We start from the raw sequence: 57,671 nt of genomic DNA, 5'->3' as shown, positions 1-57,671 counted from the left end.
TGGTTCGTTTATTATCTTTCCTCTGTCCAAAGAAAGGACACCTTCCGCCAGCGACTCCAAAGCAGGGCAAGTAATTCTGCCCAATTGTATATCATCCTGGGCGATACCAGCAAAAGCCTGCTCGACAGGATCGAAGCGAGCAATGCCAGGCTGTTTTCGAGAAAATCATTACATGTTTATGATTCTTCCGGAAGGCCTTTGTACATTTTCAACGCATCCCCCAATGATGCGTTCAAGCTTTCGCAGGATAACCTCAATACGATCATCAGCAAAAAGGAAACCGGCTTCAGCATAGATGATCGCGATGCCTATGGATTATTGCATAAAGACGCCAGGCACCATTTTATTGTGGTGGCCACCGCCTATGACCTTGATGGGCATGGATGGCTTTCCAGGTTAAAACAGATCCTCCTGTTCAGCACACTCTTCGGCACGTCATTATCCATGTTGATCGGTTACCTGTTCTCCCGCCAACTGCTGCTCCCAATTGCCAATATTATTGATGAGGTAAACAATATTTCCTCCCACAACCTTTCCCAAAGGATCGATGCAGGCAGCGGACAGGATGAATTGAGGCAATTGGCTGATACCTTTAACGAATTGCTCAATCGCCTGCAGGTATCCTTTACCACACAGCGCCGCTTCATTTCCAATGCTTCCCATGAATTGAATACGCCTTTGACATCGATCTCCAGCCAGTTGGAAATCACCCTTAGGAAGGAAAGAAGTGTTGCAGAGTATAAAGCAGTACTGGAGTCTGTACAGGAAGATGTGCAGCAAATGCGACAGCTGACCAAGAGTCTGCTGGAAATTGCCAAGACCGGATCACAGGGAAGTATTGAATTGAAAGAGGTACGCCTCGATGAAGTGTTGTTGAAAGTTACCAGCGCTGTACAAAAAATTTCACAGGACTACCAGGTCATCCTTAGCTTTAGTGAAATTCCGGAAGACGAAAAGCGCTGTGTAGTATTTGGTAATGCAGACCTGCTTTTCAGCGCATTGAAAAATATTGTGGAGAACGGATGCAAATATTCCAATGACCATACCAGTAACGTATTCCTCAATTTCAAGGAGAACGAACTGATCATTGAGATCAGGAACAGGGGGGATGTGATCACCGCAGATGAAATTGACAATATTTTCCTTCCTTTTTACCGCTCCCCCAAGACACAGTCAGGCAAAGGGTTTGGCCTTGGACTCGCATTGGCCAAACGTATCATTGGTATCCACAAAGGAAGCATAGACGTTGATTCTGATGTAGTTAAAGGAACCTGTTTCACTGTCAGCATCCCCAATATCAATAGCTACAACTCGAATTAATTTCCTTTTAATTATGCTTTAATCGGGTCTTAATGATTCATGGGCAAATTTGGTAAAATAAAATTTTGTCTATGGTAACTGTTATCATCCCAGCATTGAACGAGGAAAAGACTGTAGGCAAGGTAGTACGCTACTGCCTGCAGCATGAAGTTGTTACCGAAGTAATTGTTGTTGACGACCAGTCGGAAGACAAGACCAGGGAAGTAGCCGAAAGCGCCGGCGCGAAAGTCATCATTAGTGCAACAAGGGGTAAGGGCAGTTCCATGGAAGACGGCATTAAAGCTGCCAGCAACGAGTTCCTTGTCTTTCTTGATGGTGATATAGACCCTTATCCACAACCCACCATATTCCTGCTGACGGATCCATTGCTGCGCGATGAAGTAGATTTCGTGAAAGCAGGATTCTCGCGCAATGCAGGAAGGGTAACAGAACTGGTGGCAAAGCCTTTGATCAATATTTTCTATCCCGGCCTGGCGCGTTTCGAGCAACCTTTAAGCGGAATGATAGCAGGAAAGAAAAAATTCTTCCAGCGCATCCGGTTCTTTTCTGATTACGGTGTGGATATCGGTATCCTGATCGATATGTACCTGATGCAAGCCAGGATGAAGGAAGTATGTATCGGTTATATCGAAAACAAAAGCAAGCCCTGGCAGGCGCTCGGTAAAATGAGTTATGAAGTGACGAGGGCCATCATTGCAAAATCAGTCCTACAGATGGATGATGTGGTAGCCGTTGGCGGAAAGGAAGTATTGAACCGCATCTCCTCAGAAATGAAGAACATGTTGCCTTCTGCATTCTTCCGCCAAAACAAAATGGTGTTGATAGACGCAGATAAACTGGTCATGGAAAAGGATTTCAATTTCCTCATTGCGGAAAGACTAGGCCTTCAAAGAGAAATGAAGAACCTGGTGGAAAAAGAAAAGGACCCTTCCACTTTCACCAAGAAAATTGCCACCCTATTGAAGGGAGCAAGTATCAACCTCATCCTGCAAACTGCCTCCGAAACAGGCATCCGGGAAAATATCGTGGACCAGGTACAGGAATTGAAAGCAATGGGCGTGTTGGTAGGTGTTATCAGCAACCATAATTCCTATGTAGCGGAATATTGTAAGAACGTACTGGGGGCAGACTTCAGCATTGGTAACCACCTCGAGTCTTTTGAAGGATTGACCACAGGTGAGGTGAGGATTCCATCCTGTTTTTATACCAGTAACCTGAGCCTTTTTGGTCAGGCCATTTCCAAAACCAATACCATTCCCCACCTGTGTAACAGGTTCCAGGTCCTTCAGGAAAATTGCTATACTGCCGGATTTGGATTAGGGAAACATGATATCTCCAATGATGGTTTGCATCGAGCCTTCGCAACAGTTGAATTGTTGGTTGCGGAACTACGGAGTGAAATGGCACTTATTGACCAGGATGAGAAGGGAATTACGCTGGCCTATTAATGCTTACAATGGAAAAACTTTTCAAGCAGGTAGCAATAGTAGTTGACCAGGATGACGCCCTGGTGAAGAATCTGGAGAACCTGGTGTCACTCACCAGGGAATGGCAATCTTCATTCCACCTGATATATGTGGTGGAAAGACCAGCCTTCTCTTTCAAGAATATTTGGAAGGGTTATGCTAATGGCCGAACCCAACCCTTCGATACTGCTGAACATAGGTTGAAGGAATACCAGGAGAAACTGAAGAAGCTTTTACCTGAAGGCACACGTATCCATTGTTATTGCAAGGAAGGAAAGCCTTTATGGTTGATCCGTAATTACATTCATGAAAACCAGATCGACCTCCTGCTTTTGTTGCAGTCGGGCAGCCGTTTCAAAAGGCAGCCGATACGGTTCTCCCAGCTGGTGGGTAAAATCAATTGCCCTATGATCATGGTTCCCCTGCACAAGAAGGACTATGATTTTAAGAACATCGTCCTGCCGATCAGCCACGAACTGCCCCTTAAAAAGATCATGATCGCCAGTTTCCTTGCCGGTAAAAAGAATGACGCCAGGATCCATTTACTGGCCCTGCAGGAACAGGATGCCAAAAGACAGAGAACCGAAAACCCCTATTTGTTCAAAACCTATCAACTGATCAGGGACAATACCACCTTAACTGTAGAATGTCATCCGGTAGATGGAGACAACCTCGCTGCCCCCACCCTGGAATATGCAAGGAAAGTCAATGCCGATTTGATACTGGTCAAACCCGGTTCAGAAACATCCCCTCCCGGTATCTTCCATCGGCTATTATCAAAATTCAATTTTTCATCATCCGGTATTCCGGTAATGACAATCTAAAAAAAGAAAATGAGAAAACTACTGACCATTGCCTGCTGTGGCTTAAGTACCCTCGCTGCAGCTCAATCCATTGATGAGGCCAAACAACTGATCTACTATGATCGCCTCGAAAGTGCCGAGAACATTCTCCAGAAGATCAGGGAAAGTGGGGAGGAGAAAGATGTGTTGTATTGGCTAAGTGAGGTCTATTTTGAAAAAGACAGCATCAGCAAAGCAAAAGAATTGTTATTGCAGCCCTCTGATGCTGGCATGCTGAATACACCACTCAATAAAGTGGCGCTGGGCAAGTTATTGCTGCAGGAAGGTAAGGTCGATGAAGCAAAAGGCCTGTTTGAAGAGGCCCTGAAAGATTCCCGCCATAAGGACGCAGAAGTAGTGAAGGCCATTATGGAAGCACAGGTGGAAACCAGGTCCGGCGACCCGGATTATGCCATCAATGTTTTCGAATCGGTAAAGAAAAAATCTGTTGACGCCAGGTTCTATACCCTTATCGGCGATGCCTATCGGAAAAAAGGTGATGGGGGAGAAGCGGCTAAAGCCTATATGAATGCCCTTCTTGAAGATGATAAATTTGCTGAAGCTGCCTATAAACTTGGCAAGATCTACCTTACCCAGCAGAACACCGAAATGTTCCTGAAACATTTCAACAAGGCCATAGCAGCAGACCCGAATTATGCACCGGCATATTATGAGTTATACTATTACTATTATTTCCGGGATGTGAACAAGGCAAAGGAATACCTCGACCAATACATAGCGCATACGGATCCTTCTGAAGAACACCAGTTGATGCAGGCCGACCTATTGTTTGTTTCCGGAAAATATGATGAGACCATTAATTCGGTCAGGAGCCTGATAGAAGAAAAAACGAATGCCGTAAAACCCAGGCTGCTTAAAATGATGGCCTACTCATTCGATGCCAAGGGCGACGCTACCCAGGCTTTGCAATACATTGACCAATATTTCCAAAAAGCCCCAGACAGCAGCATCGTTGCCAAGGACCATGACCTTAAAGCTTCATTATTGGCAAAGATGGCCCAGGACTCCCTGGCCATTGATGCCTGGACAAAGGCCCTTCAATTGGACACGGTCAATAAATACCGCATCGGCTATATGCAAAATATTGCCAGCCTATATAAAAAGCAGAACCTTCGCAGCAATGAAGCTGCATGGCTGGGAAAGATCTACCAGGAGAAAGAAGATGCCAATAACCTCGACATCTATAACTGGGGACTTGCCCATTATGCGGCGAATGAATTCCAATTGGCGGATAGTGTTTTTAGTATCTATGTAAACAAATACCCGGAACAGGTTTATGGCTATTACTGGAGGGCGAGGAGCAGGGCACAGGTAGACAGTACCATGGAACAGGGCCTTGCCTATGATGACTACAGGAAGGTTACAGAGATCGCCGCGGCCGACCCGCAGAAGAACAAGAGCCTCCTTATCCAGTCCTATGGATACCTTGGTGCATTTGATGCCAATACAAAGAAAGATTATCCCCTGGCACTTGAGTGGTTTGAAAAAATACTCGCCCTGGATCCCGATAACCAGGATGCCCAGAAATTCAGCGGTATCCTGAAGAAATGGGTGGCTGATGGCGGTCCAAAATAATTAAGCATGCTCATCTACAGGTTGGTTTTTTGACAGCCCCTTCTTTTCAGGAGGGGCTTTTTTATACCAGCAATCCCAGTAACAATACCATGAGGACAATGAAGGGAGAAGGGATCTTTGATTTCCATAACAATAACCAGGTGGCAGCAATAACAATGGAGTTCAATAAACCCCTGCCGGACCATTCCGCTATAGTGATGTCCTTAAGCATGTAGAGGGTTGAAGCGATCAGGAACCCAACAACTGCTGCATTGATGCCTTCCAATGCGCGATAGACAATCGCATACCGTTTCAGGTTATGCCAGACCGGGAAAAAGAATAGGACCAATAAGGCACTCGGCAGGAAAATAGCTACTGTCCCAATAATGCATCCCAATACCTGCCAGGCGGTCCCCCTGTCACTCATGGCTATTCCACCCATGAATGATGCAATGGAGAATACGGGTCCGGGCATCGCCCTGACCACGCCCGCCCCGGTATAAAAATCATCGCGTTCGATCTTGATGACATTGGGGTTCCTTTGCAAAAGCCGCTCATTTTTGGGACGAACCACAAACTGTTCATACATCATGGCTACCAGCACCTGGCCCCCGCCAAATACAAGACTTCCGAAACGATAGGTATTCTCAAATAGGTTGATGGGCCGCCTGTTTGGCCAGTCATGCTTCCTTGCCTGTTCACTCAACAAACCTGCAGCCAGGAAAATAAAAGCGAAGAGCCAGATATTCCCCCACTTGATCTTCCTGGGCTTCTCGCCCACCTGGGGTATCCTCTTATCGCTGAGGTTGGTGACGAATCCACCCGCTACGATCAGGACCGGTATGATCAATGGCAACTTGAAAAACGCAAAGGCCAGGATGGTGCTGGCCGCCATGATCACCCTGGTGATGGTATTGTGTATCGCGTATTTAAATGCTTCTGCCGATGCATAAGCCAGGAAACCTACCGTCATTGGGCCGATATACCGGAACACATCATGCTGGAAAGATTTGTTATCGATGTACTTAACAAGGAAGGACAGGCCACCCATGAGCAGGCAGGCTGGTAATATCCAGATCAATAAGGTAAGCACCGCCAGCATCACACCTCCCCGCTTGTAACCGATAAGGGTCAATACCTGGGTAGAAGATGCTCCCGGTAGCATTTGGCAAAATGCGTTGTATTCCAGTAGTTCTTCCTTCGTCACATCCTTCCTTTGGTCCACAAAGGTCTTTAGCATCATGCCAAAATGCCCATGCGGTCCGCCAAACGCAGTGACACTATGCAAGAAAACAGCCTTTAGAAATGGTATGTGACGTATTAAAACCATTGCCGGCGGATGATGTATAGAAAGTTTAAAAATATCCAATTATCGCAAATGGCCATTCGCCTACCGCTGCCATTTTGGATTTACCTACCACAAATGGTCTTGTAGGTGCAGTACTGGCATTTTTCAATATGCGTGGTCTGGTCAAAAGGTATCCGCTCGTCAAAGATGGAAGCCACTACTTCCTCCAGTTTCTCCATGGTCAGCTTAACCAGTTCTTCCATCCTTTGGTGATCAATGGGTTCCATTTTCCCCCTTCCTGCCTGCTCCCTGAACCTCCAATCGAAACCTTCCCCATCCTTCTTCATATTCCTGACATCATATAGACCAGCCACCACAGGGGTTCCTTGCGGCAGTTCTGCTTTCAGCACATGCGAATAGATGATGGTCTGGAGGGCGGCCTTGTTCCTTTCCCTTTCTTCCGGGTCAAATAAACCCTCCACAGACTTGAAATCCTTTTTATCCTTACCGGTCTTGTAATCGATGATCCGGTAAATCCCCTGCTTCTTATCGATCCGGTCAATTATCCCCCCGATCTTTATCTCCATTGCTTTCCCGTTCGAGACAAAGCTAAAATTTCCCAGGGCTTTCTTCTCCAGTTGAACGATCGTGAAAGGAGCGTATCTCTTGTCATAATACAATACCTCACGCACATAATAGCGGATCACTTCCCTGATCACCTTATAGCTTCCCGTGAACTGTACCGGGTAGCCGAACTCCCCTGCCAGTTCCATTCCAAACGCACCATCCACGGCCTCATCGGCCCATTGATCGAGTAGATCGATATCAGCAGCAGTTACCTCACGGGATCCATTCTTGCCCGCAGCCAGACGCTCGTATAAATGTTCTATTGCCTTGTGGAGGATATTTCCCATCACCCTTGCGTCGATCTCATCCTGGAAACCTTCGGGCTCATCAATACCGACCACATGCTTCAAGTAAAACCTTAAAGGACACTCGATATAGTTATTGATCGCAGAAGGGGAAAGGGCAACTTTACGGTACCTGTTCAGGCAGGTCATTACCTTTTCATCCTTGATGATGGAAATGGGAGGCTTGGCCTCAGGTGCTACGTTCACCAATAGTTGCTGGTGGATGAACGGTATCCTGGTCTCATACTCCAATTGTGCAAGAAAGCGGCTTGGCTCGCCGGGACCGGCTTCATCTACCGTACAATTGTACAAACAGGCCATGGTACTGTTCCGTTGCAACAAGCGGTAAAACACATAGGCAAAGATGGCGTCCTGCTTTTCCATCACACTCAAGCCATAAGCCCTCCTGATGCTATCGGGGATAAAGGTTGGGGCTACCGCTCTTTTCGGTAGCACCCCTTCATTAACATTCAATACGATAATGTGATCGAAGTCGAGTCCCCTGCTCTCCAGTAATCCCATCACCTGCAACCCTTTGAGTGGCTCACCCTCCAATGGAACACTGAGGGTCCTCATAACATTCGTAATGGTTTCACCAATGAACTCCAGGCTAAGGGGATGTTTGAATTGTTTCAGCAGGTCCTCCAGGCGGTTAAGCTGGTAATAGGCGGATGATAACAACTGTAATTCGAGGGCACCGATCGCACCGTTGACCGGTTCCCTTGCCTGTACTTCCAGCACATTCCTGATCAACCCAAAGATATCCATGGGCTGCTGGACAAGCTGTAATATTTGCTTCAATCGCTTCTCCGTAACCTGTTCCCATTTCTCAACAGGTATGGATACCAAACTTCGTTTGTTGATTTCCGTTACCAATTCAGCCGCCTGGTCAACCTGGTAAAAGTAGGGATGCTGCAATAGTTGCAACAGGTACTGGTAGTAGATCCTCTTCCCTGACTGTTGTTCCAATGATTCCTGCACCTTAATGATGGTGGTGATCAATGAAAAAACAGGAGACTGGGCGATACCGTAGCCCATGGTAATATTGATAAAGGGGATCCCATCCGGCAGGGAATGTAGTACCGGCATCAGTTGCTGTTCATCAGCCAGCAGGATGCCTATACGTTCCGGTGCTTTAGCCAGGTCAGGTATCTCTTTCAGTAGCTGAGGAAGAAGCCTTACCTGCGCCGCATTGCCCTCGGCCGCTATGACCCTGATGGTCCTGTCGGTTCTGTTGATATTGTTTTCCACCGGTGCTTCATTACCAAAGAGCCCCAGGTTTCTCCTCAGGAACAATCCTGCTTCCTGCAAGGGGTCATCTATATAATGACTATCGGCATCAAAATAGAACAGGGCCTTACCATCATTCTTCAATTCCGTGAAGAGCCTCAGCTCAGCACGGTTCAAGGCATTGAAACCGATAAAGACGATCTTTTCAAACTTGTCGAGGAATACGGCATTATCATGCTTACCCGTAGCAAGGTTTCGGTATATGGTACCCATGGTGACCAGCTGCCTTTCTTCCAGCAATGCACCAAACCGTTCAAAGATCCTGGGTAGCCTTCTCCAAAGCAACAGGAACTTTTCCTTTTGCCTGCTCAGTTTCTCCGTTGAAAAATTCTTCCAGAAACGTTTAAGGTATTCCTGCTGTTCCGCTGTTAGGTAGTCGAAGCCTTTCTCTATCGCCGCCAGCTCTGCCATATTACTGTAGAGGTCGGGAATGGAAATGATATTCGACTCCAGTTCAGTATAATCATTCAGCAAGATTTCACCCAGTGAGTAAAATCGCTCATAGGTTGGGATATCCGTTTCTCCATCTTCCTGGAGAACTGCAAGGAATGCATCATATAGCAGGAAGGATTGTAATAAGCGATCAGCCGGAAGCCTGTTGGTTGACAACCCAATGAATTCATGGATCGTCAATAATTCAGGGCTCCAGATCGGTTTGTCGATGAGGTTTCCCAGGTAATGCCGAAAATAGACAGCCGGCCTTTTGTTAGGGAACACAAAGGCAAACCTGGAAATATCCTTACCGTATTGCTGGTATAACTGGCTCGCTACCGTTTGTAAAAACATAATTCCGCTTTTTTCAACTGAAAAGATTACCCTGTTCAACTGCTAAATGTGCCAATGGAACGAGCGATTGGTTAAACCCATAATAAACATATGATTTCACAGCGGGATAGCCCATCTGTTGCAGTAGTTCCTGGTATTGCTTTAACTGCCTGGCATGACCGGGTGATTCTTCCTGGGTAAACTTGAAGTCCAGCAGGATCGTTTCCTCTTTACCCACCAATACTTTATCGGGTCTCCTGGTATCACCGCCTTTTATTAGAATAGCCCTTTCATTGATGGCTTCATATGCTTCACTGAACCATAGCCTCAGCTGCTGGTTATTCATGGCCTGCATCACTTTTTCCCTGACTTCTTCATAATACTGGCTGGTGATGATACCTTCCATCTGCATTTTCTGGAGTACGGTACCTGCATCATCCGGATGGCTGATCTTAGCAAGTGCCAGGTGGGCTAGCTGGCCAATCTTCTGTTGGTCATTGGTGGACAACTGCAGGATCAGCTCATGCCTGGCCGGCTCCCTTAGGTCTTTCAGCAATTCAGGATGTGCAGTGAAGGGTTGCAGTACAAGTGCGTCTTCGCTGGCATTGCCTTTACCATTACCGGTAATTTCACCGTCTATACAAAGTTTTCCCGATTCAAAATTGGCAGAATAATCCTCCTGCCCCTTTGGAAGGGAGCTTGCCGATTGTTTGAGGGAATGGTACAGCAAATCCCCAATTGTTGAGATACTGCCTTCCTTTTCTGATTTCTCGGAAGGCATTGGTGCCATTATGTACATGGCCTGACGGGTACGAGTAAGCGCTACATACAACATGTTCAATGCATCCATCCTTGCCATCAGCTGTTCTTCAAAATAGTCGTAAGCGAAATGGGTTTGCGCTAGTGACTTACTGATACTAACCGGGACCACTTCAATGGGCGATCCTTCTACCTTCCATTGGCACCATAGTCTGCCCTGGTCATTCTGTAACTTCCAATCTGCATAGGGTACGATGACCACATCGAACGCCAATCCCTTGGATTTATGGATGGTCATCACCTGGATGGCATTGGCGGAAGAGGACATGGGCAGGGCCCTTTTTTCGCCTTCATCAGCCCACCATTCCAGGAATTCCCGGATATCGGCCCTTCCTTTCACACTGAACTTGTTCACCATATCCCGGAATGCCAATACATAGGCTTGTTCCCTTGTCCAGCTATCCAGGGAGAATATGCTGATCAATTCTTCCACACATTCATATAATCCTGTTTCCAGCAGGTAGTGCCTTCTTTTTGAAAAAGCCTCTGGTAACTGCGCCAGGGCATGGTCAGTTTTTATGCGGTACCATTCCAGGTTACTCAGGTCAAGTCCCAGCCTGTAAGCATTTGCCTGCACCAGCTCCACCAGTGCCAGGTTATCCTTATCGTTGATCAGGTATTTTAAGGCTGCAAGCAATAACTGGATGGCCGGGGAAGCATTAATGACGAGCGCATCTGTAGAGATCAAACCATACCTAGCGCGGGCCTTGGTGGTCTGCTGGTATTGAAGGAGGAGGTCGATCAGGTAGCGTGCATCTTTATTATTCCTTGTCAGCAGGGTGATCTGGGCAGGATCAATTCCTTTTTCCACGATCAATGAATCGATCAGGGAACACAACCATTCTTCTGCTTCGGGTCTCCAGGAATGGATCGATCGCGAATCCTTGGCAAAGAACCGGATATCCACCACCCCGCCATCCTTTGCGCTGGCAGGCATTTCCTGGGCTGCATCTTCATAGGCGGTTCCAATGATGTCATAGTAATGGTTGGATTGAAGCCGATGGTGGATCGCCTCATCTGAAACCTGGGACATCTCATTGTTGAAATCCAGCTGCAGGATTTTGGGGGCACAATGAAAAAGGTAATTATTGAAACTGATGATGTTCTTCCTGCTCCGGTAATTCTCCTTGAGGCTGTCCTCTTTCACATACACATCACCGATATCCCTTTTCACCTGTTCCTGCAACAATCGCCAATCGCCATTACGCCAGCGGTAGATGGACTGCTTGACATCCCCAACGATCAGGTTATATTGACCCGTTGATACGGACTGTTCTACCAGGGGTTTGAAATTGTCCCACTGGAAACTACTGGTGTCCTGGAATTCATCCAGCAGGAAATGCTGGAAACGATTGCCGATCTTCTCATAGATGAAAGGCGCGTCATTATCACTTACCAGTTCCCGCAATAATTGCTGGGTATCCGAGATCAATAGGGCATTGTTCTCCTTACGGTAATCCGCCAGTTGCTCAGCCATGATCCTGAGCAGGTTCATATTATTCAGGTTGGCCAGGACAACTTTCGCAGTCTGGTAAGTAAGCATATGTTCGCTTACATGATCAACCGCCTTGTTGAGCAGTTCATTGTATTGCGGGTAAATTGCGGCAACCCTTGACCTGGTGGATTCATCTGTATCTTTTTTAGTCCACCTGTCCAGGTTATCCAATGCCTCCATTACCCTTTTACTGGGGCTGAAATCCTTGTCCTGGATAACCTTATTGAAATAATTGATGAATCCTGATTTTGCGTAACTGAAAACTTCCGGTTCCAAGCCAGAAGCCTTCAGGATGGACTGGGCCTTCTTCGCCCATTCCATCATCGGCTCTTCCATCTGTCTGATGGTTTGTTGCAGGCCCGCTTTCAGGCTTTCAAAGGCTGCTGTCGGATCTTCGAGGTTGCGCATATTGGCTTCAAAGCGGTGGAACCGCTCCTGGAAGATCTCACCTGCAAAATTGAGCATCTCACCCCTGAAGTCCCAGGCCTGTCCATTCTCGATTCGTTCAAGGGCTATTTTCTGGACCCATTGTAATAACTCATCATTCGTCTCCAATAATTCAAACAACCGGTCGGCCAGGTCCTCCTTTACAATATCCTGGTTCATTTGCAGTTCATAGCCGGCATCCAGGCCGATCTCATAGGCAAAGGAGCGGATCACCTGCTGCACAAAACTGTCAATAGTGCTAACAGAAAACTTCGCATAATCATGAAGGATAGCCCTATAGACCTGGTCAGCCTTCATGGCCAGCTGGTTGCCCTCTGCCAATTCGGGAAACCTCTCCAGGATAATGCTTCCATAGTCGGTCTTTTCCCCTTTGGCAATTTTCCGCAGTTCGCCCAGGATACGGTGCTTCATTTCCTCAGTGGCCTTATTGGTAAAGGTTACCGCAAGTATCTCCCTGTACTTATGGGGTTGCTCAAAGAGCAGGCATAGGTACTGGGAGGCCAGCAGGAAGGTCTTTCCTGAACCGGCTGAAGCCCTGTAGATATGAAGGGGGAGGGTAAATTCTTTTTCGGGCATAAGGTTGGTTATGGAAGGATTCAAATTACCTCATTTTTGGGCAGATAACCAGCAGCATTTTCTCATCTTTGGGCCATAGAATGAAGCGCATGAATTGGAACAATTGTTTTTCACATGGACGATATGGGCAGGGATTCATTTCTTCAACGGTGCGGACTCCCTATGAAAGGGATTTCGACCGGCTGATCTTCTCTGCCGCATTCAGGAGGTTACAAGACAAGACACAGGTATTTCCCTTGCCCGGGCCGATCCTGGTGCACAACCGCCTTACCCATTCCCTTGAAGTGGCGAGTGTAGGCAGGTCATTGGGGAAGATCGTAGGGGATATGCTGGTGGAGAAACTGGGTAGTGAACTAAGTGATGAGGCAAAACTCTTCTACCAGTCTGACCTTTCCAGTGTGATCGCGGCTGCCTGCCTGGCACATGATATCGGCAACCCTTCCTTTGGGCATTCTGGGGAAGCGGCCATCAGTTCTTATTTTGAACAACATGCAGGAACCGTGATCGGTGGGAAACCGCTCATTGGGCATTTTGAGGAGAAGGAGTGGAAGGACCTTACCAATTTTGAAGGCAATGCCAATTCCTTCAGGATCCTGACCCACCATTATGCCAACCGGCAGAAAGGCGGTTACCAGCTGACCTATACCACCTTGGCAGCCATAGCCAAATATCCATGCGAAAGTATCGGCAGCGACAAGAAATACCTGAACCGCAAGAAATATGGTTTCTTCCAGGCCGACAAGGATGCTTTTGTGGAAGTGGCTGCAAAACTCGGTATGACCTGTGAGGATACCGATCCACTGATCTATAAAAGACATCCCTTTGTTTACCTGGTAGAGGCAGCCGATGATATCTGTTACCGGGTGATCGATTGGGAGGATGCGCATCGTTTAGGCATCATTGATAGTGACACAGCCATTCGACATTTCCTGGCCTTGCTGGAAACCAGCAAATGGGATAAGATGGATAGGATCCATAAGACCCTGAAGGAGTTGGACAATGACCCGCGCGAACAGCTGGCCTACCTCAGGGCAAAATGCATCAATTACCTGGCAAACAGCTGCGCCGAAGTATTTGTAGGGAACAATGCGGAATTACTAACGGGAAGCTATAACCGATCCCTTATCGATGGAATAGAAGCCAGGTCACTGGAGGCTTTGGAGGCGATCAACAAAGTGACCATCAGGAAGATCTACAACCATGAAACAGTGGTAAAGATCGAGTTGGCCGGTTATGAAGTGATGAGTTCCTTGCTGGGTGCATTCATTCCTGCCATCTTACAGGAAAAGGCCTCGCATAAGGAAAGGAAGATCCTGCAGTTGTTACCCAACCAATTCCGGGGTGAAAATGAAACTGCCTATGAAAAGGCATTATCGGTAATTGACTTTATTTCCGGCATGACCGACTCCTATGCCATGGAACTGTATAAGAACCTTAAAGGTATTTCACTGCCAACGCATACCTGATCGTTATAAACCATTACTGGTAGTAAAAAAAAACCACAGGGGCTCCTGTGGTTTTTTTATCAATCATTTCTTTTTACGCTGGGGTTACCATCGAAGCCCAGTACCGGTTTCCATTTTGATTTCGGTTCAAAGTATTGCCAAAGCAGGTTAGCCATTTTCCTGACGAGCACCCATCCTTCATTGTTACTGGACCAGCTCCGGTCTTGCTGGTTCTTGGTTATGATGGAAAAGATGAATGGTCCATGAGGTGCCATCACCAGGATGGTCTCACTTCTCGAAGCGTCTACCGCTCCATTCTTTGAGGCAATGAATACATCCGGTGGAAATTGTGAAATAGCCTCTTCATCCCAGTAGTTCCTTCCCAACATCCGCAGCATCTGAACAGAAGCATCATTGGAAAGCATTTGCCGGAGGTAGATCAACTCCATCAAGCGCACCATTTCACGGGGAGTGGTCTGTCCCCATCCAAATTGCCTGCGGTTCTCTTCACGGCCGGGTGTCCGGGAATTCACCCGCGTGTTTTGAAAACCCAGGCTGTCGAGGATTTGGTTGATGCGGGTACCGGTACCGGCCAATGCCTGCAGCCATAGACTGGCGGTATTATCGCTGGTGGTGAGCATCAGCATCAATACCTTGGCCAGGGCTATCTTTTCGCCATCCTTGAAGGAGCCCAGGATATCCTCTCCTTCATATAATAAAGAGTCTTTATATATTAATTCCTGGTGATAGCCCAGTTCCTTATTATTGATCTTATCCATAATGCCGATCATGATGGGGATCTTGACCATACTGGCGGTGGGGAAGAGGGTATCCGCATGGATGGCTGCAACCTTCCCTGTCCGGAGGTTTTTCACATATACCCCTGCCTGGCCATTGAAGCCCTTGAATAGCTCAGCCATTTTTCGCTCCAACTGTTTATCATATTTGTTGGTATCCTGGGCCATGGCATTGGGGAAGAGCCAGGCAAAAGAAATGAGCAGCAATGCGATCTTCTTCATAACGTTTTGGTTATGAGATAAATATAGACATTTACCTTAAAGAATCTTATTTGTAGTACCCATTTTGCTCGATCTCGAGGCGAACAGGTTCCGGCACAAGGAAGCGGATATCCTCGCCTTGCCTGATCATTTGACGGATAGCAGTAGCGGAGATATCCAGCAGGGGGGCATTGATGGTGTGCAAACGGGATGAGATTTGGGGATCGATAGGAAAGCCAGGACGGGGATAGACATAAAGGTCATAGTCGCGAATCAACACTTCAGCATTCTTCCATTTCCTAAGGTTCTGCAGCCCGTCACTACCCATGATAATGGCAAAACTATGTTGGGGGAATTTTTCCTGCAGGTAGGTTAGGGTATCAATAGTATAGGAGGGACGGGGAAGGTGAAGTTCAATATCAGATGCCCTTAAACCCTCTGCTCCTTCAATGGCCAGTTTGGCCAGGTGGAGCCGATGGTATTCATTCAGCAATCCGGCAGAAGGCTTGAAAGGGTTTTGGGGTGAGATCACCAGCCATACCTGGTCAAGGTCGGAATGGGTCGCCATTTGGTTGGCGATGATGCAATGCCCTATATGAATAGGATTAAAGGAACCAAAGTATAATCCGATTTTCATGATGCTGGTAGCTGGGAAAAGCTTGAAGGAACCTATTGCGGGAATTAGATTGGTCAGTTGATTTCTTCGACAAAGATATTCTGTGCCTCATCCAGGCGGAGGCTCAGGTTATAGCCAGAAACTGTAATAGCGATCGGGTCACCCAATGGCGCAACCTGGTCAATCCTGATCTTCTCCCCGGGAACACATCCCATTTCCATCAACTTCAGGAAAATATCATTATTCTCAAAACTTTTGATCACCACTGTTTTACCTACTTCGATATCTGACAAGCGTTTCATCATAACAGCCTCAAAGCTATGCTCCACCATTGGGAATGTTTTACGAATTTTGGAAATGATGAACAAAGCTACCGATAATATTCAGTTCCACTACCTGGACCAACGTTTTCATTTTCCTAAAAGAAATGAAGTAAAAAGCTTCCTGAATGAACTCTTCCGTAAAGAGAAAAAGAAACTGGAAGGTTTGAGTTTTATCTTCTGCTCCGACGAGTACCTCCTGGAGATCAACCGTAATTACCTTCAGCACGATTATTATACCGATATCATCACCTTCGACCTTTCTGCTCCCGGCCAGGGTACTACCGGGGAAATTTATATCAGCATCGACAGGGTGAGGGATAATGCCCAAAACCTGAATGAAACCTTCTCCTATGAACTGCACAGGGTGATCTTCCATGGCGCTTTGCACCTATGTGGGTACAAGGATAAAACCCAGCAAGAAGAGATATTGATGCGTAAGATGGAGGATAAATACCTTAAGCTATACTTTGGTAAGTAAGCTCTCCTTTTCAGATCGAAAGGTAAATCTCCCTGTTCCACGTGGAACAAATAGATGCAACCATAAACAAAAGGATCGCCATTCGCCTTAAGGCCTGCATAAACAGGGAAATATATCTAACCATCACATCCACTCTTCCACACTATAGCAATGAAGCAACACCCGGCTAAGTAGGAGTGGGGTAAGTAGAGCAGGCAGCTCAGCCAGTAAAGAAACTAACCAGCCTGACCGGCAACAATTTTAGAGTAAGGAAATCTTATCCATAGTCAAAGCAGAAAGGCCCATTATACCTCTTTGAAAAGATCCATCTATCCTGGGATAATAAAGCCATTTACCCAACCAGGAATACCAGTCTGGCTAAAGAACAATAGCGAATAACAAACAAAGGCTCGCTTAAATGCTTCAACCTTCCAGGAACCCAACACAATCAGACCTTTAAGCCAAATAACAGTAATACAATACGATACCTAACTGTTCCACGTGGAACAAATAGGTAAACAATTGTAATAAGGATCCTGGTATCCGGAAATTTGATCATTCTGTTCCACGTGGAACAAACTTCATCATTAATTCTTTGGTGTTTCACGTGGAACATCAATAAAAGGATTACCATCCATAATATCCAAAAGTCAATTGTAATTTTGCACCCTAATACTTATTTGAATGTTTCCAGATTATGATGTTATAGTAGTAGGCGCTGGACATGCAGGTTGTGAAGCTGCGGCTGCAGCCGCAAATATGGGATCCAGGGTTTTACTGGTAACCATGAACATGCAAACCATTGCCCAAATGAGTTGTAACCCCGCAATGGGTGGTATTGCCAAAGGACAGATCGTAAGGGAAATCGATGCATTGGGTGGCTATTCTGGTATCGTCACTGATAAAAGCATGATCCAATTCAGGATGTTGAATAGATCTAAAGGACCTGCCATGTGGAGCCCAAGGGCGCAGAACGATAGGATGCTCTTTGCAGCAACCTGGAGGGAAATGCTGGAGAAAACCCCAAATGTTGACTTTTACCAGGATATGGTAAAAGGCCTGATCATTAAGGATGGTAGGGCCTGTGGAGTGATCACTGGACTTGGTCACCATATCCAATCGAAAGCAGTTGTGGTAACCAGTGGAACCTTCCTGAACGGGGTGATCCATATTGGTGAAAAGACCTTCGGTGGGGGAAGGGTAGCGGAAAAGGCTGCAACCGGAATAACGGAACAACTGGTGGAACTGGGATTTGAAGCAGACAGATTGAAAACAGGTACCCCACCAAGGATTGACGGACGGAGCCTCGACTACTCAAAAATGGAAGAACAAAAGGGGGATGAAGAGATCATTGGCTTCTCTTACCTTCCCGTTGAGCGGATAAGTGCGGAAGAACAAAGAAGTTGTTTTATCACCTATACCAATTCCAATACCCATGAATTACTGAAAACAGGTTTCGATAGAAGTCCCATGTTTACCGGCAGGATAGAAGGGGTAGGACCAAGGTATTGTCCAAGTATCGAGGATAAGATCAACCGCTTCGCAGACAGGGAAAGGCACCAGATCTTTGTAGAACCGGAAGGATGGAATACCGTTGAGATCTATGTGAATGGATTTTCTACCTCTTTACCGGAAGATGTACAGTACAAAGCCCTAACCAGTATACCCGGATTTGAGCAGGCTAAGATGTTCAGACCAGGTTATGCGATTGAATATGATTATTTCCCACCAACCCAATTGCGTTACTCCCTGGAAACAAAATTGATTGGGAACCTCTTCTTTGCTGGACAGATCAACGGAACGACAGGTTATGAAGAAGCAGCCTGCCAGGGTTTGATGGCAGGGATCAATGCCCACCTCAAAGTAAAGGAACAGGACCCCCTAATCCTGAAAAGAAGTGATGCCTATATTGGGGTTTTGATCGATGACCTGATCAGCAAGGGTACAGAAGAACCTTACCGCATGTTCACCAGCAGGGCGGAATTCAGGACCTTACTGCGACAGGATAATGCTGATCTGCGTCTAACAGCATTAAGCCACCAACTCGGATTGGCAACTGAAGACAGGATGCAACTGGTAGAAAGCAAGAAAACCGGAACAAAAGAGATCATCGCGATCCTACAGGAACTATCCCTGGATCCACAGGAAGCCAACCATTACCTGCAGGAAAAACAATCAGCTCCACTTAACCAAAAACAAAAAGCAGCACAGCTTCTACTAAGACCAAATATCAACCTTTCAGAAATGACCAATGCCATGCCTGCATTAGCCACTGCGCTGAACCGTTTCAACAGGGAAACAATAGAGCAGGCAGAAGTACAATTGAAGTATGATGTTTACATCGAAAAGGAAAGGGAACTGGTAGAAAGAATGAACCAAATGGAATCATTGGAGATCCCTGAAACCTTTGATTATACCAGGGTAGCAGCCATCAGTAATGAAGCAAGGGAAAAACTAAAAAAAATAAAACCAAGGACATTAGGCCAGGCCAGCAGGATAAGTGGTATCAATCCCAGCGATGTACAGATCCTCATGGTGTACATGGGTAGATAATAAAAAAGAGAAGCAATGCTTCTCTTTTTTATTATAATTAATTGATTATTAATTATTTAAATAGTATTTCCCTGACAATTCCAGATATGGCCGTAACCCATGATGAACAAAGATATTCTTGCCGGTAAAGACATATTTCTCGAAATAAGCTGGTTCATTGGGTAGAACAACTTGCACACCAGCAGGCATATAACTTAAACTATTGACGTAATCAGGTTCCTTCAATTGAGGAAGCACCTTCCTGATCTGCTTATTTACCATATCACCAAGGTACTTTCGGTATTTCTTTTCAGCCTTTAAGGTTGACCTGTTCATCTTATTGTAAACGCCTTTCAGATACCACCTTACTAAAGCCTTCTGGCTTTTAAGCGAACTGGTAACATCCATAAATGGATTAACAGGATTCATATCTTTTAAGGTTTGGATGGAAAATGCCGTCTCCGGTACCCAATCAGCAGCATTAACCACCCGGAATGCCCAACCACCCTTATTCATAAAATCGAAATCATAGGCGAAATAAAGGTTACCAGGCTTGGGAGCTGCACTGCAATAAGTCTTTAACCTGATATCCTTCCTGAACGGTAACTTATATTCAAGGTAACTCCTGACCAAATAAGAAAGGGCACCTCCCTGACTATGGCCACAGATGATAAAATCCGTTATCCCATTCTTATATTCTTCCTCCATCATTTTGGCAATAGCAGGTCCAATATGGGCCACACCTATAGTCCAGCCAACATGAACCGCAGCTCGGCTATCATCAGCAAACTGGTATTCAAACACGGTACTGTCATTGATCTGAAGTTTTCCTTTTGCAGGTATCATGGCAGCATAAAAATTCTCCAACCAACTAACCTGGTCTGGAACAGTACCCCTAATCACCACAACACCTGTTCCATCATCGCGACGCCAATAATTCCATTGGTTCTTTAAACCAACCTCCGAACTTTTATACACGAATTTGTACCCCTCCCCAACCGGTATCCGCTTACTTAGGGTATCAAAGAAGGCATTCTGGTTATCAATCAAACCTAAGATCTCCTGGTATTCCTTCACGTCAAAACCTGGCTTTAAGGCCTGACCTAAACTAAGAAAGGGCAGGAGAAAAAATAAAATGGTCCAGCAAACTTTCATAAGCAATCATGAATTAAAAAAAGCGCCTTTAAGGCGCTATAGTATTATCCTATCAATCCGGCTGCCCTGGAAATTTCCAGCATCCGCTCAATTGGCTTTTTGGCCGCAACACGAAGGTTCTCATCCATCACCAACTCTGGTACCTCATACTCCATGCATAGATATAGCTTCTCCAGCGTATTAAGCTTCATGTGGGGACAATCATTACACGCACAGCTATTATCAGGTGGTGCAGGGATAAAGGTCTTATTTGGGCTTGCTAACTGCATTTGGTGAAGGATACCCGTTTCCGTTGCAACGATATATTCACCGAAACTATCCTGTTGGGTATATTTCAACAATTGGGTAGTACTACCTATATAATCTGCGATCCTTAAGATAGGATCCTCACATTCAGGATGCGCGATCAACTTGGCATTCGGGTGCCTCACTTTTAATTTGGTGATCTTCTCCAGGCTAAAGATCTCATGGACCATACAGGCGCCATTCCACAAAACCATATTCCGACCAGTCTTCTTATTCAGGTAAGCACCCAGGTTCTTATCCGGGGCAAAAATGATCGGTTGGTCTTCTGGAATACTTTCAATGATCTTTTCCGCATTACTACTGGTACAAATAATATCACTCAATGCCTTGATCTCAGCTGAACAGTTGATATAGGATACCACCAGGTGATCCGGGTGCTTTTCCTTAAAAGCACGGAACAGGTCAGCGGGAGCAGAATCAGCAAGGGAACATCCGGCTTTAAGATCAGGCAACAGAACCTTCTTGGTAGGATTCAGGATCTTGGCCGTTTCTGCCATAAAGTGAACACCTGCAAAAACAATAATATCAGCATCGGTCTTTTCCGCGCGCTGGGCCAGTCCCAAGCTATCCCCAATGTAATCCGCAACATCCTGGATATCGGGCTCCTGGTAATAATGCGCGAGGATCACTGCATTCTTTTCTTTTTTGATCCGCTCGATCTCCTGGAAAAGATCCATGGTGGGATCCACCGGCAGGTCCAAAAAACCTACAGTTTCCAAATTTGTCTTCGCAGATTCAATGTTTATAACTGACATAATAACTAATATTATTTCTATTATTTTAAAATAACCTATTACTATTAGGGCTGTGGATTTGGGGATATAATGATTTACAAAGCTTTGGAATTGTCAAAATTACTGGCTTATCCACAGTTATCCACAAAAATCCAACAGTAACCAACCTAGTCCAGTCGCATATTTCATCAGCTTATCAACAACTGTGGATGAATAATCGTTGGGAAAAGAATTCCATTCAGCCGGATGTGAACCTATGTGGAATAAACCCGGCTTTCTCCACCTACCTGCCTGGACTCCCTTCCGTGTCCCTGATTTATCCCACCTGAATCCCCATTTTCCGATCAACAAAAGAAGGGTTATTCACCGGAATCCATAGAAATCAACATCCACTTGTTAAAACAGGTTTCACGATTCCTGTCACCACCTGAAACCTGCATCCTACCGACCATATCATTTTCGTTTGTATATGTCAGTGACGTGGAACATGCCGGGGCCACTCTAAAATGGCCAATAATCCACAAGGATAAACCAATCAAAAGGATAATGCCGGGAAATATTTCTTTTGGTAAAAAGAAAATTATCCTACCAACCCATTATAATAAAATTATATATTATTTAGTTATGAAATGCTTTTTCCCGGCAAATTGGAATCCATGAAATGTAGAATTGATGCGAATTTCAGGCCCTTTTCCACAATTTGTTCATATGGTGAATTTCCTTATTTTCGCCACTCATTTTTTATCAACCGTACATATAATTCAACTAGAACCATGTCAATCATTCAGCAAATCAGGGACAAAGCAGCGTGGCTGGTATTTGGCGTAATTGCGCTGAGCTTATTGGGATTCCTGTTAATGGACGCTTTTGTAGGTAGGGGCGGCCGTGGGCTTTTCGGTGGAAACAGCACCACTATCGGAACTGTTAATGGAGAAAAGCTGGACTATGTAGAATTTCAGAAAAGGGTGCAAATGGCTGAGGAGCAATACCAGCAAAGCGGTTATCCCATGAATGAAATGATGCGCCAGAATGTGCAGGAGCAGGTTTGGAACCAATTCATTGAAGAGAATGTTCTGCAAGAGCAATATGGTAAGCTTGGCTTATCAGTGACTCCTAAGGAACTGGATGATATTTTGTTTGGTGCTAATCCTCCGCAGGACCTGCGTCAGCAATTCACCAATGAGCAGGGCGTGTACGATGCCAATGCTGCAAAAGCCGCTATCGCCAACTTGCGCAAGCAAAAGGATAATCCCCTTGCTGAAAATTTCAATAACGTTTACCTGCCTGCCCTGGTAGATGCCAGGTTGAGGGAGAAATATGCTTCCTTACTGGGTAATAGTTATTATATACCCAAGTGGATGATGGAGAAAATGAATGCCGACAATAACCAAATGGCCTCCATGAGTTTTGTTGGTATTCCCTATGCTACCATCAGTGATAGCGCTGCTGAGGTAAAGGTATCTGATAGTGATATTGAATCCTATATCAATAAAAGGAAGGAAGAATTCAAGCAGGAACCCAGCAGGAGCATTGCCTATGTAGTATTCAGTGCTGCACCTACTGCTGCCGATACTGCAGCTACCCGCCAGGGACTGGAAAACCTGCGCAACGATTTCCTTGCCAGCAACGATCCAGCAGCTTTCCTGACAAGGAACAACAGTGACATCCCATACTTTGATGCATATGTGTTGAAATCAAAACTCCAGGTTCCAAATGCTGATACCATCCGCAGCCTGGCTGATGGTTCTGTTTACGGACCTTACCTGGATGGTGGTTCTTATGTACTGGCTAAAATGATTGGCAAGCGTTCTATCCCTGATAGCGTAAAATGCCGTCACATCCTGGTAAGCACACAAGCCAATACTGACAGTGTTGCCAAGCTCAGGATCGATAGCATTGCTGCTGCCATTAAAGGTGGTGCTGATTTTGCTTCACTCGCATCCAAGTACAGTGAAGATCCGGGAAGCAAGGATAAGGGTGGTGAATATGAATTCAGCTCCCAGCAATTCGGCAACCTTGCAAAGGAATTCGCTGAAACCATTTTCTATGGTACCACCGGTGAAAAGAAAGTTGTGAAGACTAGTTTTGGTTACCATTATATAGAGGTGCTTAACCAGAAGAATATTGAATTGGGATATAAGGTGGCTTACCTGTCCCGCGCCATCCTGCCCAGTGTGGAAACTGAGAACACTGCTTCAGGTGCTGCTAACCAGTTCTCCGGTGAAAGCCGCAGCGCCAAGGCATTTGAAGACAATATTACCAAGCGCAAACTGAATAAGCTGATCGCTTCAGATGTTAAGCCCAATGATGTAATGGTTCCGGGATTGGGTGCCAGCCGTCAATTGGTGCGCTGGATGAATGAGGCGAAAGTGGGTGATGTTTCTGAACCCATCAATATTGATGACAAGTATGTGGTTGCCTTATTGACCGAAGCGAATAAAGAAGGTGTTATCAGTGCTGCCAAGGCACGCCCACAGGTTGAGTTCGTGATCCGCAACCAGAAGAAGGCGGAACTGATTCGTAAGAAGATCGGGAATGCCAATACACTGGAAGCCATTGCAGCTGCCAACCAACAAACCGTTCTCAGGTCAGATTCCGTTCGCTTTAACTCTCCATTTATTCCCAATGTAGGCCAGGAACCCAAAGTGATCGGCGCTGCTTTCAACAAGGACAACAAAGCAAAGATTTCTGCTCCCGTGGCCGGAAACTCAGGTGTATTTGTGATCAAGGTGGATAACGTGAGCGCCATGCCTGACGCCGGCATCAATCTTGATGAGCAGCGTAAGGCCATGATGAACCAGTTGCGCCAGATGGGTGGATTCCGTTCTATGGAAGCCCTGCGCAAATCAGCTGTGGTGAAGGACGACCGTGCGAAATTCTTCTAATCCGGAACAAAGTTGAATCCATACAGGAAGGCGGACCGAAAGGTTCGCCTTTTCTTTTGTGGATGGCCACCAAAACCAAGGGCTATTGCCGGAAGCGCAGGTCTTTTAATTGGCTTGGGGCTAACATTTTAATGGCTAATTTTGTTATTCAAATAAAAGCAAACCATGAGTGATGTGATCGTGAATAAGGTTGCTGAAAGCGGATTGGTCACGCTGGACCTGGAAACTTTTTACCCTAAGGAAGAGATCGTTGTCTTTGATCTTAAGGAATACCTGTTCATGGGACTGATCCTGAAAGAAAAGGATTTCAGGGAAGCCATGAAACAATTGGACTGGACTGTTTACCAGGATAAACTGGTGGCGGTTACCTGTTCGGCTGATGCCATCATTCCCGTATGGGCCTACATGCTGGTAGCATCCAACCTGCAACCATTTGCCAAGGATGTTTACCTGGGCAGTGCTGAGGAATTATTGAAGGAACGTTTTCTCCAGAATATCAGGCAAATTGATACCCATTCCCTCGAAGACAAGAGGGTGGTAGTGAAGGGCTGTGGTGATACCCCGATTGGAGAGTATGCCTATCTGGAAGTAACAAAATTATTGCGACCGGTGGCCAAGACCATTATGTATGGTGAACCGTGTAGCACAGTTCCTGTCTATAAAAAGAAATAAAAAATGCCTGGTAGCCACCAGGCATTTTTATTGGTTCATTTTGAAAAGGCCGATCTATAAATGCAACAAAGATTGCAACAGTAAAGGCATCCAGCGGATAATTACCCACCTGATATTATAGCAGCTTCAAGGCCTTCTCAATATCTTCAGGGGTATCAATTTCCACCCCCATATAATCTGTAAGCACCATCTTTAAGGGAACCCCGTATTCCAGGTAGCGCAGGCATTCAATTTTCTCAGCCGCTTCCAATGGGGTCATCGGCCATTGGGTGAAATTCAGCAAGGCCTGCTTGCGAAATGCATAAACACCAATATGCTCATAGTAGGTAATAGCCATTTCCTTGTTGCGTGGATAGGGAACAACACTCCTGCTGAAGAAAAGTGAATTCATATTCCTGTCCACCACCACCTTTACATAGTTGGGGTCTTCGATGAATTGTGGTTCCTTTAATTCCTGCATCAGTGAGGCTACCTGTACGGAAGCATCATTGAAAACATCCAGCAATGCGGCCAATGGTTCTTTTTTTACAAATGGGGTATCGCCCTGAACATTCACTACTATATCAACATCCATATCCACCACAGCTTCTGCAATGCGGTCACTACCACTTTCATGTTCCCGCTGGCTCATCTTTGCCTTTCCGCCATTATTCACGATCTCCTCGTAAATGATATCACTATCCGTAACCACCCAAACCTCATCAAATAAACCTGTGGCAACCGTATTATCATAGGTATGGCGGATCACGGTCTTATCGCCCAGTTGTTGCATCAGTTTCGCATGGAACCGCGTTGCCGCGTAACGGGCGGGTATCATCGCAACTTTTTTCATCCTGCTTTTATTTGGTAGGCACAAAGGTAAGCGAACAAGCTATTGATGGATAGGCATAAAAAAACCCGTTGGACACAACGGGTTTCGGAGGATGACTAATAATCTGTTTTTACTGTTTTATCAAAGGGTAGTTTCAGCTGGTACATCAGGTCCTGGTCGGTACTGTCATCCAGCACATCCAACCCATACCTCAGGGTCCTGGGATCAGCATAGGCAAATGTGCCGAACAACCTGTCCCAAACGGAAAAGATATTACCGTAGTTGGTATCGGTCAATGGTCTTTCAAAATGGTGATGTGCCTTATGCATGTTGGGTGAAACGAATAACCAGCTGATGGGTTTATCCAGCCAGAGCGGCACCCTGATATTGGCATGGTTGAAATGGGTAAACAAAGCGGAGGTACTCCTGTACAGGAAATAGAGTCCAACAGGCAATCCGAGGCAGAAGATACCTAGGATGGCAGTGGTTTCACGGAACAACCATTCCCCTGGATGGTGCCTGGTACCTGTGGTTACATCAACCTTGGTATCACTATGGTGGATCATATGGAATTTCCACATGAACTTAACCTTATGCATTAACCAGTGGGGGATATATTGGCCGAAAAGGTCCATGAATAAAAGGGCAAGGAAAATTTCGAGGACCAGGGGCATGGTGACCCAGTTGAAGAGGCCAAAATCATGGTCGGTTGTCCATTGGCAAACCTTGATTGTGACCATACCAAAAATGAGGTTTAGAACAAGGGTGGTCGCGAGGAAGACCAGGTTAAAACCGGCATGCTTCAGCCTTTTAAAAGAAAACCGGAAAAGGGGATAATAGCCTTCCAGCATCCAGAAGAACAACATACCCCCCATCAGGATGGCGACCCTGTTGCCCGAAGAAATAGTGGTCCAGAACTCCATGAATCTTTCCATAGCGGTAGATATTGACCCTTAAATTAATTCAGCCGGGGCAAGAAAGTTGAACCTGTACAGGATTCTTGATGATAATCATGCGGGTAAATGGTCGTAAGACTTACCGCATGACTTGCAACGGTAACCATACTTTAATGCTGTGACCGGACTGGAGCCGTTGATTTTATGGAGGATACGGGATAGCCATCCTTCCTCTTTTTCAAGGATCAGTATTTTTTCTAGTGTATGCTGACCACAATCGGGACAAGGGATGGATCCCAATGCCGCCTGGTCTGCCTTACTGAGGACTTCATTCGCCCATTCAACATCCTCTTCGACCACCATCAGTTTCATCCCGCCGATCGCCGGGCTCAATAATGGATCAATGGTAATGGTGTACTCATCCTTCAGGTAACAATTGATCCCTGCATCCTTCAGGAGGTTAAGCCGCATATTGGCTTCAAGGTAATTATCAAAGGAACCGAGCTGGATGAATTGCATTCGAGTGGATTATCTGGTTCACTAATATAAACCAGAAAACCAGGGCGTCAAAGGGGAAATAACAAGATAAAAAAACCGGGAACAGGTCCCGGTTCAAATATTATTGGTTCAGCATCAATGGCATTACCAGCATCAGGAGATCCTCATTCGGATCACTTTCCATTGGCCTGATGATACCGGCCTTGGTTGGTGTGGACAATTCCATCCTCACTTCATCGCTTTCTGCTGCATTCAGCATTTCTATCAGGAACTTTGCGTTGAAGGCGATCTGCAGGTCTTCACCGTCATACTGGCACTTCATGCGCTCATTACCTTCAAAGCTGAAGTCAATGTCCTGGGCGGCCAGTTGCAATTCGCTGCCGGTGATATTGAGTACTACCTGGTTGGTGCTCTTGTTACTGAAAACGCTAACGCGGCGAAGCGCTCCCTGGAAATCGCTTTTGGAAACGATCATCTTATAAGGATTATCCGCTGGGATCACCACTTTATAATCAGGGAAACGGGCATCGATCAGCCTACAGCTCATCTGGGTGTTCCCATGGGTTACAAACAGGTGGTTGGAATTATAGGAAACAGTGATCTCGTCCTCGTTATCAGGGAGTGCGCTTTTCAGGATGTTCAGGGGTTTCTTGGGAACGATAAAGGAATCTGCCTTGGGGCATTTCACTTCAGTTCTCTTGTAACGTACCAGCCTGTGCGCATCCGTGGCCACAAACTGCACATGGTTGGGATCCAGTTCAAAGAACACACCTGTCATGGCAGGACGCAGGTCATCGCTGCTTACCGCAAAAAGGGTCTTATTGATGGCCGTCACCAGGGCACCACTGGTCATATCGAATGAAGTGGTGTCATCTGCAGCCGGCTCCTTGGGGAAATTATCGGGGTTCTCACCCATCACCTTGTACTTACCGTTATCGCTGGTGATCTCGATACCAAAATTCTTGTCGATATTAAAAGTAAGCGGCTGGTCGGGGATATTCTTCAGTGAGTCGATCAGGATCTTTGCAGGGATACAAACCTTTCCGCTGTCCTTTGCTTCGATTTCCATTTGTACCCTCATCACCGTTTCAAGGTCGGTAGCCACAACGGTAAGCTTGTTCTTATCGATCTCAAACAGGAAATCTTCAAGAATGGGCAACACCGTGTTGGCGTTGATTACACCACTGATCTGCTGGAGCTGTTTCAACAAAGCCGATGACGAAACGATAAACTTCATATAGCTGCTAACGATTTAAGTAATGGGACGAAACTACACAATTTTAGCATTGGGTAAAGGCAAATTTGGGATTTTCAAGGCCTGCCAATCAAGAAATAAAGGCCTTTTGCTGAATTGTTGAAAACTCTGGGGATAACCACCTGCTAATACCAAAAAAGGGGTTTTTTCAACACCGTCAATTGAAGGAAATTTGCCCATGGCATTTTCCCGAACCTATACACCAGAACAGGCATTGCAGAAAGCGAGGCATTATTGTGCCTACCAGGAACGTTGTCACCAGGAGGTGAAGGAGAAATTGTATGGTTATGGCCTGCGAAAACAGGAAACGGAACAGCTCATTGCCCGGTTGATCGAGGAAGATTACCTGAATGAGGAACGCTATGCCCTTGCTTTTGCAGGGGGTAAGTCCAGGATCAAAAACTGGGGCCGCGGCAGGATATCCATGGAGCTCAAGCAGCGGCAGGTCAGTGAGTATTGCATCCGGAAAGCCCTTGCCTCCATACCGGAGGAAGATTACCTTACCAGGCTGGATAAACTCGCGGAATCAAAATGGGAGTCGCTGGCGGGGGAGGAAGACCGGATGGCGAGGCTCAGGAAATTCCAGGACTACCTCTTAAGGAAAGGGTATGAATGGGAACTGGTGCAGAAACAGATAAATAAGTACCGGAAGCCGTGAAGGGTGAAGGGTCGGATTAAGCCTATCTTGTTTAATTTCGGTAATTGCTGAACGAATGCCAACGCAAAATGTCAACACTGCATATCACCACTATACAAACCAGCCTTTTTTGGGAAGACAAGTCTGCCAACCTTCTTATGCTGGAAGAAAAGATCAGGGGAGTGAAGGAAAAGATGGAAGTGGTGGTTTTACCGGAAATGTTCAGTACCGGATTCAGTATGCAACCTGCTAAGCTCGCCGAAACCATGGATGGGCCAACCATGTCCTGGATGAAACGGGTGGCCGCCGAAAATCGCATAATCCTTACCGGTAGTATCATCATCCGGGAAGGGGATGCATTCTATAATCGCCTGGTATGGATGCTACCGAATGGAACTTACGGTTCTTACGATAAAAGGCATCTCTTCGGCTTTGCAGGTGAAGACCAGCACTATGCCCAGGGCACCAAACGATTCATTGCTTCCGTAAAAGGTTGGAAGATCAACCTGCAGGTTTGTTACGACCTCCGCTTTCCCGTATGGGCCAGGCAGCAACAGAATAGTGCGGAGGATGAAGTTAGCCTTCTCCCTGAATATGATGTGCTGATCAATGTGGCCAACTGGCCGGAACGAAGGAGCCATGCCTGGCGAACCCTTCTAACAGCCAGGGCGATAGAGAACCAGTGCTTTGTGGTTGGGGTGAACAGGGTCGGCAAAGATGGAAATGATATCTACCATAGCGGCGACAGTATGGTGCTCAACCCGATGGGTGAGGTCATTTACCACAAGGCCCATGAAGAAGAAGTGCACACGGTTGTTTTGGAAAAGAAGGAATTGGAAGAAACCAGGGCCAGGTTTCCATTCCTGAAAGATGCGGACCAATTTGCCATCCTCGAACAATAATACCAAGATGAGTCTACTTACCAGGTTTACCAATGGAAGGGTCTTTACCGGAGAACATTTTGTAGAAGCAGATGTATGGGTAGAAGCCGACAGAATTATATCCCTCGGAACAAGGCCGGAGTCTGCCCTGCAGGTAAAGCCAATCGACCTTCAGGGTGACAGCCTGGTCCCTGCTTTTATTGACCTGCAGATCTATGGTGGAAACGGGGAATTGTTTGGGGAGCATCCATCGATTGCCTCCCTCAGGAAAACGGTGGAGTATTCCGTTGCTGGTGGTGCTACCTTCATTCAGCCCACGGTTGCGACCAACACCAATGAAATCGTATTTAGTGCAATAGATGCGATCAGGGAGTATTGGAAAGCGGGAGGTAAAGGTGTTGCAGGGCTTCACCTGGAAGGGCCCTTCCTCAATCCCTTGCGCCGCGGGGCCCATGCTGTGGATTGCATCCAAACACCGGATCCAGCGAATATCAGGACCATCCTTGAGTATGGCAAGGGGGTGGTTACCATGATGACCATTGCCCCTGAATTGTTTTCGGAAGAAGCACTGCAGGTAATACAGGAATACAACCTGAAACTCTCGATAGGCCATAGCAATGCCACCTATGCCCAGGCCAACCAGGCATTTTCATCAGGTATCCCAACCTGTACCCATTTGTTCAATGCCATGTCACCCCTTCACCACCGCGAGCCCGGGTTGCCTGGAGCAATCCTTGACCACGCAACCGCCTGCTCCAGCATTGTTCCCGATGGCTTTCATGTGGATTGGCCGATGGTCAGGCTGGCCAGTAAACTAATGCAGGAGCGCTTGTTCATCATTACCGATGCAGTCACCGCCAATCCTACCGGCAATTATCCCCATGTATTGAAGGAAGACCGTTATGTTCTACCGGATGGAACCCTATCAGGTTCGGCATTGACCATGCTTTCTTCCGTGAGGAATTGCATACATAAGGCAGGGATCGCTGAACACCTGGTCTTACAAATGGCATCCCTTATACCGGCAAGGGTAATGGGTTGGGACCATGAGCGTGGCCGTATCCGGAAAGATTACCGGGCCGAGCTTCTTCGACTGGATCATAACTGGGAACTGAAGGGCATTTACAGCAACGGGGAATGGCAGGAATTAATTTGAACCCCTATTTACGGGGGCTTGCGACCTATTAAGGATCAGTTTCCGCAGGTATTCAACTTTCGGGTCAATGTTTTCCCTGACGGATTGGGTGGTTGGCTTTACTTCCACATCAGGCAACACGCCCCTGCCATCCTTGACCATATCCTTATTGATCACCAACCTGAATTTGGGCAACCGGAACCTCACACCGGTTTCCGGAAGGGTAACATTGGGAATGAACCAGGCATTGTTGCCATAGGCAGCGCCACCGGTCTCTTCACCAATGAGCAATACATTGGGCTGCCCTTTAACTGTCCCCGCAAAAATTGCCGTAGCGGAAAAGGAGTTCGGGCCAATGAGCACATATACATTACCGTTATAGTGGCCATTCCTTTTGGGTTTGAAATGATGCCGCTCGAAATAGCCGAAATGATAGTTCCCGTCCTTCCTTTTCCGGGTGATAAAACTGAAAAAGATCCCGGTAATGCTATTGTACTGTACATAGTCACCGTACTTACTTCGCTTACTCACGGCATACAGGGAGTCAGCAACCTTGAAGGGTTTATCCAGGATATAGCGCGTGAGGATATTGGAGTTCGACACATTTCCCCCGCCATTGCTACGGAGGTCGATGACCAGGTGCCGGATACCCAATTTCCTGAGAGCATGGAAACTCTCTTTGAAGAAGGCAGGTAAGCTGTAGCCATTATTAAAGGTATTGACCGTCATGTAGGCGGTGGACAAAGCCGTATCGAACTGGATATTCCTTGCACTCAAAAGCCTTTCTTCCTTTACTTCCTTTTTCCGGAAAGGTTTTCTCAATACTTCTATTGCTGGTTTTTTAGTGGTATCTGCCGGCTTTGGAGGCTCTACCAGCCGGAACCTGGTTTCTTGTTCCATGCCAAGGCTGTCAATATAACCCAGGGAGTATTCCTTTTGCCAGCCCTTCACCAACCTCAACCAGCCTCCCAATGCCCCGCGGTTACTCAATGCCTGCCTGAGGTAGGATTCATTGTAACCATCGTTGGGGATATATGATTTGAGCGTATCCAATAGCTGTGGTAAGGGTTCCCCATTCAGCCTGGTCAACCTTGTTCCCCTCTTGAGGGTGATATTGCTTCGCTGCAGGGTATTGTTAAGCAGTACCGTGTCCTGTTCCAGCTCTTTGATCGAGATCGGAAAGGAAGGAAGCCTTGCCGTATCCAGCCAGCGGGTATATTGACGGGAATAGCGTGTACTGGTATGACCACACCTTACCTTGGCCAATACATAGCTGAGTACGGAACGGAAGGCCGGCTCTGTCATGGAATCCTTCAATAAAGCATAACCCTGGTCAAAATAAACATCCATGCTGTCCTTGGGGGTATACCAATACAGTCCGGGGTGGGATTCTTCCAGTATATTCCGGAAGAGGGCATAGTCCTTCTTCAGTTTTTCCGGTGCGTATTTCCTACCGGGATCAAAAGCAGACCTGGTACTGCTGCAGGAAGCCAGCAGTACGAATGCAAGGATTACCAGGATGGCGGATAAGGAATGCTTGGTGATCGGCATGGCCTAAAGATAATGCCTACTGTTCTTTAAATGCATTCCATCCCTGGGCTGTCAATTTGAACTTGTTTCCCCCTTTTGTAAGGATATGGCTTCCCTCTTCAGCTTCTGTCATGTAACCAATCACAATGATCTCTTCGCTCAGGATGACCTTCTCATAATCTTCCTGCCTGATGGTAAAGAGTAATTCATAGTCTTCACCGCCGCTTAATGCACAAGCTGTTGGGTCAAGACCGAATTTGAAGGCTGCCGTCCTCGCGTCCTCATGGATGGGGATCTTTTCTTCATACAACACACAACCCAGGTTGCTCCTGGTACAAATGTGCAGGATATCAGAACTGAGTCCATCACTTACGTCCATCATGGCAGTCGGGGTAATGGATTGTTCTGCCAGGAAGGCGATGATATCTTTTCGCGCTTCCGGCTTCAGCAGTTTGCCGACAATATATTTTTCGTTTTCCAGGTCTGGCTGGATCTGTGGGTTTTCGAGGAAGATCTTCTTTTCCCTTTCCAATAGGGTTAATCCAAGGAAGGCACCGCCAAGGAATCCACTCACACAAAGCAGGTCGCCCTTCCTGGCCGTACTGCGCTGAACAAACTGGTTCGGGGCAACCTCGCCAATGGCCGTAACATTAATGACAAAGCCCAACCTGGAAGAACAGGTGTCACCACCTACCAGGTCAACCCCATATTGTTCACATGCGGCATAGACCCCTTCGTAGAAATCATCCATGGCTTCCACGCTGAACTTGTTGCTGATGGCCAGGCTGATGACCACCTGAGTAGGCGTCGCATTCATGGCATAGATATCGCTGAGGTTCACCACCACGGATTTGTAGCCCAGGTGTTTCAGCGGGGTATACATGAGGTCGAAGTGAATGCCTTCCACCATCATATCTGTTGTGATCACGGTCTGTTTGCCATAATGATCGATCACGGCGGCATCATCACCAACCCCAATAACGGAAGAGGAGTTATGAAATTCGATGTTCCTGGTAAGGTGGTCGATCAGGCCAAATTCACCAAGACTGGATATCTCTGTACGGGATTCGCTCATATCTCTTGAATTCTAAGTAAAAAAATCATTACCCAAAGTGAAGCATCACTTTACGGGCAGCTCACCTGAGAGCCACTGCAGCATTTCATCATGGATCTTGCCATTAGTGGCCAGGAGGTGGGGCTGATAGGGCGAATAGTAGTTGCCCTTGAAATCTGTAACTTTTCCACCTGCCTCTTCCACCATCAGGAAACCTGCTGCACTGTCCCATGCCTGAAGTTTGTGTTCATAGAAACCATCGAAGCGGCCTGCTGCTACCCAACAAAGATCGATGGCTGCAGAACCCAGGCGACGAACCGGGATACCTTTGCGGATAAACCTTTCAAAACATTCAAGGGGTCCGTTTGGCATATCCAGGTAGGTATATGGGAAACCGGTCACCAGGCAAGAGCTGGCCACATCGGATTTTTCACTCACCCAGATGGGATCACCATTCAGGGTAGCGCCCTTGCCCTTTTCCGCCAGGAAGAACTCTCCGATGAAGGGGTTGTATACGGCACCATGGATCATCTTGCCATCTTTCTCAATGCCTATGCTCACACAACAGATGGGGATACCATTGGCAAAGTTCACTGTGCCATCGATGGGGTCAATGATCCACTTGTAAGTGGAGTCCTGGATGATCTCACCGCTTTCTTCACTCAGGATGTAATGATCCGGGAATGCTTCGCGGATCACTTCGAAGATCACTTTCTCTGAAGCGTGGTCCGCTTCTGTAACAAGGTTATTGACACCTTCCTTGTTGGAAATCGCCAGGTCCTTGTTGTTGAAAAACTGCTGTAGAACAGCAGCCCCGGCCCTGGTTGCTTTGATTAGGGTTTCCTGTAACATGTTGCAAAAGTACAGTTTAAGCTTCAACCACTTGGTCATCCGCCAGGTGGTTCATCCTTTTTACGGATTTTCATGCCTAGATTTGGTGCCATGTTGTTTTCGGTTATCATTGTCAATTATAATGTTTGCCATTTCCTGGAGCATTGCCTGAGATCCGTATGGAAAGCACTGGAGGGAATGGACGCAGAGGTGATCGTAGTGGATAATGCCTCAACCGATGCAAGCGCTGCATTGTTACCGAAACAGTTCCCTACCGTTCAGTTCATTTGGCTAAAGGAAAACCTTGGATTCGGCAAGGCCAATAACCTGGCCATGGAAAAGGCGAGGGGACAGTATTTACTGATATTGAACCCTGACACCCTTATTCCCGAAACTTTTTTCAAACAATTCCTGGAGAAACAGGGAACCCACAGGATCAATGGCGCCACTGGTTTCCGGATGATCGATGGTTCCGGTGCATTCCTGCCCGAATCAAAAAGGGGGTTCCCGGATGGCATGACCTCATTTTTCAAGATGAGTGGCTTCATCAGGTTGTTTCCCCGGCATCGAAAGATTGCTAAATATTACCTGGGACATCTTTCGCCCGCAGAAGACCATGTGGTGGAGATCCTTGCAGGGGCCTGTATGATGATACCGGCCGTGGTTTACCAACAGGTAGGTGGATTCGATGAAGCCTTCTTCATGTACGGGGAAGATATCGACCTGAGCTACCGGATCAGTGAGGCCGGCTTTTCCAATTATTACCTTTCTGAGCCTTCGCTTATCCATTTTAAAGGGGAAAGCACCCGCAAGGACCAACAATATGTCAGGAGGTTCTATGAAGCCATGATCATTTTTGTGGACAAACACTTCAGGGGAGGCTCCGCTGCCTGGAAACTGCTGATGCGGGGTGGTATCCTGCTCAGTGGTTCATTGTCTGCGATCAGGAATGGCCTGAAAAAAGCGCCCAAGCCTATAGGTAAGGAGAACTGGAAACTTATGGGTGACCCGGAAACTATTGCATCCTTAATGCAAAGTGAGTTTGCCATACCGGAAAGCCCGGAGGGGAAATTTTCCTTTCCCCAACCTGAAATGGTAACCGGGCATTCCGGACCGATAGGAAAGGGATCGGTATTGGTGCTTTGCCTGGGGGAACAGTTTACCCTGAGACAGGCAATGGGGATAATGGAAGAACATGGCCCCGCCAATAGCTATCGTTTTTACTACCAGGGCGCGGCTTCTGTAATAGGCAGTGACAGCAGTGACGAGAATGGCCGGGTATGGTTGTTAAAATAGGAAACTATTTACCACTTATTGCATTTTTGGGAGGCGAATGACTAATTTTGGATTTCACCCAAAGCTTGTATTGCATCAATGGCGCTGATTGATATTCATTTACCCAAAACGATTGCCAAAGCCCTAAGGTTGCCGGAGAGCTCCCCACGCCGACAGCAGCTAAAGGTCCTCAAAAAATTATTGAAGAAGGCAAGGTTTACCGAATTCGGGCAGCACTACCGTTTTGATGAGATACTGATGAGCAAGCACCCTGGAAAGAAGTTCCAGCAATTGGTGCCCACCCACGACTATAATGGCATTTACAAGGCCTGGTGGCATAAGACCCTGGAAGGGAAAACAGATGTCTGCTGGCCTGGAAAGATCAAGTATTATGCCTTGTCATCAGGAACTTCTGAATCTTCCAGCAAGTATATCCCCATTACTGAAGACCTGTTGAAGGGTAACCGGCTGGTAATGGTCAAACAATTGTTTTCCCTGAGGAGCTACGAAGGCATTTCCTACAGTTCTTTAGGAAAAGGCTGGCTGATGCTGGGGGGAAGTACCCAGTTGCAAAAAGGCCAGGGTTATTATGCCGGCGACCTCAGCGGGATCACGGCCAAGAAGGTACCTTTCTGGTTCACTCCTTTTTATAAGCCGGGCAAGAAGATCGCTAAGATGACGGACTGGAACGATAAGATAGATGAGATCGTTGAGCAGGCGCCTCGTTGGGACATCAGTTTTGTGGTTGGGGTTCCGGCCTGGATACAGATGTGCATGGAAAAGATCATCGAGCGCTATAACCTGAACACCATCCACGATATCTGGCCCAACCTTTCCTTCTTTGTTCACGGGGGTGTTTCTTTTGAACCCTATAAGAAGGGTTTCGAGAAATTATTGGCCAAACCATTGACCTATATTGAAACCTACCTGGCGTCGGAGGGATTCCTTGCCTACCAGGACAGGCAATATGCCAAAGGCATGCATCTCTCCATCAATGACCATATCTTCTTTGAGTTTGTACCCTTTGATGATGAAAATTTCGATTCGGAAGGGCATATGGTGGCCAATCCCAAATCCTACATGATCCATGAGGTGGAAATGGGAAAGGATTATGCCATCCTGATCAGTACTTCGGCAGGTGCCTGGCGTTACCTGATCGGAGACACGGTTCGTTTTGTAGACCTGGAAAGGAATGAGATCATCATTACCGGCAGGACCAAGCACTTCCTCAGCCTGGTAGGCGAGCACCTGAGTGTTGACAATATGAACAGGGCATTGCAAATCGCTTCGGAAGAGCTGAATGTATCCATACCGGAATTTACGGTTGCCGGTGTTCCGCACGGGACCTTCTTCGCCCATCATTGGTATGTGGCGTCCGATGATCATGTTGACGCGGAGCTCCTGAAACAAAAGATCGATGATCACCTTAAGGTGCTCAATGATGATTATGCCGTAGAGCGAAGGAGTGCTTTAAAGGAAGTTTACCTGGATGTTTTACCGGAAGCGCAATTCATGGATTTCATGCGGTTGAAGGGAAAGGTTGGGGGGCAGCATAAATTCCCCAGGGTATTGAAAGGAAAGATGCTGGAAGACTGGCAGAAGTTCCTGAAGACCGGCAGCATCTGACGCAATTGATCCCTTAGAACCATCCCCTTTTCCTGAATACCCATAACATCCAGATGGGGATGATCAGCATCAGCGTGACAGCAATATAGAACCCGTAATCATTGTGCAGGTAGGGGATCTTGTCAAAGTTCATCCCGAAAATCCCCCCAATTACCGTTGCTGGTGCCAGTAAGCAGGTCACGATGGCCATTACCTTCATCACTTCATTCATACGAAGGTTGACGTTGTTGATGTATACATCCTGCATGTTCACCATGATATCGCGGTAGTTCTCGCTCAGGTCGTAGGCTTGCATAATATGGTCATACACATCCTTGAAATATTTGGTTGTGCGATCGTCCAGCAGGTCACTTTCACTCCTGATGATGCCGCTGAGCAGGTCACGAACGGGCGCAATATTGCGTTTCAGGACAATGAGTTCTTTCCTCAGGGAACTGATCCTGGCCAGTGCCCTGCTGTTGCTGCCCCTAATTACCTGTTCCTCCAGTTCTTCGATCCGTTCCCCTAGTTTTTCCATTACCAGGAAATAGTTGTCAACGATCAGGTCGAGCATAGAATAACAGAGGTAGTCAGCAGTACGTTGGCGGATCTTTGAAGACGATACCCTCAGTTTATCCCTTAGGGGGTTGAATACATCGCGGGAAGCATCTTCCTGGAAGCTGATCACAAAATCCTTACCCAATACTATGCTGATCTGTTCCTGTTCAACCGTTCCTGATTTTTCATTGAAGTACAACATGTTCAAGAGGCAGAAAAGTACCCCCTCCACTTCATCCATCTTGGGGCGCTGGTTGATGCTGAGGATATCCTCGATCAATAACGAATGGACCCCATAATGGGCACATACTGCTTCAACATCTACCTTGCGGATACCGTCAATATTGATCCAACTGATGCGGTTGCTATGCCTGAAGGAAAAACAGTCGGTCACATTATCAAATTCATGTTCTTCTATATGTGTGGTATCATAGTCATACACATAGGACCTGACCACCTTGGCTTCCTCACGGTGTGGGATAACCGTAGGATTCATGTGCAGGATCTCCTTGGTACGGCTGGTGCCGAACAAGGTATTAAGGCCAAGGTATTTGAGGTATTTGGGAGTAGTCATGATAATGCAGCCGTTAAAAATTCTACCCTAAGCTAACTAATTCATGGATGGGAGAAAAGAGTTGGCCACCTGACCAGGGCAATGTACTATCTGGTCCTAATAAAAAAGGGTAAATGGTGTTCACCACTTACCCTTGCCCACCAGTAGGGGGAGCTTATAATCTTTCGTAGAGTGCCCTGAGTTTTTCCCTGGTCATGATCTTTTCCCAATCCTTACCGAGGGCATTTTCCCATAAGGGCTTCATACCCAGGGAAACATTGATCATGGTGTCAAACTGCTCATCAGTAAGGCCTTTACAGATGCCAACAGGGATATCTATCTGGTTCTTCTCCACCATACGCTTGAACTCAGCAACGCCGGCCGGGTAGTATTCTTCCAGGTGGTTCATCACAATACAGTTGCCAATGCCATGCTTGGTACCCAACAGGTAGCTTAATCCATAGCTAACGGCATGGGCTACACCCACCTGGCTGTAGGCAATACTCATACCTCCGGCATAAGATGCCATCATCAGTTTGTCATCGTGGGCATCGGTCCATTCGCCATCTCCCAGGAATACTTCCTGGCAAAGCTGGAGGGCCTTCTCGCCATAGCTTTTGCTGAATTCATTAAGGAAGGTGCCTTCCAGGCTTTCAATACAGTGGATATAGCAGTCCATGCCCGTATAGAAACGCTGGTTCCTGGGGGCATTGGTAGTGAGCGCGGGGTCAAGGACGATCTGGTCGAATGGCGTGAAGTCGGAATTCATTCCCAGTTTCCTGGTAGGTCCGGTCAATACACAGGTACGGCTTACTTCAGCGCCGGTACCGCTGAGGGTTGGGATACCCGCTTTATATACGCCCGGATACTTCACCAGGTCCCATCCCTGGTAATCGGCTGAAGAGCCGGGGTTGTTCATCATCAGGGAAACAGCCTTGGCCAAGTCCATGGTGCTACCACCACCAATACCAACGATCCCGCTAATGGTGCCGAACTCCTGCTTCAACTGATCAGCCAGTTTATCAACCTGGCTGGTCTTGGGTTCATAGGTCACATCTGCGTAAATGACCTTGTCCCTGCCACGAAGGGGAATACGGTTCACCAGTTCTTTTCCTTCAAAGAAATGGTCAACCAGGAAGATCATCGGGGCATCACCCTTACGATTAGGAGCCAGTATTTCATCAAGTTGGTCAAAGCTACCGCGACCAAAGACCACATAGCCGACCATTTTAAAGTTCCGGAATTTCATATGCACTTTGTTTTAGCGAATGCCATGACCAATAATTCCAATGCCATTCATCCGCGTGAGCGAAGGTAATGAATTTGGGATTTGGCATCGGGATACCAAATTATTCCCCACCTTGGAATGGATGGATTATTTTTATGCCCTGGAAATATGACAGAAGCATTATTGAAAGGATTGGCATTGGGTTGCATACTCGCCTTATCGGTGGGGCCTGTTATATTCACCATCATCAAACAGAGCCTGAACAATGGAAAGGAGGGAGGGCTGAGTTTTGTTGCAGGTGTTTGGGTTAGTGATATTGTCCTGGTGGTCCTGAGCAATGCGTTCTCAGAATGGGTAAAGGCTTTGTTGGCCTACAAGAAAATGATCGGTTATGTGGGAAGCGGGTTCCTCATAGCGATGGGCTTGTTCTACATTTTCCTCAAAAGGGTAAAACTTTCAGCGGACGGGGACCCCTCAGAGCGTTTTCGCAAAAGGGATATGGCCAAGATCTTCAGTTCAGGCTTCCTGATCAACACCCTGAATCCGAGTGTGATTCTCTTTTGGCTGATCAATGCAACAGCCTTTGCCGTTACCCATACTTTCCAACAACGTGTTATTATTTTTTCTTCCTGCATCCTGCTGAACATCCTCGCTGATGTACTAAAAGTAGTGATGGCAGGTAAACTCAGGAAGAAGCTCACCCTGCATAATCTTTCCCTCATCAATAAGATCTCCGGATTCATCCTGGTGGGTTTTGGGGTTGCCTTGTTATGGGGTGTGGTCTTCCTTTCCGAGAAAGTATAAAAGAACCAAGATTTCAAATGACCAGATTCCTTGCCATACTATCCTTTTTGTTCCTTGCCTTTCATGCAAGCGGACAAATGGGCGACTATATTTCCCTGAAACAACCCAACAACAGGACGGTTGCCACCTATTTCAAGGGAAGCAAGATCGCCCTTCAGCGGGTGAACGGACAGCAGATCGAAGGGTATGTGGAAATGATCAAGAATGATTCGGTATTCATCCGGGAATGGGATATCCGAACATATTATACCCAATTGGGCGTACAGTCCATTGATACCTTCGGGTACTTCATCCACAGCATGCACTATATGGAGATCTTCAAGATCTTCCCGGCGAGGAAAGAGAGCTGGAGATTTGTAAAGAACGGAACCATTTTTATGATCGCAGGCTTTGGTTATGCCATCCTCAATGTGGTCAATGGGGCCTACCTGGATGAGCCGATCACTGATTCGGAAAACCTAAAGTCCCTGGGTATAGCCCTTGGGGTGGCTGGCTTTGGTTTCACGCTCAACAGGATCGAGCACAGTAAAAAAAAGAAGGGTAAGAAGTACAAGATCGTTTATGTTAGGATGACAGATGGTAAGCCGGCATTGAACTGACCATTTTATTTAATACCTATCTTGCGGCCAGCATAACCATCAGCATCCTCGTGAAGACAAAAGGCTTAATTCCCCGCACCTGGCGTTTTTTGAAACGCGTTTTCCTGTTCCTGGTCATTGCGCAGTTCGTGTACCTGCTCCTGTTGAAGTGGGTCAATCCCCCCATTACAGTAACCCAACTCAGCAACTGGTTCCAGTATGGCTTGAAGCGTGACTATGTGGATGCGGAGGATATGTCGCGTTATGCCAAGCTCGCCGTTATTGCCTCGGAAGACCAGCTGTTTGCAGACCATAATGGGTTCGACTGGAAGAGCATTGAGAAGGCGATGGAATACAATAAACGGAAGCCCAACAGGGTCCGCGGTGCCAGCACCATCAGCCAGCAAACTGCCAAGAACGTATTCCTCTGGCAGGGCAGGAGTTGGATCAGGAAAGGCCTGGAGATCTATTTTACTTTCATGATCGAGCTGCTCTGGGGAAAACAGCGGATACTGGAAATGTACCTGAATGTGATCGAAATGGGCCCTGGTGTTTTTGGTATCGAAGCGGCTTCCCGTCATTATTTCAATAAACCCGCCAGGGATCTCACCCGGGCAGAGGCCTCAAAGATCGCAGCCTGCCTGCCCAACCCCAGGAAGTTTACCGTGAAGCCGGCCAGCCGTTATGTCAATTACCGCTCCGGACAGATCATGCGACAGATGAATAACCTGTCGGATGACCCTGATATCCTTGCCATCATCACCACAAAGTAGGGTGGCCTATTCTGCCAACAGGTCCATGGCCGGGCTGTTCTGGCTGTATAGTTTGGGATGCCAGGTAGCCAGTCCCAGTTTGGCCTTATACTTTCCGGCAGGAAGGCTGATCTTACCTTCTGGTGATGCCTGCCATTTATTCCCATTGGCTTTTAGTTGAACGGCAGACCTTGACATCAGGGAGTCGCCCTTATAGATATCAAATACCATGGCCTGGGCAGGTGGGGCCATTGATGGCTGTGGGTCATTTTGCTTTATGTCGAGGTCAAATGGTTCTATGATGCCTTCCTTTACCAGGAACTTCCTGTTGGAAGGCAGTAGTCGAATGGATGAGTTGGCATAGAAGGAATCGATTCGCTTACCAAAGGTTTCAACCTTAGCTGTAGGTATACGGGTGTGGTTATCTTCCCTGCCAAAAATGAAATCCACTGCATACACTGTCCTTCCCTGTAAGGTGGCTTCAACCGGCCAGAAATTGTAATTGTTCCTTCGGTACATGGTAGTATTGAGCGAGTAACTCGTATCACCGGTATAGAACCAATATTTGGAAGGTCGCTGGTAACTGTTCAGGAAGATCACCGGAAGGCCACCAGAGCTTGCTTTGATGGAAGATGCCCATGACCTGTTGTGGTGCATTTCATCCTTGAACCTGGCGGTAAGCGGTTTGATATCAGTAAGCAGGTAAACACGAGCTATAAGGATAAGGATTAGCGTTGGCGTGAGCAGCCTGTACACCCAGCTGGCGGCTTGTTGATGGCCGGAGAGGTAGCTATGCGATAAAATGATAAGGGGCACTAATGCCGGAACGGTCCAGTTGGCTTCGACCCTTCCTTTCAGGGTGCTGAGGAGGAAAAACAGGTAAAAGCCGACCATACTAAATTTTAGGGCCCTGGTCAGGGGATCCTTGCTCTTGTATTTGGCTGCGGCCCATAACAACAGCCATCCGATCAATGGCCCGGCCAGCAGGACCTGTCCAAGCAGGTATTCACTGGTAAAAGAAAACCGGTAAGCAGGGGCATTTCGCTCCATCAGGTGATACTGGACAGAAGGGAAGCCATGGTTATATTGCCAGATGAGGTGTGGCAGGAACAACGCAGCGCCGAATAAGGCTGCAAGATAGGCCTGCCACTGGCGGAAGAGTTTGGGGTTACTGGCAAGGGTCAGCAGGATGATCAACACCCCATGGTACTTGGAATAGAGCATGAGCGCCATTACCAGTCCCAGTAAAAGGGAATGGAACAGGTTGGAATTGTGCAGGAACCTTTTGTATTGCCAGAAGAACAGTGCAGTAAAAAAGGTGAGCGGAATATCGGGAACCGCAAGGATGCCCCCGATCTGCAATACCGCCATGGAACCAGCAATGGCATAGAAAAGCCTGTTATCTTTTTCGGGAAGTAAACGATAGACGAGGTAGAGGGTTGCCGTGTTCATCAAGGCCATGAAAAGGCGTACCCCCAGTTCATTGTGGAAGATGGCATAACCGATCTTGACCAGGATGGCGATCATGGGCGGGTGGTCAAAATACCCCCAATCCAGGTAATGGCTATAGACCCAATAATAGGCTTCGTCATCCAGCAATTCGGTCCCACCGGCCTGGATGAGGTTTACCAATAGCCATACTATAAAGAAGGCCTGAACCGGGTAGCGATTCAGCAGGTTTTTCAGGTATGCCATATCGTTATGCTAATAAAAGTAAAAGTACCCCATTTTAGGCGAGTACATATTCCTGCACGGCCGCAATTGCGGTGGCAAGGCGTTCCTCACTCCTGCCACCGATCTCTACCCAGGGGGTGGACTGGTTAACAAGAATGTCCTTGTACATATGGAAAAGCCTTTGACGGGATTCCAGGTCGGGGTATTCCCGCAGTTCATCTTCAACCCATGGAAGGTCAGTATTGCAAAGGAGATAGAGGTCGTATTTGCGTTCAACGATCTGCTCAAGGATAAATGGGTGGCATTTGCCGAAAACGAATTCACACCATACCTTCATTACATACATATCGGTATCAATGAAAAGGGGCGTTGGCTTTTCCAGGCGGTGGGCTTTCAGGTCCCTGCTATAGGTATCTTCCAATTCCAGCTGCCCCTTCGCAATGCCGAGCAGGTCTTCAAAGCTGTACTCCTTTCCATTTTCCAGGAGGTATTGCCGCGCGTACTCCGGACACCACTGGGAATTAAAATGTGTGGCCAGCTGGCTGCACAAGGTGCTTTTGCCGGTAGATTCAGGTCCTATGATGACAACCTTTTTTAACATGATCGACCAGTAGAATTCAATGGGTTCTTAGCAAAGTTGATGAAATTGGCCTATAAGAGTGTCATGGTACGTTCAATTCCTTCCAGACCTTGAAATGGATTTTTTGTTCCATTCCAACAAGCCTGCTATGGCCAGGATGAGCAGGACGAGGTATTGAAAGCTGGTGAAGACATAGCCTTTGGTGAAATACAAGGGAATGGATGCGATATTGGTTGCGATCCACCAGTACCAGCTCTCCACCTTTTTGCGCGCCATCAGCCACATGCCGGTATAGGCTGTTGCACTGGCAAAGGCATCAGCCCAGGGAATGGCCTCGGGGGCGAAATTCTGTTTGAGGTAATTCAGTGCCAGGTAAAGGGCAAGATAGAATCCCGCAAAGAATGCCAGTTGCCGGAGCCATTCCTTTTTATTGGAATGGGTGATATGTAAGACGGTCTCATGGTGCTCGTCCTTCCTGGCCCACAGTATCCAGCCGTAGATACTCATGATGGTATAGTAAAGGTTCACACTGGCTTCACCAAACAAATGCCCCTTCAGGCTAAGGTAGACATAGGTAGTGGTATTGATCAGGCCGACCGGGTAAACGAGGATATTCTCCTTCCTGCTGAACCAGACACTGGCAATTCCTGCCAAGACAGCTATGAACTCCAGCAAACTGGTTTGCTGTAGTCCGGTGATGAATTGATGCCAGATTTCTCCCATGATTCGTAAAAATGCAGCGGAATTTTTAGATTGCCGTAAATTCTTTCTATGAGTCTTATCGCCAATAGCACGGTATTGATAACCGGTGGTGCCTCCGGTATTGGAAAGGGCATGGCCATTTCATGCCTGGAAAAGGGTGCCTCCAATGTTATCATTTGGGATATTGATGAGGCTGGAATGGAAAAACTTGCTGTTGAAATGGCGCAGCAAGGCAAGCGCATCCATACGGATAAGGTCGATGTTTCCAGTGTTGACTCCATCCAATCGGCAGCAGCAAGGGCCAGGGAGCAGTTTGGAGGGATAGATATCCTTATCAATAATGCCGGTGTCATCATTGGTAAGCCCTTCCATGAGCATACCCACAGGGATATCGATTTTACCATGAGTATCAATACCGATGCCCTGATGCATATTGCGCTGGAATTTGTTCCGGGCATGATCAGGAACCGCCGCGGGCATGTGGTGAACATTGCCTCCGCTGCGGGAATGAGCCCTAATCTTCGCATGAGCATTTATGTTGCCAGCAAATGGGCGGTGATAGGGTGGAGCGAATCCTTAAGGCTTGAACTGGAAGGCATTTCCCCCGACCTGCATGTAACTACCGTAACGCCATTTTATATTAACACAGGAATGTTCAGCGGGGTGCAATCACCCTTCATCCCCATCGTTGAGCAGGATGTGGCCGTAAGGAAGATCATTAAAGGCATTGAGCGGAACAAGATCTTTGTAAGGATGCCAGGTATCGTTTATGCGTTACCGTTATTCAGGGGAATCCTTCCGCAGCGCTGGTATGACCTGATCGTAGGAAAATGGCTGGGTATCTATAAATCAATGGATACCTTCAGGGGCCGTAATTAATAACCGATTAAAACAAGAACATGAATATAGCAGTATTAGGTTCCGGAATGGTTGGACGCGCCATTGCGCTTGATCTCGCTGAAAGGCACCAGGTAACCTCATTCGATCTCCATGAAGCGCCCTTGCAGGTATTGCGTGCCCGGAATGCCTCTATCCACACCCGGGTGGCTGATCTTGGGCAGTTCAACCTTTATACCGATTGGTTGCAGCCATTTGACCTGGTGGTAACGGCTGTTCCCGGGTTCATGGGATACAGGGCCCTAGAAGCAGTAATTGATGCCGGTAAGGATGTGGTGGATATTTCCTTTTTTCCCGAAGATGCCCTGCAGCTCCATGAGCTGGCGGTGAAAAAGAATGTTACCGCTATCACCGATTGTGGTGTGGCGCCTGGCATGAGTAATTTCATTATTGGCCGCTATAATGAAGAGATAAAGGTGAATGCATTTGAGATCTATGTAGGCGGTCTTCCCAAAGTGCGTAAGAAACCTTTCGAATACAAAGCTCCTTTTTCCCCGGTGGATGTGATCGAGGAATATACCCGTCCGGCCAGGTTAAAGGAGAACGGACATATTGTGGTGAAGCCGGCCCTTTCCGAAAGGAATTACATGAACTTCGAAGGGATCGGCACATTAGAGGCCTTCAACACCGATGGATTGCGGAGTTTGCTCCACACCATGCCCCATGTTCCCAACCAGAAGGAACAAACCCTTCGCTACCCTGGCCATGTTGACCTGATCCTCGCCCTGCAGCAGAGCGGCTTCTTTGGCCATGAGCCGGTGGAGGTGGATGGCCATTCCATCAGGCCCATTGACTTCTCATCCAAGATCCTTTTCAAGGAATGGAAACTGGGTCCGGATGAAGAAGAGTTTACCGTGATGCGGGTGATCGTTGATGGTGAGAAAGATGGGAAACCGGTAAGGGTGACCTATGACCTGCTTGACCGTTATGACCCGGTCAGCGGCATTTCCTCGATGTCCAGGACTACCGGTTATACCTGTACAGCTGCAGTAGAATTAGTGGCAAAAGGTTTGTTCAAGGCAAAAGGGGTATTCCCGCCGGAACTGGTTGGAAAGGACAAAGCCTGTTTTGACTTTGTACTGGACTACCTCAGGGAAAGAAAGATAAACTGGCAGAAGGACCTGAATGGCTAATTGCCAGTGGAATGGAGTGCAGAGGCTTCAATGGTATATCTTTACCATCCGGCCACCTGAATTAATTAACCAATAAAATTTATACTATGATCCGCAATGCAACCGCAGTATGGAACGGTTCGGGAAAAGAAGGTAATGGACACCTTACCACCCAAAGCACCGTGTTGAACCAGACCCAGTATTCCTTCAGCTCCCGTTTTGAGAACGGAGTAGGCACCAATCCTGAAGAACTGGTTGCTGCCGCCCATGCCGGATGTTTCACCATGAAGCTGAGCTTTGTATTAGGCGCAGCAGGATTTACCCCTGACACATTGGAGACCAGGTGCGAAATTACCTTCGAAAATGGTGCGGTGACCAAGTCACACCTGATCCTGAAAGCAAAGGTTCCGGGTATCAGCAAGGTGCAGCTGGATGCCTGTGTGAAGGATGCAGAAGAAAATTGTCCGATCTCAAAGCTGTTGAATACAGCCATCAGTTCTGAAGTTACGCTTCTTTGATAAGGGCCATGACCAGCTATTCGCATGGTCTTTCCTAATTATTGATTGAACAATACCCTTATGGCCATGGCTGCCATGAGCAGTGCTATGATCAACCCCGAAATGGTCAACCATTTCGGGTGTTGATAATGGTTCATGATAGGCGTCTTAAATGTTGCCGCCAGCAGTATCACCAATGAAACCGGCAAGATGAATCCATTGATGGTTCCTGCCCAGATCAGCAGGCTGACCGGTTTCCCCACCCATAGATAAATACCTGTGGAAACGAGGATGAATATTCCCGTCAGCACGGGTTGGTATTTCCTGAAGAAGGGTCTTTCAGACCGGATAAAGGAAATAGAAGTGTAGGCAGAGCCGATTACAGAAGTGATGGCAGCACTCCACATGACCAAACCGAATACGCGAAACCCCAGATTACCTGCTGCCTGCCTGAATACATCTGCAGCTGGATTGGCAGCATCTAGCCTGATGCCTTTGGCTACTACCCCCAGTGCGGCAAGGAATAATAGTACGCGCATGGCAGATGCCGTAAGGATGCCCCTGATCGCCCCACCTGATACCTCCTTCATGGATGCCTGTCCGGTTACACCGGCATCCAACAACCTGTGCGCACCTGCGAAACAGATATAACCACCCACAGTGCCGCCAACAATGGTGATCACAGCGGTCCAATCGGTCCTGACCGGAAGGAAGGAGCGGTAAACAGCTTCCCCAACAGGTGGATCAGATTGGAATACCACATATATTGTCAGGACGATCATCAGGACCCCCAGGGCCTTTACAAAATGGTCCATGGCTTTATTACCATTCTTGCCGATCAGCAGGGCTATGGCGATCAAAGCACTCAATCCGGCACCAATTCGGTTGTCCATTCCTGTTAAAACTTCCAGCCCAAGTCCAGCCCCTGCGATATTGCCGATATTAAAGGCGAGGCCGCCGAAGATGATCAATGCGGCAAGAAATCCTCCCATGCCTGGGATCACAGCATTGGCAATTTCCTGGGCGGGTTTGTTGGCTGCAGAAATGATCCTCCAGATATTGAGTTGTACGCCGATGTCCAAAAGGATAGATAGCAGGATGACAAAACCAAAGCTGGCCAATAGCTGTTCCGTAAAAACGGTAGTCTGGGTAAGAAAACCTGGCCCAATGGCAGAGGTGGCCATCAGGAAGGCGGCACTCCAGAACGTTTGCCTATTAAACCTGGGGTTTTGCTGCATGGGGTGACTGGATGGTTATGGAATGGGTACGCAGTGTTTCCTGTATGGCCCTGGCAAAATCAACCGCATGCTGGCCATCCCCATGGATGCAGATGGTATCTGCATGCAGGCTTACAGTTGATCCATCAGTGGCCATTACTTTCCCTTCCCGGATAATATCCAGTACCTGGGCTGTTGCTTTTTTGGAACTATTGATGAGCGCATTGGCCTGGGTGCGGGGCGTAAGGCTTCCATCCCTGGAATAGCTTCGGTCTGCAAAAGCTTCCTCAGCAACTGTTAAACCCATGGCCCGTCCGGCTTCCACCAGTTTGCTGCCTGCCAGGCCGAAAAGTACAAGGTCGCGGTCACAGTCCCTGACAGCAGATGCAATGGCCCTGGCGATACCGGGGTCGGAAGCGGATTGGTTGTACAAAGCACCATGTGGTTTTACATGGCGCAGCCGGGCGCCTTCGGCCTTACAGATCGTTGCCAATGCGCCGACCTGGTAGATCACGAGTGCATAGATCTTTTCAGGGGCAATATCCATTTTCCTTCTTCCAAAATGTTCCCTGTCAAAAAAGGAGGGATGGGCGCCAATGGCCACATGGTATTTTTTTGCCAACTGCACGGTATGCCTCATGGTTTCAGGGTCGCCTGCATGGAAGCCACAGGCAATATTGGCAGAACTGATCAAAGGCATCAATATGGCATCGTTGCCAGTGCCTTCGCCCATATCGCAGTTGATATCGATCGTAATCCTGTTCATGAATGCAGTAACCTGAGGTCCTTTTCAATTTGATTAAATAACCGCTCCCTTTCCAATAGCAACTGTTCTGCTTCCTGGAAAGGGATCATCTTAAAATTAGCGGAATTGCCCGGTTGCATGGCTGCCAGAATGGGCAGGTCAACAGCAGAAACGCCGGCGATCCTTGGGTATCCCCCGGTGGTTTGGGCATCCGCCATGAGGACCAGGAGCTGGCCGTCGCCACTCACCTGTATGGTTCCTGGAACAACCGCGCTGGATATCATTTCCCGGCTTACAGACTTATTGATGGGGTTTCCGGAAAGGCGAAAGCCCATCCTGCTGACCATTGGGGTCAGTTTAAAAGGACGGTTTAGGAATTGCGCTTTGGCATCATCGTCAAACCAATCCCACTCCGGACCTGCAAATACCCTGATGGTGGGGCTATCGTAATCGGGTATAACCGAGTTCGACAGGCGAAAGGCGGGCTTGGTTCTGAGCTGGTCCACCATCCTTGCAGCCTGTTCTTCAAGGAACCTTGTCAAAGGAAGGGTATCGCCTTTCTTCAATAAGTCCCCGTTGATGCCACCTTTCCTGCAGGCAGGATGCAGAGACCGCGATCCCAGCCATTCCTGGGTCCTGATCCCTCCATGAATGCAGATATAGGCATAACCGCCCTTCTCCGGGATGACATGGAGCAGGTCCCCTTCCTCGAGCACGATGGGTCGCCAGCAGGGGGATGTCTTTTCATTGACCCGGACATGGTATCCGAGACCGCTAACGGCAACCAATAAGCGAAAATTTGCCTGTCCCAGGAATTCACCGGTGGCCAGTTCAACAGCAGCCGTTCCCGGCACATTGGCTACCAGCATATTGCCCAGGCGATAGGCTGCCTGGTCCATCGGGCCTCCCGTGTTGATCCCGAGATTGCGGTAACCATACCGACCGTGGTCCTGGATAGAGGCGATCCCGCATTTAAGCATCTTCATACTGGTTCAGGTATTTAAAGGTTGCGGAATCGATCCGGCTAAAACTCACCGTATCACCAGGTTTGAAAAGGCAGCAATCCCTGGCATCAGCATCAAATATTTTCAGTGGGGTCCTGCCAATGATCTGCCATCCGCCAGGGGTGGCCTGTGGATAGATTCCCGTTTGGTTGCCGGCTATGCCTACTGAGCCTGGCGCAACCCTCAAAGCGGGACTGGCCTTACGGGGAGAGGCGATCTGGTCGGGAACGGTTCCCATGTAGGGGAAACCGGGGCTGAAACCTACCATATAGACATAGTAGGTCTCCGATTCAAATATCTTGATCAGGCTTTCGCTATCCATGGAATGGGTTTTAGCTATTGGCTCCAGGTCTGGGCCGTAGCCGCCATCATAACAGACGGGAATGATGTGGTGCCTGCCTTCCGGTTGGAATTGTCCTGCCTCCAGGTTATCCCATATCCCCTGCAGCATCCTGGTCATTTTTTGAACCGGAGTTGTATGCGGTTCCTTCAAAAGGCGGATAGGATCAAAGAAAACGGTCAGGCTATTATAAGCGATACTGAGGTCCAGGAGGCCGGGTAGGGCAGCAGATCCCAGTTGAGCTGCGAGGTAAAGCAGCAGGCGATGCCTTTCCCTGTTGTAACCTTCGCCAATACTGATGGTGATGGCATGCTCAGCAACGGGATAGATGCGGATAGCGGGAAGTTGGTGCAGGTGATCCTCCGGGTCTAGTAGGTTCATAGCTATTGTGCCTTGATTCCTTCCCTTACAAGATACTGCACAAACAGGGAATAGGAAGTCCGGAAATAAAAAAGGCCACCCCAAAGGGCAGCCTTTCTAAATGAATGATTTGAATTATTCAGCTTCAGCCACTACTTCCTTCACTTCAGGGATCATGCGCTTCATCATGCCTTCGATACCCGCTTTCAGGGTGATCATGCTGGATGGGCAACCACTGCAGCTTCCCTGCAGCATCAGGTTGACCACGCCATCATTATAACTTTTGAACTGGATAGCGCCACCATCCATTTCAACGGCTGGTTTAACATAGTTCTCCAGCAATTCCTTGATGCGCTTCACGATATCATCGTCGTCGGCGGTTACTTCATTAGAGCTGGCTGGTTTGATCTGGGCCAATTCCTCTTCGTTCACCACAGCCTTGCCTTCTTCCAGGTACTCCTTCAGGAACTGGCGGATGGTCGGGATCACATCATTCCATTCTGCATCGGAGGTCTTGGTGAGGGTCACGAAATTAGAGGCGATGAATACGCTCTTGATAAAGGGGAAGCCAAACAACTCCACAGCGAGCGGTGAAGGTTTTGCGCTTTCCATATCGGGCAGGTCAATGCTCTTACCGGGATACAGCAGTTTGTTGGCAACGAACTTCATCGTTTCCGGGTTCGGAGTCATTTCCGTATAGATACTGATTACAGGATTTCCAGTCTTGATCATAATACAACAACGTTTACGTACAAAAATAACAAATGACCGTGCCCAAAGTTTGTGAAATCGGGAAAACTTAGTGATTACAGTCACTGGCGTGGCAGTGGTTGGCTTTCCTGCAGAGGCGATAGTTATAGAAATGGGCAAATACGACCGCGGCTACTGCGGGCACTAGGAAATACAATTGCCATTCATGCCATAATTGCTTGGCTATCAGCAATATAATTCCAAAAACAAAGATCAGGATGGGCAGGATCTGGTGATGGTGCTTCCGGTATCCATGGGATAGGGCATTGACACCGATCAGGAAGGCCAGCAGGATCATCAGGTATTCAAAGGACATATTGTCAATGATATTGATACCGAATACCGGCAGGCTCGTCATGATTAATGGCAGGATCGCGCAGTGGATAGCACAGGCTAATGATGCGGCAATTCCTAAAGCGTCCCAATTGATCTTAAAATTCATGGAGGACTGCAAAAATAGGTAGATGCAACTTTGTTGCAAAATCTTTCTTCTTTTTAACAGAAAGCCACCAATTCATATTGGTGAGCGTAACTTTGTATGTTATGAGCAAGAAAGCGATCTACTACCTGTTGTTTTTTGTGGTCCTGTTTTTTGGGTTTGTATATGCCATGAACCGTGCCTTGCCGGGTTTTACTGAAGTGAAATTGCCGGTTCTCAGCAGGGTACAACCCTTTCATTTCCTCGATCAGGAAGGTCGGGAAGTAACGGAAAGGACGATTGAAGGAAAGGTTTACGTTGCCGAGTATTTCTTTACGACCTGTAAGGGGATCTGTCCAAAAATGAATACCAACATGAAGAAGGTATATGAGAAATACAGGAATGAAAAGGGCTTTGCCATACTTTCCCACAGTGTGGATCCGGAAACCGATTCGGTGGGCAGGATGAAGACATATGCAGATTCATTGGGTGTGAATGGCGGCAACTGGTATTTCCTTACCGGCAGGAAGGACAGTCTCTACCATGTGGCCCGTGTAAGTTACCTGCTGGATGACCCGAAGAATAACAATGAGAAAATAGAAGACCAATTCATCCATACGCAATTCTTTGCCCTGGTAGACAAGAAGGGCCAGGTAAGGAAGATCTATGATGGATTGAAGCAGGAAGAGTTGGAAGACCTGATGAAGGACATACCAGAGTTACTCAAGGAAAAAACATCAGGTGGAGCGAGGTTTGCGAACGGATTATTCAATAACAATCCCCAGTAAGGCATATGCAGGACCGCATTCATGATATCCTAAAACGGAACCAGTTAAGTGTAACCGGTAGCAGGGTGAAGATCCTGGAGTTATTCCTTGGCCAACAGGGTGCACTTGCTCATGCAGACATTGAAAAAGGCACGGATGAAAAGTTTGACCGGGTGACCGTTTACAGGACCTTGCAGGTTTTCCTGAACAAGGGAATCATTCACACCATCCCTACTTCGGATAATAGTATCCGCTATGCCCTTTGCAAGGAAGAATGCAGTGAAGGGCATCACCATGATAACCATGTTCACTTTGTTTGTGATTCCTGTGGCAATACCATTTGCCTGGAAGAAGTCTCCATCCCATCCATTCAACTCCCTAAAGGGTATTCGATCAAGCAGGTGGAGATGGTGGTTAGCGGTAAATGCAAAACCTGCAAGTAAGCCAGGCCAGTTGCCTGCTTCCGCTTTAAGCAAACCACCATCACCCTTTCAACATATTGTGCATTTTCAACAGACCGTTATCATCACGTAACCCCTCGTTGTCTCTTATGACCAATGGGTAGTCGAAAGATCGGTTGAGCTGTTGGATGAATAATTTTTATCGCCTTAAATACTTCGGCGTCCCTTGCAGGAGAGCGTGAAGGGGAATAAAGGTCAATTGTTGATACACCAGGATGGGAGAAAATTTCTATTAGTACTGTAGGATTAATAAGCTATTCTATGGCGATCCATCCAAGCAGCTTTCCATGCAGCAAACATCTTCCTAATACATAACAGTTTTAAGAAGATTTCTTTCGGGATTTAATGAATGGCCCAAAATTTGCATTTTTGAAATAATTTATGGTAGAAGCCGAACTAAATATTGATCGATTCGTTATAACCCAACTGAAGGCTCTTATCGTGTAGTAAAAAAATAAAGCCCCAATGTAGACACACCGGGACTTTTGGTTAAGGCTCTGATTAGTAGCTATTTTATAGAGATATCTATTGTTCTAAGTGTTTTCCATTACAAATATAAGGGCATTTAGGGTGAATTGCAATAAAATTATGTACCACAAAGAGGGTATTTTTTTGACCAAAATCAACTTCTGTTCATCTCTTGTTGAACAAATCCCATCAATTCTTCCACACGATCAGGACCCAGGTCAAATTTGATCCCAGCCGCCTTATACAATTCCGGTAAGGTCCGGGTTCCACCCAGGCTTAATGCATGCATATAATTGTCCAATGCCTTCTCCTTATCCGTTTTGAATTGCATCCACATACCAATAGCACCCAATTGCGCAATTCCATATTCGATGTAATAGAAGGGCACTTCAAAAAGATGCAATTGGCGTTGCCAGCCGTATTTGCGGAATTCTTCAAGGCCACCCAGATCTAATTCGCCAGTTGAGAATTCTTCGTTTATCTCCATCCATCTCTTCGCCCTTTCTTCGAGGGAATGACCGGGGTTTTCATAAAGCCAATGCTGGTATTTGTCTATGATAGCGATCCATGGGAAGATGGTTATCACCCTTTCCAGCTGGTGCTCCTTAGCCCTTTTCAACTCCTCTTCTTTAGAAAAGAAACTTGTCCAGTAATCCATGGTGAACAATTCCATTGACATACTGGCTACTTCAGCCACTTCCATTGGATATTCCTTGAATGCGCTAAGAGGTAGGGGATGTGCAAGGAAGGAATGCACAGCGTGACCGCTTTCATGAACCATGGTGGTCACATCATGCATTTGTCCGGCGGCATTCATAAAAATGAAAGGGGCGCCTGTTTCTGCCAGTGGACAATTATAACCACCGGGAGCTTTACCCTTGCGGCTTTCGAGGTCAAGCCTACCCATTTTTTTCATAGTAAGCAGGCAATCGGCAAAGAATGGCCTGAGTTGTCGAAGGCAATCAACAGTTTTGTTGAGCAACTCTTCCCCATTAGTGAAAGGCCTTAAGGGTTCAACACCTTCGGGTTCTGCATCTGTATCCCAGGGACGAAGGGTATCTAAGCCAAGCTTTGTTTTTTTCTTCCGGTAGATCCCGGCAACCAATGGAACGATATGTTTTTTCACTGCCTCATGGAATGCAAAGCAATCTTCTTTTGTGTAATCGAAGCGTCCCATTTCGGCAAACTTATAATCACGGTAATTGGCGAAACCGGCATTCAAGGCTACCTGGTGGCGCTTTGCCAGCAATTGGGAGAACAGGTCATTCAGGCTATCCTTGTCCTGGTACCTTCTTTCCTGGATGCGTCTGTAGGCCAATTCCCTGACCTTCCTGTCCGGGTTTTCCAGGAACTTGCTTGCTTGCTGAAGGGTGTATTCCTTATCATCGATCTTCACCGTCATTTTTCCGCTGATCACCCCATAATGCTGGGCCATTACACTGATTTCGGCCTGCAGGGGGATATTGGCTTCCCTGAAAAGGGCGATGCTGTTCTTAACGCTACGGAGATAGGTAAAATATTTTTCCTGGTCCAGCGAAGCGGTAAAAGGACAGTCGACCAACTTACGGTTAAGCTTATCCGCATAGGGCTGGATCCTGGGTTGGATCTCCATAACAAAGAAGTTGAAGGCTTCCTCCAATTCCTTGTTCTCGGTGTCGCAGGTCATCCTGATCTGTCGCCAGCAGGCATCCTCACTGACTACAGCTTCCAGTTCACTGGCATCCTTCATCCATTTTTCCAGGCCCTGTACAGATTCAATTGGCCTTTCCAGCAACTCCTTGAAATAGGGTTCAAGAGTTTCCCATTTATCGATCACCAGGCTTTCTGGTAAAAAACTGCGCGGTTCTTTCTTGATATCAGCGGTAAAATTCATATGGGACTGTTTAAACGATTCAAGCTACAGGTATCAAGCATTATTTGATGGCTTGATGGCTGTAGCTTGAACAATTTAGTTAATGAGAAAGATTATTCTTCCGTCTTTTTCTTGCGGGTTGTCTTTTTAGGCTTTTCTTCACCTTCAGCAACAGGCTCAGCTGCGTCTTTCTTGGCTGCCTTTTTCTTGGGGGCCTTTGCAGGTTTTTCTTCTGCCACTTCCACTACCGGGGCTGCTGCTTCAACCACTTCTGCTGCTTCTTCAACAGGCGCGTACTGGCTGAGTTTGATCTCCACATTGTTCTTCTTCAGGACTTCATACCACTTCACCATCTTCTTCATATCGCTGGCATACACCCGTTCGAAGTCCATATCGGCATAAACCTTCTTGAAGAAGGCCTTCAAAGCCGCACCATCCTTAACATTGGGTAAGGCTTCACCTGACTTTTCAATTGCCTGGAAAACATCCACCAGGTTAACGTTCTCCCTGATCGTGTAGATCTCGATACTCTCCAGGTGGGAGAAGTTGTGGATCCGGGAAGAAACAAATTTAGTCGTGTTATCATCAAGGGAGCGAACGATCGCACCGTCTGTCTTACTGCTGACCAATTCAAACAATCCCGGCAATCCGGTCACTGCAATGATTCTGTTGTATTCCATATCTGCAATTTGTAAAGGAGGTGCAAGATAAGGCGAAAATGGGAAACGCAGGCTCCTGCTTACCCATCCACCGTTCATCAATTCCTTTTCCGAGGGGTCAGAAAAATTATTAACTTATATGATTATCAATTTTTTACTCATTGCTAAAAACCTTCCACATGAAGCATGCCATCAGCTGGTTTGAGATCCCCACTACAGATATTGAAAGGGCTGCCAGGTTTTATGAGGCTGTTTTCCAGGTAAGCCTGGTGCCCATGGAAATGCCCAACCTGAAAATGCGGATGTTCCCTATTGACGATCCTATGGAAGGGATCGGTGGGGCACTATGCCAGGCAGAAGGCTTCTACCATCCTTCCCTCAGTCATGGACCCCTTATCTACCTGAATGGAAACCCTGATGTCCAGCTGTATTTAGACCGCATAGTTGGTGCAGGAGGAAAGGTCCTTGTTCCCAAAACAGAAATATCTCCTGAATATGGCTTTATGGCTGTCTTTGAGGATTCGGAAGGCAATAGGATTGCCTTACATTCAGTGCCTGCGGGGGCATAGGCGACACATCCTGGCCATTTTCATGAAGGCAATGTTATTCCCAGGACCTACTTATGGCTCAACATCCATTGATACAATCTTTCAACATCATATTTATTGAAGAGTTGTGTTCCGGGGTTCATGGTAGCCGCTGTACCACAGGCGATCCCAAATCGGGCCATGGTAAAGGGGTCGGCACCTTTCCATAACTGGTAAGCCATCCCGGCCACCATGGAGTCTCCTGCCCCAACCGTACTTTGCTTTTTTACAGTTGGCGCCGGGATCTGCAGATGCCCCTCTTTCGTGATGACCATCGCCCCCTGTGCGCCCATGGAAACGACTACCATTTTGCATTTGTTTCCTGCCAATAACTTCCGGGCGGCTTCTGCAACCTCAATGGTTTCCAGCTTCTCTTTTCCTGCCAACTGGGCCAGTTCATTGAGGTTGGGTTTAAGCAGGAATACCCCTTTTTGGGCTGCTTTCAACAACGGCACCCCTGAACAGTCAATGATGCAAGGGATATCCCGTGATGCTGCATATTCTGCCAGTGCTGCGTAAAACCCTTCATCGCAACCGGGAGGAAGGCTTCCGCTGCCAACAATTACAGCGGGCGGTGTTGGTAAGGATTCAATGCGGTCAATAAAATCCTGAACGAGTCCGGCAGGCATGGTGGGGCCTGGTAAAACAAAGCGGAACTGGTTGTTGCTGTTGCGTTCGAGCACGACCAGGTTTTCCCTGGTCTCCCCAGCAATTGGGATGGTAAGGTATTCAACGGATTCCCTGGCTACAGCTTTTTCCAATTGCTGGCCATTTAAGCCTCCG

52 protein-coding genes (2 of these 52 cut by a window edge) are annotated in these 57,671 nt (G+C 47.3%); 23 read left to right on the top strand and 29 right to left on the bottom strand.

Annotated features, from left to right (window positions below):
• The 4 genes from KJS94_RS13405 to KJS94_RS13390 all read left to right on the top strand — a co-directional run.
• A protein-coding gene (locus tag KJS94_RS13405) for a HAMP domain-containing sensor histidine kinase (protein ID WP_214447990.1) crosses the window boundary here: on the top strand, positions 1 to 1,320 show its 3' portion. It extends 69 nt beyond the left edge of the window; only the last 1,320 of its 1,389 coding nucleotides appear in the window; its start codon lies off the left edge, out of view; its stop codon occupies positions 1,318 to 1,320.
• A 71-nt stretch (positions 1,321 to 1,391) separates the two neighbouring features.
• Positions 1,392 to 2,768 (top strand): glycosyltransferase, encoded by a 1,377-nt coding sequence (locus KJS94_RS13400; protein ID WP_214447989.1) that lies wholly within the window; start codon positions 1,392 to 1,394, stop codon positions 2,766 to 2,768.
• Between the two features lie 8 nt (positions 2,769 to 2,776).
• Positions 2,777 to 3,610, top strand: coding sequence for a universal stress protein (locus tag KJS94_RS13395; RefSeq protein ID WP_214447988.1), 834 nt, complete (start codon positions 2,777 to 2,779; stop codon positions 3,608 to 3,610).
• 9 nt (positions 3,611 to 3,619) lie between these two features.
• Entirely contained in the window at positions 3,620 to 5,224 is a 1,605-nt protein-coding gene (locus KJS94_RS13390; protein ID WP_214447987.1) for a tetratricopeptide repeat protein, read from the top strand.
• 61 nt (positions 5,225 to 5,285) lie between these two features.
• On the opposite strand, the gene chrA is transcribed toward KJS94_RS13390, so the two are convergent.
• The 3 genes from chrA to KJS94_RS13375 form a co-directional block, all read right to left on the bottom strand.
• Entirely contained in the window at positions 5,286 to 6,491 is a 1,206-nt protein-coding gene (chrA, locus tag KJS94_RS13385; RefSeq protein WP_239804169.1) for a chromate efflux transporter, read from the bottom strand.
• 122 nt (positions 6,492 to 6,613) lie between these two features.
• Entirely contained in the window at positions 6,614 to 9,478 is a 2,865-nt protein-coding gene (locus KJS94_RS13380; protein WP_214447985.1) for a PD-(D/E)XK nuclease family protein, read from the bottom strand.
• A 13-nt stretch (positions 9,479 to 9,491) separates the two neighbouring features.
• A complete protein-coding gene (locus KJS94_RS13375) occupies positions 9,492 to 12,794 on the bottom strand; it encodes a UvrD-helicase domain-containing protein (RefSeq protein WP_214447984.1) in 3,303 nt (1,100 codons plus the stop codon).
• 89 nt (positions 12,795 to 12,883) lie between these two features.
• On the opposite strand from KJS94_RS13375, the gene dgt reads away from it, so the two are divergent.
• On the top strand, positions 12,884 to 14,260 hold the full coding sequence (dgt, locus tag KJS94_RS13370; protein WP_214448279.1) for a dGTP triphosphohydrolase: 1,377 nt from the start codon (positions 12,884 to 12,886) through the stop codon (positions 14,258 to 14,260).
• Positions 14,261 to 14,319: 59 nt separating this feature from the next.
• On the opposite strand, the gene KJS94_RS13365 is transcribed toward dgt, so the two are convergent.
• From KJS94_RS13365 to KJS94_RS13355, 3 genes are read right to left on the bottom strand one after another with little or no spacing between them, the layout of a single operon-like run.
• Positions 14,320 to 15,258, bottom strand: a complete 939-nt coding sequence (locus KJS94_RS13365; protein WP_214447983.1) for a serine hydrolase — start codon at positions 15,256 to 15,258, stop codon at positions 14,320 to 14,322.
• A 46-nt stretch (positions 15,259 to 15,304) separates the two neighbouring features.
• Positions 15,305 to 15,874: a nicotinate (nicotinamide) nucleotide adenylyltransferase gene (nadD, locus tag KJS94_RS13360; RefSeq protein WP_214447982.1), complete on the bottom strand. Its 570-nt coding sequence runs from the start codon at positions 15,872 to 15,874 to the stop codon at positions 15,305 to 15,307.
• A gap of 53 nt (positions 15,875 to 15,927) precedes the next feature.
• Positions 15,928 to 16,185, bottom strand: coding sequence for a FeoA family protein (locus KJS94_RS13355; RefSeq protein ID WP_239804168.1), 258 nt, complete (start codon positions 16,183 to 16,185; stop codon positions 15,928 to 15,930).
• Between the two features lie 25 nt (positions 16,186 to 16,210).
• Between KJS94_RS13355 and ybeY the strand changes: the two genes are divergently transcribed.
• Positions 16,211 to 16,654 carry an rRNA maturation RNase YbeY gene (gene ybeY, locus KJS94_RS13350; RefSeq protein WP_239804167.1) on the top strand — a complete coding sequence of 148 codons (444 nt, stop codon included), beginning with the start codon at positions 16,211 to 16,213 and terminating at the stop codon, positions 16,652 to 16,654.
• A 663-nt stretch (positions 16,655 to 17,317) separates the two neighbouring features.
• Entirely contained in the window at positions 17,318 to 19,186 is a 1,869-nt protein-coding gene (gene mnmG / locus KJS94_RS13345) for a tRNA uridine-5-carboxymethylaminomethyl(34) synthesis enzyme MnmG (protein ID WP_214447981.1), read from the top strand.
• 48 nt (positions 19,187 to 19,234) lie between these two features.
• Here mnmG and KJS94_RS13340 read toward each other — a convergent pair whose 3' ends face one another.
• Positions 19,235 to 20,320 carry a lipase family protein gene (locus tag KJS94_RS13340; RefSeq protein ID WP_214447980.1) on the bottom strand — a complete coding sequence of 362 codons (1,086 nt, stop codon included), beginning with the start codon at positions 20,318 to 20,320 and terminating at the stop codon, positions 19,235 to 19,237.
• Positions 20,321 to 20,364: 44 nt separating this feature from the next.
• On the bottom strand, positions 20,365 to 21,381 hold the full coding sequence (gene nadA / locus KJS94_RS13335) for a quinolinate synthase NadA (protein WP_214447979.1): 1,017 nt from the start codon (positions 21,379 to 21,381) through the stop codon (positions 20,365 to 20,367).
• 752 nt (positions 21,382 to 22,133) lie between these two features.
• Here nadA and KJS94_RS13330 point away from each other — a divergent pair.
• Positions 22,134 to 24,245: a peptidylprolyl isomerase gene (locus KJS94_RS13330; protein WP_214447978.1), complete on the top strand. Its 2,112-nt coding sequence runs from the start codon at positions 22,134 to 22,136 to the stop codon at positions 24,243 to 24,245.
• Between the two features lie 165 nt (positions 24,246 to 24,410).
• Positions 24,411 to 24,917 (top strand): DUF2480 family protein, encoded by a 507-nt coding sequence (locus tag KJS94_RS13325; protein WP_214447977.1) that lies wholly within the window; start codon positions 24,411 to 24,413, stop codon positions 24,915 to 24,917.
• A gap of 115 nt (positions 24,918 to 25,032) precedes the next feature.
• Here KJS94_RS13325 and kdsB read toward each other — a convergent pair whose 3' ends face one another.
• The 4 genes from kdsB to dnaN form a co-directional block, all read right to left on the bottom strand.
• Positions 25,033 to 25,749 carry a 3-deoxy-manno-octulosonate cytidylyltransferase gene (gene kdsB / locus KJS94_RS13320; RefSeq protein WP_239804166.1) on the bottom strand — a complete coding sequence of 239 codons (717 nt, stop codon included), beginning with the start codon at positions 25,747 to 25,749 and terminating at the stop codon, positions 25,033 to 25,035.
• Between the two features lie 95 nt (positions 25,750 to 25,844).
• Positions 25,845 to 26,663, bottom strand: coding sequence for a sterol desaturase family protein (locus tag KJS94_RS13315; RefSeq protein ID WP_214447976.1), 819 nt, complete (start codon positions 26,661 to 26,663; stop codon positions 25,845 to 25,847).
• 75 nt (positions 26,664 to 26,738) lie between these two features.
• Entirely contained in the window at positions 26,739 to 27,143 is a 405-nt protein-coding gene (locus KJS94_RS13310; protein ID WP_214447975.1) for a putative signal transducing protein, read from the bottom strand.
• Positions 27,144 to 27,243: 100 nt separating this feature from the next.
• The gene (gene dnaN / locus KJS94_RS13305) at positions 27,244 to 28,359 is read right to left on the bottom strand and encodes a DNA polymerase III subunit beta (RefSeq protein WP_214447974.1); all 1,116 of its coding nucleotides are present in this window, start codon (positions 28,357 to 28,359) and stop codon (positions 27,244 to 27,246) included.
• Positions 28,360 to 28,555: 196 nt separating this feature from the next.
• On the opposite strand from dnaN, the gene KJS94_RS13300 reads away from it, so the two are divergent.
• The 3 genes from KJS94_RS13300 to nagA all read left to right on the top strand — a co-directional run bounded on the left by KJS94_RS13300 (position 28,556) and on the right by nagA (position 31,051).
• A complete protein-coding gene (locus tag KJS94_RS13300; protein WP_214447973.1) occupies positions 28,556 to 29,035 on the top strand; it encodes a regulatory protein RecX in 480 nt (159 codons plus the stop codon).
• Between the two features lie 68 nt (positions 29,036 to 29,103).
• Positions 29,104 to 29,916 carry a nitrilase family protein gene (locus KJS94_RS13295; RefSeq protein ID WP_214447972.1) on the top strand — a complete coding sequence of 271 codons (813 nt, stop codon included), beginning with the start codon at positions 29,104 to 29,106 and terminating at the stop codon, positions 29,914 to 29,916.
• A 7-nt stretch (positions 29,917 to 29,923) separates the two neighbouring features.
• On the top strand, positions 29,924 to 31,051 hold the full coding sequence (gene nagA, locus KJS94_RS13290; protein WP_214447971.1) for an N-acetylglucosamine-6-phosphate deacetylase: 1,128 nt from the start codon (positions 29,924 to 29,926) through the stop codon (positions 31,049 to 31,051).
• On the opposite strand, the gene KJS94_RS13285 is transcribed toward nagA, so the two are convergent.
• The 3 genes from KJS94_RS13285 to KJS94_RS13275 are packed head-to-tail and all read right to left on the bottom strand — an operon-like array spanning position 31,043 to position 34,466.
• Positions 31,043 to 32,581 (bottom strand): S41 family peptidase, encoded by a 1,539-nt coding sequence (locus KJS94_RS13285; protein WP_214447970.1) that lies wholly within the window; start codon positions 32,579 to 32,581, stop codon positions 31,043 to 31,045. The genes nagA and KJS94_RS13285 overlap by 9 nt on opposite strands.
• Positions 32,582 to 32,597: 16 nt before the next feature.
• Positions 32,598 to 33,635, bottom strand: a complete 1,038-nt coding sequence (thiL, locus tag KJS94_RS13280) for a thiamine-phosphate kinase (protein WP_214447969.1) — start codon at positions 33,633 to 33,635, stop codon at positions 32,598 to 32,600.
• 45 nt (positions 33,636 to 33,680) lie between these two features.
• Positions 33,681 to 34,466, bottom strand: a complete 786-nt coding sequence (locus KJS94_RS13275; protein WP_214447968.1) for an inositol monophosphatase family protein — start codon at positions 34,464 to 34,466, stop codon at positions 33,681 to 33,683.
• Positions 34,467 to 34,538: 72 nt separating this feature from the next.
• Between KJS94_RS13275 and KJS94_RS13270 the strand changes: the two genes are divergently transcribed.
• The gene (locus KJS94_RS13270) at positions 34,539 to 35,741 is read left to right on the top strand and encodes a glycosyltransferase family 2 protein (RefSeq protein WP_214447967.1); all 1,203 of its coding nucleotides are present in this window, start codon (positions 34,539 to 34,541) and stop codon (positions 35,739 to 35,741) included.
• A 78-nt stretch (positions 35,742 to 35,819) separates the two neighbouring features.
• Entirely contained in the window at positions 35,820 to 37,346 is a 1,527-nt protein-coding gene (locus KJS94_RS13265; protein ID WP_214447966.1) for a GH3 family acyl-acid amido synthetase, read from the top strand.
• A gap of 13 nt (positions 37,347 to 37,359) precedes the next feature.
• Here the strand turns inward: KJS94_RS13265 and corA are convergent, their stop codons facing one another.
• Positions 37,360 to 38,457, bottom strand: coding sequence for a magnesium/cobalt transporter CorA (gene corA / locus KJS94_RS13260; protein WP_214447965.1), 1,098 nt, complete (start codon positions 38,455 to 38,457; stop codon positions 37,360 to 37,362).
• Between the two features lie 154 nt (positions 38,458 to 38,611).
• On the bottom strand, positions 38,612 to 39,685 hold the full coding sequence (locus KJS94_RS13255) for an iron-containing alcohol dehydrogenase family protein (RefSeq protein WP_214447964.1): 1,074 nt from the start codon (positions 39,683 to 39,685) through the stop codon (positions 38,612 to 38,614).
• A gap of 147 nt (positions 39,686 to 39,832) precedes the next feature.
• Between KJS94_RS13255 and KJS94_RS13250 the strand changes: the two genes are divergently transcribed.
• The 3 genes from KJS94_RS13250 (at position 39,833) to mtgA (ending at position 41,819) form a co-directional block, all read left to right on the top strand.
• Entirely contained in the window at positions 39,833 to 40,468 is a 636-nt protein-coding gene (locus tag KJS94_RS13250) for a LysE family translocator (RefSeq protein WP_214447963.1), read from the top strand.
• Between the two features lie 17 nt (positions 40,469 to 40,485).
• On the top strand, positions 40,486 to 41,067 hold the full coding sequence (locus tag KJS94_RS13245; protein WP_214447962.1) for a hypothetical protein: 582 nt from the start codon (positions 40,486 to 40,488) through the stop codon (positions 41,065 to 41,067).
• Between the two features lie 89 nt (positions 41,068 to 41,156).
• Positions 41,157 to 41,819, top strand: a complete 663-nt coding sequence (gene mtgA / locus KJS94_RS13240; protein WP_239804165.1) for a monofunctional biosynthetic peptidoglycan transglycosylase — start codon at positions 41,157 to 41,159, stop codon at positions 41,817 to 41,819.
• Positions 41,820 to 41,825: 6 nt separating this feature from the next.
• Here the strand turns inward: mtgA and KJS94_RS13235 are convergent, their stop codons facing one another.
• The 3 genes from KJS94_RS13235 to pnuC form a co-directional block, all read right to left on the bottom strand.
• Complete coding sequence (locus KJS94_RS13235; RefSeq protein ID WP_214447960.1) at positions 41,826 to 43,493, bottom strand: ArnT family glycosyltransferase; 1,668 nt, start codon at positions 43,491 to 43,493, stop codon at positions 41,826 to 41,828.
• A gap of 34 nt (positions 43,494 to 43,527) precedes the next feature.
• Complete coding sequence (locus KJS94_RS13230; protein WP_214447959.1) at positions 43,528 to 44,073, bottom strand: AAA family ATPase; 546 nt, start codon at positions 44,071 to 44,073, stop codon at positions 43,528 to 43,530.
• 72 nt (positions 44,074 to 44,145) lie between these two features.
• Positions 44,146 to 44,775: a nicotinamide riboside transporter PnuC gene (gene pnuC / locus KJS94_RS13225; RefSeq protein WP_214447958.1), complete on the bottom strand. Its 630-nt coding sequence runs from the start codon at positions 44,773 to 44,775 to the stop codon at positions 44,146 to 44,148.
• A gap of 48 nt (positions 44,776 to 44,823) precedes the next feature.
• On the opposite strand from pnuC, the gene KJS94_RS13220 reads away from it, so the two are divergent.
• From KJS94_RS13220 to KJS94_RS13210, 3 genes are all read left to right on the top strand, one after another.
• Positions 44,824 to 45,633 (top strand): SDR family oxidoreductase, encoded by an 810-nt coding sequence (locus KJS94_RS13220; RefSeq protein WP_214447957.1) that lies wholly within the window; start codon positions 44,824 to 44,826, stop codon positions 45,631 to 45,633.
• A 20-nt stretch (positions 45,634 to 45,653) separates the two neighbouring features.
• A complete protein-coding gene (locus KJS94_RS13215; protein ID WP_214447956.1) occupies positions 45,654 to 46,784 on the top strand; it encodes a saccharopine dehydrogenase family protein in 1,131 nt (376 codons plus the stop codon).
• Between the two features lie 86 nt (positions 46,785 to 46,870).
• Positions 46,871 to 47,281 carry an OsmC family protein gene (locus KJS94_RS13210; protein ID WP_214447955.1) on the top strand — a complete coding sequence of 137 codons (411 nt, stop codon included), beginning with the start codon at positions 46,871 to 46,873 and terminating at the stop codon, positions 47,279 to 47,281.
• A 38-nt stretch (positions 47,282 to 47,319) separates the two neighbouring features.
• Here KJS94_RS13210 and KJS94_RS13205 read toward each other — a convergent pair whose 3' ends face one another.
• The 6 genes from KJS94_RS13205 to KJS94_RS13180 form a co-directional block, all read right to left on the bottom strand.
• Positions 47,320 to 48,498 (bottom strand): NRAMP family divalent metal transporter, encoded by a 1,179-nt coding sequence (locus tag KJS94_RS13205; RefSeq protein ID WP_214447954.1) that lies wholly within the window; start codon positions 48,496 to 48,498, stop codon positions 47,320 to 47,322.
• Complete coding sequence (pxpA, locus tag KJS94_RS13200) at positions 48,476 to 49,243, bottom strand: 5-oxoprolinase subunit PxpA (RefSeq protein ID WP_214447953.1); 768 nt, start codon at positions 49,241 to 49,243, stop codon at positions 48,476 to 48,478. The genes KJS94_RS13205 and pxpA overlap by 23 nt, the downstream gene beginning before the upstream one ends.
• Positions 49,240 to 50,208, bottom strand: coding sequence for a 5-oxoprolinase subunit C family protein (locus KJS94_RS13195; protein ID WP_214447952.1), 969 nt, complete (start codon positions 50,206 to 50,208; stop codon positions 49,240 to 49,242). The genes pxpA and KJS94_RS13195 overlap by 4 nt, the downstream gene beginning before the upstream one ends.
• Positions 50,195 to 50,947: a 5-oxoprolinase subunit PxpB gene (gene pxpB, locus KJS94_RS13190; RefSeq protein WP_214447951.1), complete on the bottom strand. Its 753-nt coding sequence runs from the start codon at positions 50,945 to 50,947 to the stop codon at positions 50,195 to 50,197. The genes KJS94_RS13195 and pxpB overlap by 14 nt, the downstream gene beginning before the upstream one ends.
• A 114-nt stretch (positions 50,948 to 51,061) precedes the next feature.
• On the bottom strand, positions 51,062 to 51,658 hold the full coding sequence (locus tag KJS94_RS13185) for a NifU family protein (protein ID WP_214447950.1): 597 nt from the start codon (positions 51,656 to 51,658) through the stop codon (positions 51,062 to 51,064).
• A 67-nt stretch (positions 51,659 to 51,725) separates the two neighbouring features.
• Complete coding sequence (locus tag KJS94_RS13180) at positions 51,726 to 52,118, bottom strand: MerC domain-containing protein (protein WP_214447949.1); 393 nt, start codon at positions 52,116 to 52,118, stop codon at positions 51,726 to 51,728.
• A 101-nt stretch (positions 52,119 to 52,219) separates the two neighbouring features.
• Between KJS94_RS13180 and KJS94_RS13175 the strand changes: the two genes are divergently transcribed.
• The gene (locus KJS94_RS13175; protein WP_214447948.1) at positions 52,220 to 52,882 is read left to right on the top strand and encodes an SCO family protein; all 663 of its coding nucleotides are present in this window, start codon (positions 52,220 to 52,222) and stop codon (positions 52,880 to 52,882) included.
• A gap of 5 nt (positions 52,883 to 52,887) precedes the next feature.
• Positions 52,888 to 53,304, top strand: coding sequence for a Fur family transcriptional regulator (locus KJS94_RS13170; RefSeq protein WP_214447947.1), 417 nt, complete (start codon positions 52,888 to 52,890; stop codon positions 53,302 to 53,304).
• A 640-nt stretch (positions 53,305 to 53,944) separates the two neighbouring features.
• Here KJS94_RS13170 and KJS94_RS13165 read toward each other — a convergent pair.
• Positions 53,945 to 55,663: a M3 family oligoendopeptidase gene (locus KJS94_RS13165; RefSeq protein WP_214447946.1), complete on the bottom strand. Its 1,719-nt coding sequence runs from the start codon at positions 55,661 to 55,663 to the stop codon at positions 53,945 to 53,947.
• A gap of 92 nt (positions 55,664 to 55,755) precedes the next feature.
• Positions 55,756 to 56,322, bottom strand: a complete 567-nt coding sequence (locus KJS94_RS13160) for a DUF5606 family protein (RefSeq protein ID WP_214447945.1) — start codon at positions 56,320 to 56,322, stop codon at positions 55,756 to 55,758.
• A 158-nt stretch (positions 56,323 to 56,480) separates the two neighbouring features.
• On the opposite strand from KJS94_RS13160, the gene KJS94_RS13155 reads away from it, so the two are divergent.
• On the top strand, positions 56,481 to 56,870 hold the full coding sequence (locus KJS94_RS13155) for a VOC family protein (RefSeq protein ID WP_214447944.1): 390 nt from the start codon (positions 56,481 to 56,483) through the stop codon (positions 56,868 to 56,870).
• Positions 56,871 to 56,917: 47 nt separating this feature from the next.
• Here the strand turns inward: KJS94_RS13155 and KJS94_RS13150 are convergent, their stop codons facing one another.
• Positions 56,918 to 57,671: the 3' portion of a 1-phosphofructokinase family hexose kinase gene (locus KJS94_RS13150; RefSeq protein WP_214447943.1), read on the bottom strand. It continues 176 nt past the right edge of the window; the window shows 754 of its 930 coding nt (coding positions 177-930); the start codon falls outside the window, past its right edge; its stop codon occupies positions 56,918 to 56,920.

Source organism: Flavihumibacter rivuli (assembly GCF_018595685.2).
Taxonomy (GTDB): Bacteria; Bacteroidota; Bacteroidia; order Chitinophagales; family Chitinophagaceae; genus Flavihumibacter; species Flavihumibacter rivuli.
Note: the sequence above shows the minus strand (reverse complement) of the source record. Positions and strands in the feature narration are given on the sequence as shown.

What these genes read in the sequence shown, in the direction of transcription:
- KJS94_RS13400 (WP_214447989.1), top strand. Translation starts at nt 1,392, where the DNA reads ATGGTAACTGTTATCATCCCAGCATTGAACGAGGAAAAGACTGTAGGC.
- KJS94_RS13395 (WP_214447988.1), top strand. Translation starts at nt 2,777, where the DNA reads ATGGAAAAACTTTTCAAGCAGGTAGCAATAGTAGTTGACCAGGATGAC.
- KJS94_RS13390 (WP_214447987.1), top strand. Translation starts at nt 3,620, where the DNA reads ATGAGAAAACTACTGACCATTGCCTGCTGTGGCTTAAGTACCCTCGCT.
- KJS94_RS13380 (WP_214447985.1), bottom strand. Translation starts at nt 9,478, where the DNA reads ATGTTTTTACAAACGGTAGCGAGCCAGTTATACCAGCAATACGGTAAG.
- KJS94_RS13375 (WP_214447984.1), bottom strand. Translation starts at nt 12,794, where the DNA reads ATGCCCGAAAAAGAATTTACCCTCCCCCTTCATATCTACAGGGCTTCA.
- dgt (WP_214448279.1), top strand. Translation starts at nt 12,884, where the DNA reads ATGAATTGGAACAATTGTTTTTCACATGGACGATATGGGCAGGGATTC.
- KJS94_RS13365 (WP_214447983.1), bottom strand. Translation starts at nt 15,258, where the DNA reads ATGAAGAAGATCGCATTGCTGCTCATTTCTTTTGCCTGGCTCTTCCCC.
- nadD (WP_214447982.1), bottom strand. Translation starts at nt 15,874, where the DNA reads ATGAAAATCGGATTATACTTTGGTTCCTTTAATCCTATTCATATAGGG.
- KJS94_RS13355 (WP_239804168.1), bottom strand. Translation starts at nt 16,185, where the DNA reads ATGGTGGAGCATAGCTTTGAGGCTGTTATGATGAAACGCTTGTCAGAT.
- ybeY (WP_239804167.1), top strand. Translation starts at nt 16,211, where the DNA reads ATGATGAACAAAGCTACCGATAATATTCAGTTCCACTACCTGGACCAA.
- mnmG (WP_214447981.1), top strand. Translation starts at nt 17,318, where the DNA reads ATGTTTCCAGATTATGATGTTATAGTAGTAGGCGCTGGACATGCAGGT.
- KJS94_RS13340 (WP_214447980.1), bottom strand. Translation starts at nt 20,320, where the DNA reads ATGAAAGTTTGCTGGACCATTTTATTTTTTCTCCTGCCCTTTCTTAGT.
- nadA (WP_214447979.1), bottom strand. Translation starts at nt 21,381, where the DNA reads ATGTCAGTTATAAACATTGAATCTGCGAAGACAAATTTGGAAACTGTA.
- KJS94_RS13330 (WP_214447978.1), top strand. Translation starts at nt 22,134, where the DNA reads ATGTCAATCATTCAGCAAATCAGGGACAAAGCAGCGTGGCTGGTATTT.
- KJS94_RS13325 (WP_214447977.1), top strand. Translation starts at nt 24,411, where the DNA reads ATGAGTGATGTGATCGTGAATAAGGTTGCTGAAAGCGGATTGGTCACG.
- kdsB (WP_239804166.1), bottom strand. Translation starts at nt 25,749, where the DNA reads ATGAAAAAAGTTGCGATGATACCCGCCCGTTACGCGGCAACGCGGTTC.
- KJS94_RS13315 (WP_214447976.1), bottom strand. Translation starts at nt 26,663, where the DNA reads ATGGAAAGATTCATGGAGTTCTGGACCACTATTTCTTCGGGCAACAGG.
- KJS94_RS13310 (WP_214447975.1), bottom strand. Translation starts at nt 27,143, where the DNA reads ATGCAATTCATCCAGCTCGGTTCCTTTGATAATTACCTTGAAGCCAAT.
- dnaN (WP_214447974.1), bottom strand. Translation starts at nt 28,359, where the DNA reads ATGAAGTTTATCGTTTCGTCATCGGCTTTGTTGAAACAGCTCCAGCAG.
- KJS94_RS13300 (WP_214447973.1), top strand. Translation starts at nt 28,556, where the DNA reads ATGGCATTTTCCCGAACCTATACACCAGAACAGGCATTGCAGAAAGCG.
- KJS94_RS13295 (WP_214447972.1), top strand. Translation starts at nt 29,104, where the DNA reads ATGTCAACACTGCATATCACCACTATACAAACCAGCCTTTTTTGGGAA.
- nagA (WP_214447971.1), top strand. Translation starts at nt 29,924, where the DNA reads ATGAGTCTACTTACCAGGTTTACCAATGGAAGGGTCTTTACCGGAGAA.
- KJS94_RS13285 (WP_214447970.1), bottom strand. Translation starts at nt 32,581, where the DNA reads ATGCCGATCACCAAGCATTCCTTATCCGCCATCCTGGTAATCCTTGCA.
- thiL (WP_214447969.1), bottom strand. Translation starts at nt 33,635, where the DNA reads ATGAGCGAATCCCGTACAGAGATATCCAGTCTTGGTGAATTTGGCCTG.
- KJS94_RS13275 (WP_214447968.1), bottom strand. Translation starts at nt 34,466, where the DNA reads ATGTTACAGGAAACCCTAATCAAAGCAACCAGGGCCGGGGCTGCTGTT.
- KJS94_RS13270 (WP_214447967.1), top strand. Translation starts at nt 34,539, where the DNA reads ATGCCTAGATTTGGTGCCATGTTGTTTTCGGTTATCATTGTCAATTAT.
- KJS94_RS13265 (WP_214447966.1), top strand. Translation starts at nt 35,820, where the DNA reads ATGGCGCTGATTGATATTCATTTACCCAAAACGATTGCCAAAGCCCTA.
- corA (WP_214447965.1), bottom strand. Translation starts at nt 38,457, where the DNA reads ATGACTACTCCCAAATACCTCAAATACCTTGGCCTTAATACCTTGTTC.
- KJS94_RS13255 (WP_214447964.1), bottom strand. Translation starts at nt 39,685, where the DNA reads ATGAAATTCCGGAACTTTAAAATGGTCGGCTATGTGGTCTTTGGTCGC.
- KJS94_RS13250 (WP_214447963.1), top strand. Translation starts at nt 39,833, where the DNA reads ATGACAGAAGCATTATTGAAAGGATTGGCATTGGGTTGCATACTCGCC.
- KJS94_RS13245 (WP_214447962.1), top strand. Translation starts at nt 40,486, where the DNA reads ATGACCAGATTCCTTGCCATACTATCCTTTTTGTTCCTTGCCTTTCAT.
- KJS94_RS13235 (WP_214447960.1), bottom strand. Translation starts at nt 43,493, where the DNA reads ATGGCATACCTGAAAAACCTGCTGAATCGCTACCCGGTTCAGGCCTTC.
- KJS94_RS13230 (WP_214447959.1), bottom strand. Translation starts at nt 44,073, where the DNA reads ATGTTAAAAAAGGTTGTCATCATAGGACCTGAATCTACCGGCAAAAGC.
- pnuC (WP_214447958.1), bottom strand. Translation starts at nt 44,775, where the DNA reads ATGGGAGAAATCTGGCATCAATTCATCACCGGACTACAGCAAACCAGT.
- KJS94_RS13220 (WP_214447957.1), top strand. Translation starts at nt 44,824, where the DNA reads ATGAGTCTTATCGCCAATAGCACGGTATTGATAACCGGTGGTGCCTCC.
- KJS94_RS13215 (WP_214447956.1), top strand. Translation starts at nt 45,654, where the DNA reads ATGAATATAGCAGTATTAGGTTCCGGAATGGTTGGACGCGCCATTGCG.
- KJS94_RS13210 (WP_214447955.1), top strand. Translation starts at nt 46,871, where the DNA reads ATGATCCGCAATGCAACCGCAGTATGGAACGGTTCGGGAAAAGAAGGT.
- KJS94_RS13205 (WP_214447954.1), bottom strand. Translation starts at nt 48,498, where the DNA reads ATGCAGCAAAACCCCAGGTTTAATAGGCAAACGTTCTGGAGTGCCGCC.
- pxpA (WP_214447953.1), bottom strand. Translation starts at nt 49,243, where the DNA reads ATGAACAGGATTACGATCGATATCAACTGCGATATGGGCGAAGGCACT.
- KJS94_RS13195 (WP_214447952.1), bottom strand. Translation starts at nt 50,208, where the DNA reads ATGAAGATGCTTAAATGCGGGATCGCCTCTATCCAGGACCACGGTCGG.
- pxpB (WP_214447951.1), bottom strand. Translation starts at nt 50,947, where the DNA reads ATGAACCTACTAGACCCGGAGGATCACCTGCACCAACTTCCCGCTATC.
- KJS94_RS13185 (WP_214447950.1), bottom strand. Translation starts at nt 51,658, where the DNA reads ATGATCAAGACTGGAAATCCTGTAATCAGTATCTATACGGAAATGACT.
- KJS94_RS13180 (WP_214447949.1), bottom strand. Translation starts at nt 52,118, where the DNA reads ATGAATTTTAAGATCAATTGGGACGCTTTAGGAATTGCCGCATCATTA.
- KJS94_RS13175 (WP_214447948.1), top strand. Translation starts at nt 52,220, where the DNA reads ATGAGCAAGAAAGCGATCTACTACCTGTTGTTTTTTGTGGTCCTGTTT.
- KJS94_RS13170 (WP_214447947.1), top strand. Translation starts at nt 52,888, where the DNA reads ATGCAGGACCGCATTCATGATATCCTAAAACGGAACCAGTTAAGTGTA.
- KJS94_RS13165 (WP_214447946.1), bottom strand. Translation starts at nt 55,663, where the DNA reads ATGAATTTTACCGCTGATATCAAGAAAGAACCGCGCAGTTTTTTACCA.
- KJS94_RS13160 (WP_214447945.1), bottom strand. Translation starts at nt 56,322, where the DNA reads ATGGAATACAACAGAATCATTGCAGTGACCGGATTGCCGGGATTGTTT.
- KJS94_RS13155 (WP_214447944.1), top strand. Translation starts at nt 56,481, where the DNA reads ATGAAGCATGCCATCAGCTGGTTTGAGATCCCCACTACAGATATTGAA.